Source organism: Mesorhizobium sp. B2-6-1 (assembly GCF_006440475.1).
Taxonomy (GTDB): domain Bacteria; phylum Pseudomonadota; class Alphaproteobacteria; order Rhizobiales; family Rhizobiaceae; genus Mesorhizobium.
Window position 1 is genome coordinate 166,616 of the sequence record NZ_VFUH01000012.1, and the last position, 46,741, is coordinate 213,356.

General features: G+C 63.5%; 52 protein-coding genes, 1 tRNA gene and 4 pseudogenes (1 of these 57 only partly in view). 32 read left to right on the forward strand and 25 right to left on the reverse strand.

Features of this window, described 5'->3' with window-relative positions:
• Positions 1-42: the 5' end (the start) of a helix-turn-helix transcriptional regulator gene (locus FJ443_RS23370; protein WP_140495932.1), read on the reverse strand. 315 nt of this gene lie to the left of the window's left edge; 42 of the gene's 357 nt are visible here — the first part of the coding sequence; it begins with the start codon at positions 40-42; its stop codon lies beyond the left edge, outside the window.
• Positions 43-236: 194 nt separating this feature from the next.
• On the opposite strand from FJ443_RS23370, the gene FJ443_RS23375 reads away from it, so the two are divergent.
• Positions 237-1,415, forward strand: coding sequence for an MFS transporter (locus FJ443_RS23375; RefSeq protein ID WP_140495931.1), 1,179 nt, complete (start codon positions 237-239; stop codon positions 1,413-1,415).
• A 41-nt stretch (positions 1,416-1,456) separates the two neighbouring features.
• Here the strand turns inward: FJ443_RS23375 and FJ443_RS23380 are convergent, their stop codons facing one another.
• Complete coding sequence (locus tag FJ443_RS23380; RefSeq protein ID WP_140495930.1) at positions 1,457-1,921, reverse strand: MarR family winged helix-turn-helix transcriptional regulator; 465 nt, start codon at positions 1,919-1,921, stop codon at positions 1,457-1,459.
• Positions 1,922-2,113: 192 nt separating this feature from the next.
• On the opposite strand from FJ443_RS23380, the gene FJ443_RS23385 reads away from it, so the two are divergent.
• Positions 2,114-2,908 (forward strand): SDR family oxidoreductase, encoded by a 795-nt coding sequence (locus FJ443_RS23385; RefSeq protein WP_140495929.1) that lies wholly within the window; start codon positions 2,114-2,116, stop codon positions 2,906-2,908.
• A 62-nt stretch (positions 2,909-2,970) separates the two neighbouring features.
• On the opposite strand, the gene FJ443_RS23390 is transcribed toward FJ443_RS23385, so the two are convergent.
• Positions 2,971-3,570, reverse strand: coding sequence for a LysE family translocator (locus FJ443_RS23390; protein ID WP_140495928.1), 600 nt, complete (start codon positions 3,568-3,570; stop codon positions 2,971-2,973).
• Between the two features lie 87 nt (positions 3,571-3,657).
• Here FJ443_RS23390 and FJ443_RS23395 point away from each other — a divergent pair, with 87 nt between their 5' ends.
• Complete coding sequence (locus tag FJ443_RS23395) at positions 3,658-4,536, forward strand: LysR substrate-binding domain-containing protein (protein WP_281405509.1); 879 nt, start codon at positions 3,658-3,660, stop codon at positions 4,534-4,536.
• 60 nt (positions 4,537-4,596) lie between these two features.
• Here the strand turns inward: FJ443_RS23395 and FJ443_RS23400 are convergent, their stop codons facing one another.
• The 3 genes from FJ443_RS23400 to FJ443_RS23410 form a co-directional block, all read right to left on the reverse strand.
• On the reverse strand, positions 4,597-5,247 hold the full coding sequence (locus FJ443_RS23400) for a dihydrofolate reductase family protein (protein WP_140495927.1): 651 nt from the start codon (positions 5,245-5,247) through the stop codon (positions 4,597-4,599).
• A 102-nt stretch (positions 5,248-5,349) separates the two neighbouring features.
• Positions 5,350-6,192, reverse strand: coding sequence for a protein-L-isoaspartate O-methyltransferase (locus FJ443_RS23405; RefSeq protein ID WP_181169820.1), 843 nt, complete (start codon positions 6,190-6,192; stop codon positions 5,350-5,352).
• Between the two features lie 46 nt (positions 6,193-6,238).
• Positions 6,239-7,603 carry an Nramp family divalent metal transporter gene (locus FJ443_RS23410; protein ID WP_140555994.1) on the reverse strand — a complete coding sequence of 455 codons (1,365 nt, stop codon included), beginning with the start codon at positions 7,601-7,603 and terminating at the stop codon, positions 6,239-6,241.
• Positions 7,604-7,835: 232 nt separating this feature from the next.
• Between FJ443_RS23410 and mntR the strand changes: the two genes are divergently transcribed.
• The 3 genes from mntR to FJ443_RS23425 all read left to right on the forward strand — a co-directional run bounded on the left by mntR (position 7,836) and on the right by FJ443_RS23425 (position 10,845).
• Positions 7,836-8,285 carry a manganese-binding transcriptional regulator MntR gene (gene mntR, locus FJ443_RS23415; RefSeq protein ID WP_181165236.1) on the forward strand — a complete coding sequence of 150 codons (450 nt, stop codon included), beginning with the start codon at positions 7,836-7,838 and terminating at the stop codon, positions 8,283-8,285.
• A 204-nt stretch (positions 8,286-8,489) separates the two neighbouring features.
• Entirely contained in the window at positions 8,490-9,422 is a 933-nt protein-coding gene (locus tag FJ443_RS23420; RefSeq protein WP_140555992.1) for a neutral zinc metallopeptidase, read from the forward strand.
• Between the two features lie 121 nt (positions 9,423-9,543).
• Positions 9,544-10,845: a TCR/Tet family MFS transporter gene (locus FJ443_RS23425; RefSeq protein WP_224680421.1), complete on the forward strand. Its 1,302-nt coding sequence runs from the start codon at positions 9,544-9,546 to the stop codon at positions 10,843-10,845.
• A 13-nt stretch (positions 10,846-10,858) separates the two neighbouring features.
• Here FJ443_RS23425 and carA read toward each other — a convergent pair whose 3' ends face one another.
• Positions 10,859-12,070, reverse strand: a complete 1,212-nt coding sequence (carA, locus tag FJ443_RS23430) for a glutamine-hydrolyzing carbamoyl-phosphate synthase small subunit (protein WP_140555988.1) — start codon at positions 12,068-12,070, stop codon at positions 10,859-10,861.
• Between the two features lie 278 nt (positions 12,071-12,348).
• On the opposite strand from carA, the gene FJ443_RS23435 reads away from it, so the two are divergent.
• Positions 12,349-12,798, forward strand: coding sequence for a GatB/YqeY domain-containing protein (locus FJ443_RS23435; protein ID WP_140524847.1), 450 nt, complete (start codon positions 12,349-12,351; stop codon positions 12,796-12,798).
• A gap of 36 nt (positions 12,799-12,834) precedes the next feature.
• On the opposite strand, the gene FJ443_RS23440 is transcribed toward FJ443_RS23435, so the two are convergent.
• Positions 12,835-13,761 (reverse strand): LysR family transcriptional regulator, encoded by a 927-nt coding sequence (locus FJ443_RS23440; RefSeq protein WP_140555986.1) that lies wholly within the window; start codon positions 13,759-13,761, stop codon positions 12,835-12,837.
• Between the two features lie 102 nt (positions 13,762-13,863).
• On the opposite strand from FJ443_RS23440, the gene pcaD reads away from it, so the two are divergent.
• Positions 13,864-14,655, forward strand: a complete 792-nt coding sequence (gene pcaD / locus FJ443_RS23445; protein WP_140666141.1) for a 3-oxoadipate enol-lactonase — start codon at positions 13,864-13,866, stop codon at positions 14,653-14,655.
• Between the two features lie 46 nt (positions 14,656-14,701).
• On the opposite strand, the gene FJ443_RS23450 is transcribed toward pcaD, so the two are convergent.
• Entirely contained in the window at positions 14,702-15,691 is a 990-nt protein-coding gene (locus tag FJ443_RS23450) for a hypothetical protein (RefSeq protein WP_140666161.1), read from the reverse strand.
• Positions 15,692-15,980: 289 nt separating this feature from the next.
• Here FJ443_RS23450 and FJ443_RS23455 point away from each other — a divergent pair, with 289 nt between their 5' ends.
• Both FJ443_RS23455 and FJ443_RS23460 read left to right on the forward strand, forming a co-directional pair.
• Positions 15,981-16,685, forward strand: coding sequence for a DNA helicase (locus FJ443_RS23455; protein ID WP_140624060.1), 705 nt, complete (start codon positions 15,981-15,983; stop codon positions 16,683-16,685).
• 52 nt (positions 16,686-16,737) lie between these two features.
• The gene (locus FJ443_RS23460; protein WP_140582017.1) at positions 16,738-17,295 is read left to right on the forward strand and encodes a GNAT family N-acetyltransferase; all 558 of its coding nucleotides are present in this window, start codon (positions 16,738-16,740) and stop codon (positions 17,293-17,295) included.
• Between the two features lie 114 nt (positions 17,296-17,409).
• Here the strand turns inward: FJ443_RS23460 and FJ443_RS23465 are convergent, their stop codons facing one another.
• The 4 genes from FJ443_RS23465 to FJ443_RS31265 form a co-directional block, all read right to left on the reverse strand.
• The gene (locus FJ443_RS23465; RefSeq protein WP_140666143.1) at positions 17,410-18,594 is read right to left on the reverse strand and encodes an MFS transporter; all 1,185 of its coding nucleotides are present in this window, start codon (positions 18,592-18,594) and stop codon (positions 17,410-17,412) included.
• Between the two features lie 122 nt (positions 18,595-18,716).
• Positions 18,717-18,926, reverse strand: coding sequence for a DUF2061 domain-containing protein (locus tag FJ443_RS23470; RefSeq protein ID WP_140495915.1), 210 nt, complete (start codon positions 18,924-18,926; stop codon positions 18,717-18,719).
• A gap of 218 nt (positions 18,927-19,144) precedes the next feature.
• Positions 19,145-20,806, reverse strand: coding sequence for a Na/Pi cotransporter family protein (locus FJ443_RS23475; protein WP_140666145.1), 1,662 nt, complete (start codon positions 20,804-20,806; stop codon positions 19,145-19,147).
• Positions 20,803-20,949, reverse strand: a complete 147-nt coding sequence (locus FJ443_RS31265) for a hypothetical protein (protein WP_181175131.1) — start codon at positions 20,947-20,949, stop codon at positions 20,803-20,805. Before FJ443_RS31265 ends, FJ443_RS23475 begins: the two co-directional genes overlap by 4 nt.
• 247 nt (positions 20,950-21,196) lie before the next feature.
• On the opposite strand from FJ443_RS31265, the gene FJ443_RS23480 reads away from it, so the two are divergent.
• The 8 genes from FJ443_RS23480 (at position 21,197) to FJ443_RS23515 (ending at position 28,730) form a co-directional block, all read left to right on the forward strand.
• Positions 21,197-21,592 carry an RcnB family protein gene (locus FJ443_RS23480; protein WP_140666147.1) on the forward strand — a complete coding sequence of 132 codons (396 nt, stop codon included), beginning with the start codon at positions 21,197-21,199 and terminating at the stop codon, positions 21,590-21,592.
• Positions 21,593-21,733: 141 nt separating this feature from the next.
• A complete protein-coding gene (dnaG, locus tag FJ443_RS23485) occupies positions 21,734-23,668 on the forward strand; it encodes a DNA primase (RefSeq protein ID WP_140582011.1) in 1,935 nt (644 codons plus the stop codon).
• 520 nt (positions 23,669-24,188) lie between these two features.
• Positions 24,189-26,213 (forward strand): RNA polymerase sigma factor RpoD, encoded by a 2,025-nt coding sequence (gene rpoD, locus FJ443_RS23490; RefSeq protein ID WP_140495911.1) that lies wholly within the window; start codon positions 24,189-24,191, stop codon positions 26,211-26,213.
• A gap of 209 nt (positions 26,214-26,422) precedes the next feature.
• Positions 26,423-26,716 (forward strand): GYD domain-containing protein, encoded by a 294-nt coding sequence (locus FJ443_RS23495; RefSeq protein WP_140495910.1) that lies wholly within the window; start codon positions 26,423-26,425, stop codon positions 26,714-26,716.
• Between the two features lie 106 nt (positions 26,717-26,822).
• Entirely contained in the window at positions 26,823-27,092 is a 270-nt protein-coding gene (locus FJ443_RS23500) for a DUF333 domain-containing protein (RefSeq protein ID WP_140666149.1), read from the forward strand.
• Positions 27,093-27,112: 20 nt separating this feature from the next.
• Positions 27,113-27,481 carry a DCC1-like thiol-disulfide oxidoreductase family protein gene (locus FJ443_RS23505; protein WP_140524950.1) on the forward strand — a complete coding sequence of 123 codons (369 nt, stop codon included), beginning with the start codon at positions 27,113-27,115 and terminating at the stop codon, positions 27,479-27,481.
• Positions 27,482-27,649: 168 nt separating this feature from the next.
• Positions 27,650-28,324, forward strand: coding sequence for a PadR family transcriptional regulator (locus FJ443_RS23510; RefSeq protein ID WP_140495908.1), 675 nt, complete (start codon positions 27,650-27,652; stop codon positions 28,322-28,324).
• Between the two features lie 112 nt (positions 28,325-28,436).
• A complete protein-coding gene (locus tag FJ443_RS23515) occupies positions 28,437-28,730 on the forward strand; it encodes an HlyU family transcriptional regulator (protein WP_140495907.1) in 294 nt (97 codons plus the stop codon).
• A 77-nt stretch (positions 28,731-28,807) separates the two neighbouring features.
• Here the strand turns inward: FJ443_RS23515 and FJ443_RS23520 are convergent, their stop codons facing one another.
• Both FJ443_RS23520 and FJ443_RS23525 read right to left on the reverse strand, forming a co-directional pair.
• Positions 28,808-30,010 (reverse strand): MFS transporter, encoded by a 1,203-nt coding sequence (locus FJ443_RS23520; RefSeq protein ID WP_140560661.1) that lies wholly within the window; start codon positions 30,008-30,010, stop codon positions 28,808-28,810.
• 146 nt (positions 30,011-30,156) lie between these two features.
• Positions 30,157-30,615 carry an Lrp/AsnC family transcriptional regulator gene (locus tag FJ443_RS23525; protein WP_140524836.1) on the reverse strand — a complete coding sequence of 153 codons (459 nt, stop codon included), beginning with the start codon at positions 30,613-30,615 and terminating at the stop codon, positions 30,157-30,159.
• Between the two features lie 171 nt (positions 30,616-30,786).
• Here FJ443_RS23525 and FJ443_RS23530 point away from each other — a divergent pair, with 171 nt between their 5' ends.
• Positions 30,787-31,524, forward strand: coding sequence for an AzlC family ABC transporter permease (locus FJ443_RS23530; RefSeq protein WP_140555975.1), 738 nt, complete (start codon positions 30,787-30,789; stop codon positions 31,522-31,524).
• Positions 31,521-31,820, forward strand: a complete 300-nt coding sequence (locus tag FJ443_RS23535) for an AzlD family protein (protein WP_140495903.1) — start codon at positions 31,521-31,523, stop codon at positions 31,818-31,820. Before FJ443_RS23530 ends, FJ443_RS23535 begins: the two co-directional genes overlap by 4 nt.
• Before the next feature lie 55 nt (positions 31,821-31,875).
• Here the strand turns inward: FJ443_RS23535 and FJ443_RS23540 are convergent, their stop codons facing one another.
• The gene (locus FJ443_RS23540; protein ID WP_140560663.1) at positions 31,876-32,511 is read right to left on the reverse strand and encodes an FMN-dependent NADH-azoreductase; all 636 of its coding nucleotides are present in this window, start codon (positions 32,509-32,511) and stop codon (positions 31,876-31,878) included.
• Positions 32,512-32,619: 108 nt separating this feature from the next.
• Between FJ443_RS23540 and FJ443_RS23545 the strand changes: the two genes are divergently transcribed.
• The gene (locus tag FJ443_RS23545) at positions 32,620-33,573 is read left to right on the forward strand and encodes a LysR family transcriptional regulator (protein ID WP_140560664.1); all 954 of its coding nucleotides are present in this window, start codon (positions 32,620-32,622) and stop codon (positions 33,571-33,573) included.
• Positions 33,574-33,616: 43 nt separating this feature from the next.
• On the opposite strand, the gene FJ443_RS23550 is transcribed toward FJ443_RS23545, so the two are convergent.
• Positions 33,617-34,210: a TetR/AcrR family transcriptional regulator gene (locus FJ443_RS23550; RefSeq protein ID WP_140560665.1), complete on the reverse strand. Its 594-nt coding sequence runs from the start codon at positions 34,208-34,210 to the stop codon at positions 33,617-33,619.
• A 66-nt stretch (positions 34,211-34,276) separates the two neighbouring features.
• Here FJ443_RS23550 and FJ443_RS23555 point away from each other — a divergent pair, with 66 nt between their 5' ends.
• The gene (locus FJ443_RS23555; protein WP_140555970.1) at positions 34,277-34,702 is read left to right on the forward strand and encodes a VOC family protein; all 426 of its coding nucleotides are present in this window, start codon (positions 34,277-34,279) and stop codon (positions 34,700-34,702) included.
• Positions 34,703-34,712: 10 nt separating this feature from the next.
• On the opposite strand, the gene FJ443_RS23560 is transcribed toward FJ443_RS23555, so the two are convergent.
• Positions 34,713-35,663 (reverse strand): trypsin-like peptidase domain-containing protein, encoded by a 951-nt coding sequence (locus FJ443_RS23560; protein WP_140581996.1) that lies wholly within the window; start codon positions 35,661-35,663, stop codon positions 34,713-34,715.
• A 168-nt stretch (positions 35,664-35,831) separates the two neighbouring features.
• Here FJ443_RS23560 and FJ443_RS23565 point away from each other — a divergent pair, with 168 nt between their 5' ends.
• From FJ443_RS23565 to FJ443_RS23575, 3 genes are all read left to right on the forward strand, one after another.
• Positions 35,832-36,704 (forward strand): S1C family serine protease, encoded by an 873-nt coding sequence (locus tag FJ443_RS23565; RefSeq protein ID WP_140524834.1) that lies wholly within the window; start codon positions 35,832-35,834, stop codon positions 36,702-36,704.
• An 8-nt stretch (positions 36,705-36,712) separates the two neighbouring features.
• Positions 36,713-37,393, forward strand: a complete 681-nt coding sequence (locus tag FJ443_RS23570) for a helix-turn-helix transcriptional regulator (RefSeq protein ID WP_140666151.1) — start codon at positions 36,713-36,715, stop codon at positions 37,391-37,393.
• Positions 37,394-37,579: 186 nt separating this feature from the next.
• The gene (locus tag FJ443_RS23575; RefSeq protein WP_140555964.1) at positions 37,580-38,446 is read left to right on the forward strand and encodes an NAD(P)-dependent oxidoreductase; all 867 of its coding nucleotides are present in this window, start codon (positions 37,580-37,582) and stop codon (positions 38,444-38,446) included.
• A gap of 363 nt (positions 38,447-38,809) precedes the next feature.
• On the opposite strand, the gene FJ443_RS23580 is transcribed toward FJ443_RS23575, so the two are convergent.
• Entirely contained in the window at positions 38,810-40,768 is a 1,959-nt protein-coding gene (locus FJ443_RS23580; RefSeq protein ID WP_140666153.1) for an OmpA family protein, read from the reverse strand.
• Positions 40,769-40,965: 197 nt separating this feature from the next.
• On the opposite strand from FJ443_RS23580, the gene FJ443_RS23585 reads away from it, so the two are divergent.
• Together FJ443_RS23585 and FJ443_RS23590 are read left to right on the forward strand one after the other, a co-directional pair.
• Complete coding sequence (locus FJ443_RS23585; protein WP_140560716.1) at positions 40,966-41,412, forward strand: YcgN family cysteine cluster protein; 447 nt, start codon at positions 40,966-40,968, stop codon at positions 41,410-41,412.
• Positions 41,413-41,669: 257 nt separating this feature from the next.
• Positions 41,670-42,026 carry a hypothetical protein gene (locus FJ443_RS23590; protein WP_140516721.1) on the forward strand — a complete coding sequence of 119 codons (357 nt, stop codon included), beginning with the start codon at positions 41,670-41,672 and terminating at the stop codon, positions 42,024-42,026.
• A 269-nt stretch (positions 42,027-42,295) separates the two neighbouring features.
• Here FJ443_RS23590 and FJ443_RS23595 read toward each other — a convergent pair whose 3' ends face one another.
• Positions 42,296-43,006 (reverse strand): SIMPL domain-containing protein, encoded by a 711-nt coding sequence (locus FJ443_RS23595; protein ID WP_140524832.1) that lies wholly within the window; start codon positions 43,004-43,006, stop codon positions 42,296-42,298.
• Between the two features lie 145 nt (positions 43,007-43,151).
• On the opposite strand from FJ443_RS23595, the gene FJ443_RS23600 reads away from it, so the two are divergent.
• Positions 43,152-43,227 (forward strand) — tRNA-Ile (locus FJ443_RS23600).
• 81 nt (positions 43,228-43,308) lie between these two features.
• On the opposite strand, the pseudogene FJ443_RS31715 reads toward FJ443_RS23600, so the two are convergent.
• The 4 genes and pseudogenes from FJ443_RS31715 to FJ443_RS23615 form a co-directional block, all read right to left on the reverse strand.
• Positions 43,309-43,515, reverse strand: a pseudogene (locus FJ443_RS31715) (tyrosine-type recombinase/integrase); the annotation flags it as partial.
• A gap of 3 nt (positions 43,516-43,518) precedes the next feature.
• Positions 43,519-43,620 (reverse strand): annotated as a pseudogene (locus FJ443_RS32070) (hypothetical protein); the annotation flags it as partial.
• An 84-nt stretch (positions 43,621-43,704) separates the two neighbouring features.
• Positions 43,705-43,866, reverse strand: coding sequence for a multiubiquitin domain-containing protein (locus FJ443_RS31725; RefSeq protein WP_246679088.1), 162 nt, complete (start codon positions 43,864-43,866; stop codon positions 43,705-43,707).
• A gap of 26 nt (positions 43,867-43,892) precedes the next feature.
• Positions 43,893-44,114, reverse strand: a complete 222-nt coding sequence (locus FJ443_RS23615) for a DUF2188 domain-containing protein (protein ID WP_140495891.1) — start codon at positions 44,112-44,114, stop codon at positions 43,893-43,895.
• A gap of 25 nt (positions 44,115-44,139) precedes the next feature.
• Here FJ443_RS23615 and FJ443_RS31730 point away from each other — a divergent pair.
• A pseudogene (locus FJ443_RS31730) lies at positions 44,140-44,244 on the forward strand (DUF488 family protein); the annotation flags it as partial.
• 332 nt (positions 44,245-44,576) lie between these two features.
• Here the strand turns inward: FJ443_RS31730 and FJ443_RS23625 are convergent.
• Complete coding sequence (locus tag FJ443_RS23625; RefSeq protein ID WP_224655859.1) at positions 44,577-45,146, reverse strand: EF-hand domain-containing protein; 570 nt, start codon at positions 45,144-45,146, stop codon at positions 44,577-44,579.
• Between the two features lie 177 nt (positions 45,147-45,323).
• Here FJ443_RS23625 and FJ443_RS31735 point away from each other — a divergent pair.
• The 3 genes and pseudogenes from FJ443_RS31735 to FJ443_RS23645 form a co-directional block, all read left to right on the forward strand.
• A pseudogene (locus FJ443_RS31735) lies at positions 45,324-45,510 on the forward strand (serine/threonine protein kinase); the annotation flags it as partial.
• Between the two features lie 179 nt (positions 45,511-45,689).
• Positions 45,690-46,016: a low affinity iron permease family protein gene (locus FJ443_RS23640; RefSeq protein ID WP_140632143.1), complete on the forward strand. Its 327-nt coding sequence runs from the start codon at positions 45,690-45,692 to the stop codon at positions 46,014-46,016.
• Between the two features lie 93 nt (positions 46,017-46,109).
• Positions 46,110-46,741 (forward strand): phospholipase D-like domain-containing protein (locus tag FJ443_RS23645; RefSeq protein WP_246681242.1); only part of this gene is annotated, 632 nt, incomplete at its 3' end.

Here is a 46,741-nt window from a genome sequence, read left to right on the forward strand (position 1 = left end):
CGGCAGGCTGATCTGGTCCGTATTAGGATGTGGCAGGCTCATGGCTGCAACCTAAGCACAGTTCCGGCCGATTTCAACGCACCCGCTCCGCGTCTGCCGTGCACACCGCTCTCCCTTTCACGACCGTGCTGACACAGGGCTGTCAGGATGGTTGTGCTATTTTTCCCTGGCTTCATTGACATCCTGCCGGGTTATGTCCAATTGTTCAATAACTTTTGAACTAAGGACACATCGCCATGGACAAGCGGATCTTCTGGCTTGCGCTCGGATCGTTTGCGATCTCGACCGAAGGCTTCGTCATCTCCAGCCTTCTGCCCGACATCGCCTGGGATGCCGGCATCTCCGTTCCGCTCGCCGGCACGCTGATCACCGCCTTCGCGCTCGCTTATGCGGTCGGCACGCCGATCCTGGCGACGCTGACCGGCGAATGGGACCGGCGCCGCGTCATCCTGTGGACGCTGGTGTTCTTCGTCATCGGCAATGTTGCCGCGGCCTTGAGCTCCTCCTTCGAAGTGCTGCTCGCCGCGCGCATCATCATGGCGCTGTCGTCTGGCCTGTTCGCGGCGACCGCGCAAGGCACGGCGGTGGCGCTGGTCGATGACCATCACCGGGCCCGCGCCATTGCCGTCGTCGTCGGCGGCACCACGGTGGCGGTGGCGGTGGGCGCCCCGCTCGGTGCGCTGGTCGCGGCGATAGCCGGCTGGCGCGGCACGTTCTATGCCATCGCAGGCCTCGGCGCGCTCGCCGGCGTCATCCTCTGGTATCGGCTGCCGCGCGGCATCATCGGCACCAAGCTGCCGCTGAAGCGCCGGCTGGCGGCGGCAATGCGTCCCGGCGTGATGCCGATCCTGGTGACGACCACGCTTGCCCTCATTGGCGCCTTCACCGTGTTCAGCTTCATCGCGCCGCTGGCCATCGAAGCCAGCGGGCTCTCCCCGATAGCGCTGCCCGGCATGCTGCTCGCTTTCGGCGTTGGCGCCGTCATCGGCAACATCGCCGGCGGCCAGGCCGCGGACCGCTTCGGCGCTACGCGCACCGTCGGCTGGTCGCTGGCGCTGAGCGCTGCCATGCTCGTCACCTTCTCGCTGATCCCGGCCTTCCTGCCACATCATCTCGCCGGGCCGGCGCTGATGGGCATGATGGTGCCATGGGGCATCGTCGGCTGGGCCTTCCCGCCGGCGCAGGCGAGCCGCATCATCAAGCTCGCCCCCGACGCTGCCCCGATCGTGCTGTCGCTCAACGCCTCGGCGCTCTATCTCGGCGTGGCGCTCGGCGCGGTGGTTGGCGGCGCCGTGCTGCGCTATGGCGGTCCGGCCGATCTGGGCCTCATCGCGGCCGTCTTCCCCGTCGTCGGGCTCGGCATCGTGCTGGCCGGCCGGATGCTGGCGCGGCCGGTCGCCATGCCGGCGGAGTAGAGGGCGCCGAGCTTTTCGTCACTGGTTCTTACGCGGCCGCTTCAACTGGAGGGAGCGGCCGCCGGCGTTTCGAGGTCCAGAGAGGCCACATCATCCAGCGTCGCACGCAGCTTCGCGGCTTGCTCCGCGCCGATCATCTCCTCGAAGCGCTGCTGGGCGACACTCCACAGCCTGATCGCCTCTTCGAGCTTGGCCTGGCCGTGCGGCGTCAGCCGGACGCGCTTGACGCGGCGATCGTCCTTATCGGGGAAGGTTTCGACATAGCCGTCGCGGACCAGCGGCTTCAGCGTATGGCCGAGCGCCGAGAGATCCATGATCAGCGCCTCGGCAACGGTCCCCATCGCCGGTTCGCTGCTGGCACTGATCTGAAAGAGCAGGCCAAATTGCGTGCCTTTCAGCCCGGAAGGCGCAAGCGCGTCGTCGTAGAAGCGGCCGAGCCTGCGCGCGGTGCGCCGCAAGGTGGCATTGTTGCACCGGCTGAATCCCGGTTGCTGAAGATCGGTCATGTCAACTCCTCGCTGGCAAAGCCTGTGCCAGCCTGCCGCAGAAATAGTTTTCGCGGCCGCCGTTGACAAGATAGTGGCATATACCTACTTCGCCGAAAGTGGCATATGCCACCAATTGACGATCGAGAAGCTCGGCAGCCGGCGCATCCGTCGAAGCCGAACCAGAGCGAAGAGCGCGAAAGGAACAGGACAATGAGCAAGAATGAGAAGAAGGGCACCGCCGTCATCACCGGCGCTTCCTCCGGCATCGGCGCTGTCTATGCCGACCGGCTGGCGGGGCAGGGATATGATCTGGTGCTGGTGGCGCGCCGCGCCGACCGGCTCGAGGAATTGGCTGAAAGGCTGCGCTATGCCTATAGCCGCAAGGTCAGCGTGATCAGTGCCGATCTGGCCGACGACGATGATGTGCGGCGGGTGGAGCGGGCGGTATCGACGGATGACAGCGTCACGCTGTTGGTCAACAATGCCGGGCTTGGCGGTGCGCAGGTGGTTGCGACGGCGGACGCCGATGCGGCTGAACGCATGATCAAGGTCAATGTGATCGCCCTGACGCGGTTGACGCGTGCTGTGCTGCCGGGATTTCTCGCGCGCAACCGCGGCGCTATCGTCAACATCGCCTCGGTGCTGGCCTTCGACACCTCATTCGGCGGCATCTACAGCGGCACCAAGGCCTATGTCGTCAACTTCACCGAAGCCCTGCAGCGCGAGGTCGCCGGCACCGACGTCCAGGCGCAGGTGGTGCTGCCGGGGGCGACCCGGACCGATTTCTGGGAAGCCGCGGGAAGCGATATCGACCAGCTTCCGAAGGAAATCATCATGACCGCCGACGATATGGTCGATGCTGCCCTTGTCGGCCTGGCCAGGGGCGAAGCCGTCACCGTGCCCGCGCTTGCCGATACGGCCAAGCTGGACGCCTTCCTTGGCGCCCGGCAGACCTTCTACGGCAGCCTGCACGCCGACAAGCCAGCCGCACGCTACGCGGCTTGACAGGATTCGGGTTCCTCGCCTCGCCTTGCGGGGGCGAGGAACCCAGGTTCTGCAGGCCCATCTTACGCCTGCCGCCACATCGGAATGATCGATGCCGCCAGCACCAGGCCGAGCAGGATATTGAGCGCGCGCCATTGCTGCTCGGTCTTCAGCAGCCGGGCGAGCAGCATGCCGGCCACACACCATAGCGACAGCGAGAAGGCGGCGGTGAGGCCGAAGGTGGAGCCGAGCAGCAGGGCCAGCCGCGCCGGCCCGTCGGCGAGTGCGGCGAAGGATGCCGCGGCTCCAAGCCCCATCGCCCAGCCCTTGGGGTTCAGCCACTGAATGCCGGCACCGCCGAGAAAACTGTTCGGTTTGATCATCGTCACATCGAGCTTGGGCGCCCCCGCACGGCCAATCTTGAGCGCCAGCCAGACGAGGTAGAGTGAGCCGGCGATCTTCATGGCAAGCTGCAAGGACGGCATGGCGAGAAGCAGGCCGGCCAGTCCGGCGGCCGCCGCCCCGGTGACTGTGGCCAGGCCGGCCGCGCTGCCAACCACCAGCGGGATGGAGCGGCGAAAGCCGAACTGCGCGCCCGACGCCGTTGACAAGGTGGTGGCGATGCCGGGCGTGCTGGTCGCCACCAGGGCGAACAGGATCAGCGGGATGACGGGTTGGAGCATGCGGCGTCCTCTGTCGGAGGCCTCATGTTAGATGCAGCCGCATATCAGTAAATGCAATGTTTACGATGACAAGCATTAGCATCTATAATGCAGGACATGATCCGCAACCTCGATACGACGCTCATGCGCACCTTCGTCACCGTCGCCGACAAGGCCAGCATGACGGCGGCGGCCAATGCGCTGCACCTGACGCAAGGCGCCGTCAGCCAGCAAGTCCGGCGGCTGGAGGAGGCGCTCGGCCGCAGCCTGTTCGAGCGCGACCGGCGCGGCTTGCGGCTGACCTCTGCCGGCGAGCGGCTGTTCGGCAAGGCAAAGCGGCTGCTCAGCCTCAACGACGAGATCTGGGCCGAAATGGCTGCCAATGCCGTGGCCGGCCAGGTGCGGTTCGGCGTGCCTTACGACCTCGTCGGCACGACGCTGGCGCCGGTGCTGAAGGCCTATGCGCAAACCTATCCGCAGGTCGAGATATCGCTGGTCTGCGCCTCCTCGCCGGAACTGGCCGCGGCGCTCGCGGCCGGCACCATCGACCTGGCGGTCATCGAGGAACGGGTGGGGGCGTCGGATGGCGAGTGCCTCGCCATCGATCGGCTGGTGTGGGTCGGCGCCAAGGGCGGTCTCGCGCGCGCCAAGCGTCCCCTACCGGTCTCGATGGTCGCCGACAGCTGCGCCTTCCGGCCGGTGGTGCTTTCGGCGCTCCACGAGCATGGGCTGGAATGGCGCACCGTGTTCGAGAACGGCAATATTGACGCGACGACCGCAACGGTGCGTTCCGATCTGGCCGTCACAACCTGGCTGGCCTCCACGGTGCCGGCCGATCTCGACATATTGCCGTCCGAATCCGGCCTGCCGCCGCTGCCGAATTTCTCGATCAACCTGCATCTGCCGAGGCACGGCGTCGGCCCGGCGGCGCAAGCGTTCGCACGGCACATACGCGACGGGCTGGCGCGCCGGCCGCAGGCGGCTTGAGGGACTTCTCAGAACCTGGTTTCTCTCCTCCACGAACGTGGAGGAGAGGAAAAGAAGCGTTTACTTCCAGGTCCTGCGCCGCTCGAGCTCGGCGTCGGATGGCTCCCCCGTGACAAAGGAACCGGTCTTGATTTCGCCGGCGCGCTCGTAGATCGCCATGATGACGCCGGTGCTGGAAGTCTGCGAGCGGGTCAGCTTGAAGGCAGCCGGCATCGCGTCATCGCCGAACAGCCGCTTGCCCTTGCCCAGCAACAGCGGGAAGATCATCAGCCGAATCTCGTCGATCAGCCCGTTGGCGAGCAAGGTCTGGATCAGATTGGCCGATCCCTGGATGAGCAGGTCAGGTCCATCTTCCTGTTTGAGGCGGCGCAACGCCGGGACGATATCAGGCCCAAGCGATTGCGTGTTCTGCCAGGTGAGCGAGTCCGGACGATGCGTCGCCACATATTTGTTCGCAGGGTTGAAGGCATCCGCGATCGGATCTTTCTGATACGGCCAGTACGCGGCGAATATGTCGTAGGTTCTGCGGCCGAGCAAGAGGGCGAAGGGCTTGGAGAATAGTTCATCCATCGCCGCGCCCGCCACTTCGTCAAAATAGTGGAACGTCCAGCCGCCGAACTTGAAGCCGCCGACGGGATCCTCCTCCGGGCCGCCCGGCGCTTGCATGACGCCGTCGAGGCTGACGAATGTCGCCGCTATGATCTTTCTCATGGGATGCTCCTCCTGTTTCGATCCATGCCGTCAGGGCCGGACTTCAGTCCAAGGACGGATGACTGGCTGGCCGTCCGACAGGCCCTGCCGAATTTCGGTTCGTCAGCCCCGAGGCCGCGCATCGAGGCTGCGTGACGAAAACCAGACATGCTCAAAGATCGCGGTGGCGGTGCGGTCCGGCAACTTGTCCGCCGTCAGCCAGATCGAGCGGCTGCGCGCGGCCTGGTCGCGCGTCGGGATTTTTGCCGCGGGGCTTGCAATCGACGCGCCGGAGCAAGGGATGAACCAGGAGCGCATGAAAGGGTCGCAGGCAAAACCTTTTTCGGTGCGGGTCACCAGAACGGCCAGGGGAACGCGCTCGGCCGGGCGCCACGGGAAGATCATGCGGCCGTCCGGCTTCAGCGCCTTGAGCCAGCCGGGTGGAGGTGCCGCGACGCCGGCATTGACATAGATGGCATCCGATGGCGGCAAGTCCGATGTGACGGCATCGCCAGGAATGACAGTGACATTCTCGTAGGCCGCAAGGTTTGCCTTTGCCCGCGAGGCAAGATCGGCGTCCAGTTCGAAGGCGGCAACGGTGCCACCAGGTGAAACCAACCTGGCCAGCAAAGCGGTGTAGTAGCCGGTGCCGGCGCCGATGTGAGTGACAGCCTCGCCGGGCCTGGGCGCGAGTTTCCCGATCCACATGGCGTGCAGGAACGGCTCGCCATTGTTGATGCCCTTGTCGGCATCGAGCACCACCAGCACGTTCTGGTAGATGAAGCGCGGGTCGGCGCTCGGCGTCTCGATAACGCCTTTGCCGGCGACGATCGTCCATGGGCCGGGACCGAGAAACGCCTCGCGCGGCACGGCCGCGAACACCTCTTCAAGACGCGGATCGGCGGAATGCGCCTGGGCAGCCATCAGCTTGGCATAGAAGCTTCGGGATTGGGCTATCGTCGTCATGACAGACCGAAAAATAGCGCGGGTCGCGTCTTTGTCGCGGCCGATCTCAGCCGATCCCGAATAGCGTGTCGTAGAGCAGCTTGAAGTTGAGCACCAGGATGATGGCGGCGACCACCCAGGCGAGCGCCGCAACGCCGCGCGGAATGGCGAGATTGCCCATCTTCTTCCCGTCGGAGACGAACTGGACCAGCGGGATCACCGCGAAGGGCAGCTGCATCGACAGGATCACCTGGCTGAACACCAGCAACTGGCCAGTGCCCTTTTCGCCGTAGAGCGCGGTGACGACCACGACGGGGATGATGGCGAGGCCGCGCGTCAGCAGGCGCCGCGCCCATTGCGGGATGCGCAGGCGCAGGAAGCCTTCCATGATGATCTGGCCGGCAAGCGTGGCGGTCACCGTCGAGTTCAGGCCGGAGGCAAGCAGCGCCACGGCAAACAGGATCGAGGCGATGCTCAGGCCGAGCAGCGGCGACAGCAGTTCGAAAGCCTGGCCGATCTCGGCGACGTCGTGGTGGCCGGTGTTGTGGAAGGCGACCGCCGACACGATCAGGATCGAGGCGTTGACGAACAGGGCCAGCATCAGGGCGATGGTCGAGTCCGTCGTTGCCCATTTGATGGCGTCGCGCTTGCCCTTGTCGGTGCGTTCATAGGCGCGGGTCTGCACGATCGAGGAGTGCAGATAGAGATTGTGCGGCATGACGGTTGCGCCGATGATGCCGATGGCGATGTAGAGCATCGCCGGATTGGTGACGATTTCGGATGACGGCACGAACATCGAATGCAGGATCGTGCCGGCCGGCGGCGCGGCGACGAAGATCTGGATGGCAAAGCAGCTGAAGATGATGATCAGAAGCGCGATGACGAAGGCTTCGAGATAGCGGAAGCCCTTGTTCATCAACAAAAGCACCAGGAAGGCGTCGAGCGCGGTGAGCATGGCGCCGCCGATCAGCGGAATGCCGAACAGGAGCTGCAGCGCGATCGCGGTGCCGATCACTTCGGCGAGGTCGCAGGCGATGATGGCGAGCTCGCAGGCGATCCACAGCACGAAGTTCACCGGACGCGGGTAGTAGGCGCGGCAGGCCTGGGCGAGGTCGCGGTCAGTGGCGATGCCGAGACGCGCGGCCAGCGCCTGCAGCAGGATCGCCATCAGGTTGGACAGCATGATGATGAACAGCAGCGTGTAGCCGAACTGGGCGCCGCCGGCGAGGTCTGTCGCCCAGTTGCCCGGGTCCATATAGCCGACCGAGACCATGTAGCCCGGCCCCATGAAGGCAAACAGGCGACGGAACCAGACGCCCGAATTCGGCACGGCGATCGAGGAATTGACCTCGCGCAGACTCGGCTGCTCGTCGCCTGGCCTGTCGAACCGCCACGCGGGTCTGGCTATGGCGGTGGCGTCGGTCTCGGACATGGCGAATTCCGCTTGATGCAATGGATGATGTCTCCTATCTATGTCGCGGCTCAACATTATGCAATATGCTATATTTCATTGATCATGCTTTTGTGATGTGATCGATCGTGCTCCGACGCGGCGGCGATGCGGTTGCGCCTGGGCCCGAATGCAAATAAACGCCAGGATTGTGGGGGCCCGTGCTATGAATGCGGGCCGATTCAATCTTCGGGCAGCCAAGGAGGAGCGCATATTGGCGCTGAAGAACAGACCGGTCCCGCGTGAGCCGCTGCCCGATGCCGATGTCCATTCGGAAGGGTTCCGGCAGACGCGCGAAGCGCGCCGCAGCGCGCTGGTCGAGGACTATGTCGAGTTGATCGCCGACCTGATCGAGGACGGCAACGAGGCTCGCCAGGTCGACATCGCGGCCAGGCTGGGGGTCGCCCAACCGACAGTGGCCAAGATGCTGACCAGGCTGTGTGCCGACGGGCTGGTCTCCAGAAAGCCTTATCGCGGCGTGTTCTTGACCGAAGCAGGTCGCAAGGTCGCGGAAGAGAGCCGCATTCGCCACCAGACGGTGGAGGCTTTTTTGCGTTCGCTCGGCGTCAGCGCCGAGACGGCGCGCATCGATGCCGAGGGCATAGAGCACCATGTCAGTGCCGAGACACTGGAAGCGTTCCGCAAGGCGATGACGGCGGGCTAGGGACTTTGCCAAGCCGTTGGCTCGTTTCGCCGGCGATGCCATAGACATTCCACAGTCGCGGCCAGAGCAGCGGAGCCAACATGCCAGCACGGCCACGGCTGCGAAAAATGCTGTGACTTGGCGCAACCATTGAGATAATTGTTTATGAGGTGGAGCCGGCCTCGCGCCGGATCGACCAGTAAATTCGCAGCGCGGGGAGTTGCCATGCTCTGGAGAGGCCGTCGTCAGAGTGACAATGTCGAGGACCAGCGCAGCAGCGGCGGCGGCGGATTTGGTGGCGGCGGACCCGGCCAGTTCCGCATTCCGATCGGCGGCAGCAGCGGCGGCGGCATGTCGATCTCGACCATCATCATCCTCGTCGTGCTCTATTTCGGCCTGAAAGCCTTCGGCATCGATCCGATCCAGGTGCTGAGCGGCGGCGGTGGAGGCCTGCTGCCTGGCGGCGGCGAGATAACGGACAACAGCGGCAGCCAGGGCGGGGGCACCGGTGCGCCGGCTTCCGACGAGATGAAGCAGTTCGTGGCAACCGTGCTGGCCGAGACCGAGGACACATGGACAGGCATTTTCAAGGCCAACGGACTGACCTATGAGGACCCCAAGCTGGTGCTGTTCAGCGGGCAGATCCGCTCGGCCTGCGGCTTCGCCTCGTCGGCGGCCGGACCGTTCTATTGCCCCGGCGACCACAAGGTCTATCTCGACATGACATTCTTCCAGCAGCTGGACCAGCAGTTCGGCGCCTCGGGCGAGTTCGCGCGGGCCTATGTGATCGCGCATGAGGTCGGCCATCACGTGCAGAATCTGACCGGCATCATGTCCAAATTCAACCAGATGCGGCAAAGCATGGGCGAGGCCGAAGCCAATCAAATGTCGGTGCGCGTCGAGCTTCAGGCCGACTGCTTCGCCGGCGTCTGGGCGCATTACACGGCGCAGAAGGGCATATTGGAGCAAGGCGATATGGAAAGCGCGCTCAATGCCGCCAGGCAGATCGGCGACGATACGCTGCAGAAGAAGATGCAGGGCTACGTAGTGCCGGAAAGCTTCAACCACGGCACGTCGGCGCAGCGGCAGACCTGGCTGGCGCGCGGCTACAAGAGCGGCAAGCTTTCCGACTGCGATACGTTCAACAACCCGATCTGAGCATCCGGTTCTTTCACGGGTGACCTGACGGCAAGGATGTCGTCAGGGGGTGTCAGGATGCGAACGTCCTGCTTGTTCCCTCATTGTTCCTGACGGCCTGCTCGCCTATAAGTGCCTCCGCCTGCGCGCCAGGCGCCGGGAAGGAGCAGACGAAACCATGATCGATCCCAAAACCGCCAAGCGGGGGCTTGCGCTCGTCTTCACGACGCTGCTCCTCGACATCATCGGATTCGGCATCATCATGCCGGTGCTGCCGGCCTACCTGCAAGAATTGACCGGCGTCGGCGTCTCGGAGGCGGCGATCGAGGGCGGATGGCTGTTCTTCGTCTATGCGGCCATGCAGTTCTTCTTCGCGCCCGTCATGGGCGGGTTGAGCGACCGGTTCGGCCGGCGGCCGATCCTTCTCGCCTCCGTGCTGACGTTTTCCATCGACAATCTGATCTGCGCCATAGCCTGGTCCTACCCGATGCTGTTCATCGGGCGCGTGCTGGCCGGCATTTCGGGCGCCAGCTATTCGACCACATCAGCCTTCATCGCCGACATCTCGAACGATGAGAACCGGGCCAAGAATTTCGGCCTGCTCGGCATCGCCTTCGGCGTCGGCTTCGTCATCGGGCCCGTCCTTGGCGGACTGCTCGGCACCTTCGGGCCGCGCGTGCCGTTCTATTTCGCCGCCGGACTTGCCTTGGTGAACTTCCTGATCGCGCTGTTCCTGCTGCCCGAAACGCTCGATGAAAAGCACCGCCGCCGCTTCGAGTGGAAGCGCGCCAACCCAGTCGGCACGCTTCTGCAGATGCGCCAATATCAAGGCATTGGCTGGATCGGGCTCGTCTTCTTCCTGATGACGCTCGGCCACATGATGTATCCGGCGGTCTGGTCGTTCGTCTCCAACTATCGCTATGGCTGGAACGAGCAGCAGATCGGTTTTTCGCTCGGCGCTTTCGGCCTGTGCGGAGCCATCGTCATGGCAACGGTGCTGCCACGCATCATTCCCAGGCTTGGCGAGTGGAGGACGGCGGTGATCGGTCTGGCGTTCACGGCGCTCAGTGCTTTCGGCTACGCCTTCGCGACGCAGGGTTGGATGATTTATGCGGTGATCGTCGTCGGCTGCCTGGAAGCGCTGGCCGACCCGCCGCTCAGGAGCCTCGCCGCCGCCAAGGTGCCGCCTTCGGCGCAGGGTGAATTACAAGGCGCGATGACGTCGATCTTCTCGATCACATCGATCGTCACGCCGCTGCTCTATACCGCGATCTTTTCCTGGTTCACCGGGCCAAGCGCGCCAGTGACCTTCGGCGGTGCGCCTTACCTGGTTGGCGCGGTTTTCCTAGTGCTGGCGCTCGTTGTCTTCGTTACGAAAGTGGCGAGGCCTGCGGCACTCGGAACCGTCACCAAAGGCGTCGCGGAAGATGGGGCACGAATATGAGGATCTGTCGGAACTAAGCCCGTTCGGCCAGCAGTTCCTCGCCGCGCTTTTCGCGGATCAGGTTGACGAAGCGGCGGAACAGATAATGCGAATCCTGCGGGCCGGGCGAGGCCTCGGGGTGGTGCTGGACCGAGAATACCGGCCGGCCTGTCAGCGCGATGCCGCAATTCGAGCCGTCGAACAGCGAGACATGGGTTTCCTCGACGCCTGACGGCAGCGAGTCGGCGTCGACGGCAAAGCCGTGGTTCATCGAGACGATCTCGACCTTGCCTGTAGTGTGGTCCTTGACCGGATGGTTGGCGCCGTGATGGCCCTGATGCATCTTGGCGGTCTTGCCGCCCAGCGCCAGCGCCAGCATCTGGTGGCCGAGGCAGATACCGAACACCGGAATCTCGGTCCTGAGCAGGTCCTGGATGACCGGCACGGCGTAGGCGCCGGTGGCTTCAGGGTCGCCGGGGCCGTTGGACAGGAAGATGCCGTCCGGCTGCATGGCGAGGATTTCCTCGGCGCCGGTCTTGGCCGGAACCACGGTCACCTTGGCACCAAGCCCCGCAAGCAGGCGCAGGATGTTGCGCTTGACGCCATAGTCGATGGCGACGACATGCATGGAGGGCTCGTCCTGTTCGCCAAAGCCCTCGTCCCACACCCAAGGCGTCTCGCGCCACACCGAGGACTGGCCTGACGTGACCTCCTTGGCGAGGTCGAGGCCGATCAGGCCGGACCACGCGGCGGCGCGGCGTTTCAGGTCGTCAAGATCGAAGACGCCGTCGGGCGCATGCGCGATAACGGCGTTGGGCATGCCCTTTTCGCGGATCAACGCGGTCAACGCGCGGGTGTCGATGCCCGAGAGGGCGACGATGCCGCGCTTCTTCAGCCATTGATCGAGATGGCCGGCAGCGCGGTAGTTGGAGGGATTGGTGACATCGGCCTTGAACACGGCGCCGACGGCACCGGCGCGAGCAGCCGGATTGAGGTCCTCGATGTCTTCGCCGTTGGTGCCGATATTACCGACATGCGGGAAGGTGAAGGTGACGATCTGGCCGGCATAGGACGGATCGGTCAGGATCTCCTGATAGCCGGTAAGCGCGGTGTTGAAGCAGACCTCGGCGACCGCCGAACCCGTTGCGCCGAGACCGCGACCCTCAATGACGGTGCCGTCGGCCAGCACCAGCAATGCCGTCGGTTTCTCGGTGGCCCAAGCGGGGGTGGACGCGGTGTCGGCCATGGCGGCACTCCTATCAGGCCGCGCGCTTCAAACAGGCCCGGCGGGCTATTTGCGCGGCAAACGGCGCGGAGCGGCGAATTCGCTGCCTCCACGCACTCAAGCTTCAGTTCATGCAAGGCCCAGTACATAGGGGAAGGGAGCAGGTCGGTCAATGATGATGGGAAATGCCGCTACGATTTATTTCATTGAGCAATATCATAGGCTTGCCTCGACATATCAGGGTTTGCGTTGGTCCGCACCGGGCGCTATTGTCCGCGCCGACCGAAGGAGAGAGCACGATGCGCGCAAAAATCGCCGAATCCCTGAAGAGCGCGATGAAGGCGCAGGACAAGCACCGGCTGCCGACATTGCGGCTGATCCAAGCCGCCATCCACGATCGCGATATCGCCAATCGCGGTGCCGGCAAGGAACCGGCCAGCGACGAGGCGATCCTGCAGATCCTGGCCAAGATGGTGAAGCAGCGCGAAGAATCGGCCAAGGCCTTCGAAGACGGCAAGCGTCCGGAACTGGCCGCGCAGGAGCGCAGCGAGATGGAGATCATCCGCGATTTCCTGCCGACGCAGCTCGACGATGCCGCCATCACCGCCGCGGCGCGCGAGGCGATCGCGGCGACCGGTGCCGCCAGCCAGAAGGACATGGGCAAGGTGATCGCGGCACTGAAGCAGAAATATGCCGGCCAGATGGATTTCGGCAAGGCAAGCGGCATCATCAAGGGGCTTTTGCAATAGTCGGCGCGTCGAGCGCGAGCGCCAGCGCTCGCCTGCCTATAAAACAACCTTCTGGGGCTCCAACGCGTGGCGCAATGCTGGCGCCTCCTGCTGGATATGATCCCACAAACGGTTGGCGACCGGCCCGTGGGGACGGTCGCGGCGACGCGCAACCACCAGTTCGTCGGTGCGGCCCGGCATATGAGGGCCGGCGATGGACCGCAGGCGTCCATCACGCAGCTCCTCCTCGATCAGGAAGCGTGGCAGGTGGCCCCAGCCGAGGCCCTGCAGGATGATCTCCTTCTTCATGCCCTGGTCGGCGACCAGGCATTGCGGCGCGCCTTCGACCATGAAGTAGTCTTGTTGCGGTGAATGGCGGGCAGTGTCGCGCATCACGCATTGGGTGAGCGCCTGCATCTGGTCGGGTGTGATCGGCGGCTCGATGCGCTCCGGCAGAAAGCCCGGTGCCACCACGGGAATGAACGGCACCTTGCACAAATCGATCCATTCCACCCGCGCATCGCCCTTGTCGATCCAGTGCAGGACCAGATCGGCCTCGTCGTCGAAAAGGCGTTCCCAAGGGCCGCCGACGGCCTCGAAGTGCAGGTGCAGACGCGTGCCGGGACATTGCGCGAAGAACCGCCCGAGCAGGCCCAGCACCTGCGGTCGTGGGCATAGGTCGCCGATCACCACATGAATTTCGCTTTCTTCGCCCATCGAGAGCTGGGCGGCATGCACGCGCAGGCCTTCCAGTTCGCGCAGCAGCGATTGCGCCCGGCGGTGGAACGACAGCCCGGCCTCGGTCGGGCGCACGCGATAGCCGCTGCGGTCCAGGAGAACGAGGTCGAGCTGCCGTTCCAGCTTGGCGACAGCGGCGAATACAGCCGGGTGTGAACGATGCAACAGGGCCGCCGCCGGCTGAAAGCCGCCGGTGCGGATCACGGCGTCGAAGCACTGCAGGTCGTGCAAGGTGAAGTCAGCCATGTCAGCTTTGATTACAGAGATTGTCCTGACTTTGTAATATCAACAAAACAACGACATGGCTACGCTCTGTCTCATTCAACCCTTCCAGAAGGATCTTTCATCATGAATGAGGCGAATTTCGTAACTGTTGGCGATGGCACGCGCATCGCCTACCGCTTCGACGGCGATGCGGCAAACCCGGTGCTGATGCTGTCGAACTCCATCGGCACCACACTGCATATGTGGGATGGACAGGTCGGCGAGTTGTCCAGGCATTTCCATCTTCTGCGCTATGATTTTCGCGGCCATGGCGGATCGAGCGTGCCGGCCGGCGCCTATTCGCTCGATCGGCTCGGCGGCGACGTGATCGAACTGCTCGACGCGCTCGGCCTTGGCCGCGTGCATTTCCTCGGCCTGTCGCTGGGCGGCTTCGTCGGGCAATGGCTCGGCATCCACGCGCCGGAGCGGATCGACCGGCTGATCCTGAGCAACACCTCGTCGCATCTCGGACCGGCAAGCTATTTCGACGAGCGCATTGCCGCCGTCCGGCAGGCGCCCGACATGGCCGAAACCGCCGAAACGTTCCTCAACAATTGGTTCCCGGCAAAAATGGTGGCGGCCAACGAGCCCGTCATCGAGGAATTTCGCGCCATGCTGCTCGCCATCGACCGGCAAGGCCTGGCGGGCCTCTTTGCGGCGGTGCGCGACGCCGACCTTCGCCGCACCGTGGCGCTGATCTCGCGGCCGACGCTGGTGATCGCCGGCGAGCACGACACGGTGACGGCGGCCAGCCACAGCGAACTGATCGCCGCGGCGGTGCCCGGCGCGAAACTGGTCGTCCTGCCGGCGGTTCACCTGTCGAATGTCGAATATCCATCCGGTTTCATGCAGGCGGTGTTCGATTTTCTGCGCTGAGGGATGCGATCCCGTAGACCCCGCATCCCCGGAGCCGGGACGGACCTCACGGCTCCTTGCAGATCGGCACCGGCTGCGGCGGCGGTGCCGGGTGGTCCTTCCTGTATTGGGCAATGATCGGCTCGAGCGTCTTTCGCGGCCAGAATTTCGGCGTGCCGATTTCCTTCAGGCAGGATGCGTTCCAATAGGGGCCAGCGTCCGACAGCGAACGGCCCGCCGCCACGATTTGCGCAACGGCGGCGATGTCGCGCGATTCAGGGTAGATGTAGAGCGTCGTCGGATTGTCCTTTACCATCGGGATGATCTGCTGCGCATCCGCCGCCGACCAACTGGTGCAGCCATTGCTGCGGCCGCCGGCATAATCCACCAGCTTGCCGAACGGCACGTAGCCGTCATGGTCGGCATGCGAACTGGCCCGGTCTTTGCGAAGACACATTCCCTTCAACACTTCCGCCGGATGCCCGCCGATCACGCGCTGCCTGGCGTTCGCGGCCTCGCCCTCGCCATCGAACTGCACGAAGGTACGCATGAAAGCCACGTCCTGCTTCGCGGCAGTGCGATAATAGCCTTTGAACGAGGTTTTCGCCTCGCCGGTCATATAGGCGCCGCCGGAGGTCAGTGACGAATCCAGCGCATTGCCGAAGTTCTTCGCGCAGCGCTTGCCATTGGCGAAATCGGCGACGCCCTTCAGATTCCGGCCGCTGCCGTGGCCCGCCGAAACCGCGCGAAACGCCTGGCTGGCCTCGCAGATGATGTAATAACGGTGACCCAGTTTGTTGTTGCCCAGATCGCTAGGGCGCGTCGCATCCATGGCGAAGTAGCAGGGATTGTTAACGGCTCCTGCGCCGACTTTCTTCAGGTAAAGCGATCGGGCCCGCTCCAGGACCACAGCTGAGATCTGGCCATCACCTTCGCCGACATGGGCCTGCAGCCAGGCCGGAATGGCCGAGGGCGCGGCAGAGGACCGTGCCGTCAAAGCGACGACAACGAGGAAGAGGCTGGCGACGACACCCAGCGGGATAGATCTCAACCGCACCAGACCCGTTCTCCTGTCGAAGCGTTTGTGTTTTGGCGGTGAATCACCCCCGGCACGATCATAAATCGGCTTATGCCGGCCGGCGAAACACATCTTGTTCAGCATTCCCGGCACGTATGCGCGTTTTCGACCCGTCAGCATTGGGGTATTGTCTGATTCCGGCGCGCCCACGCCTCCTCCCTCCGTCGGGAAAGCATCATTCATGCGGGGCAATCCGATCATCGAACCGACTGTTCGAGCACCAAGCATAAGGAGGGTTGCGAAGACTGCTCGCACCAGGAGGTTTGCGATGATTGCGCCCATTTACCATCTGAAGCGTCAAGCCAGGCTGTTGTCCCGCAAGGAGAAGATTCCGCTCCATCAGGCGCTTGACCGTGTTGCAGCCCGCGAAGGTTTTGCGAGTTGGAGTCTGCTTGCGGCCAAGGCAGCCGAGACGACGGCCGCCGGCAGGCTGTTCTCGCGGCTGATGCCCGGCGACCTGGTTCTGGTCGGTGCGCGACCAGGCCACGGCAAGACGCTGATGAGCCTCGAACTCGCGGTCGAAGCCATGAAGCGTGGCCATCGCAGCGTGTTCTTCTCGTTGGAATACACGCATCGCGATGTGCTGGACCGGTTTCGCGCCATCGGGGCGGACCCCGCCCAGTTCGACCGATTGTTCGCGTCCGACACTTCCGAAGCCATCAGCGCCGACTACATCGTCGAGGTGTTGGGATCGGTGGCGCGTGGGACGCTCGCGGTCATCGACTATCTGCAACTGCTCGACCAGAAGCGGGACAATCCGGAGCTGATGGACCAGGTCCGGACATTGAAGGCTTTTGCGCGTGACAGGGGCGTGATCCTGGTCTTCATCTCGCAGATCGACCGCTCCTACGATCCGTCAACGAAGCCGTTTCCCGATATCAGCGACGTTCGGCTACCGAACCCGCTGGATCTGTCGCTGTTCAGCAAAGCGTGTTTCCTCAACAAGGGCGCGATCCGCTTCCAGCCCGCTTGAGCGTTCCAGTGGCCATCGCTATGCCTGCTTGGCCTGCGAGGGAGCATGGATCATGATCGAAATCGTCAAGCCCGGGCTCAAGCATCTGGCGTCCTACAAGGCTGCGCTCGAGCGCGGCTGGTCGCCCGACAATGTACGGCTCATGGAGGCAGCTCGCGAGCAGCTTGCCGCAATCGAGGAGGATCCGGCGGCGTTCCTGGCCAGCCTCGATGATCCCGAGGCCAAGGGGCCGCCGATCACCTTGCCTGACGGCAGACAGGTCCCGCGCCTGCCGGGCTTCAGGCGCTGGATGTGGGACGGCGAGACGTCAGGCTCGATCGGCCTGCGCTGGCAGAAGGGCACGTCGGCGCTGCCGCCGCACGTGCTTGGCCATATCGGCTACGCCGTGGTGCCGTGGAAACAGCGACGCGGCTACGCGACGGAAGCGCTGCGGCTTATGCTGGATGAGGCGAGGGCGGTCGGCCTGGCTCATGTCGACATCACCGCAAAACCTGGCAATCCGGCCTCGCACAAAGTGATCCTGGCCAACGGCGGCAGACTGGTCGAACGTTTCCTCGAAGATGCCGCCTATGGCGGAGCGGAGAGCCTGCGGTTCCGCATCGATCTGTAATGCGTTGGAGCTGCGCAGCCGCCGGGCGAGACATGACTGTTCATCGCGTCGTGCTTGCGCCGGTGGACGCCCGGATCAGGCATGATCGGTGGTGGATGTCCTGACGCGGATAATCTACTCAGCCGCTGCCGTCAGCGGTGGCGTGGCGTTGCTGCGCCACTCCCAGATGTGCGAGGCGAGCGCCACCGCGACGGCGACGAGCATCGCCACAGCGCCAAGCAGCGGCAGGCTGCGATAACCGTAACCGCCATTGAGCATGGCAGCACCGAGCGATGCCGCGAGCGCTATACCGACATTGAAGCCGGATGGGATCAGCGAGGAGGCCAGGTTCGAGGCATCCGCAGTCCAGGACAGGATGCGGGTCTGAATCGGCGTACCGATGGCGAAGTTGAGGCCGCCCCAGATGACGATCGCCACGATCATCGGCACGGGATAGGGGCTGACGGCATAGATCACCGCAAGCGTCACCGCCTGCAGGGCCAGCATGGTGATCAGCGAGGGCATCAGCTTCCAGTCGGCTAGCCTGCCGCCGAGGAAGACGCCAAGCGTGGCGCCGACGCCGTTGAGCAAGAGCACCCAGGGCACCAGGTTCTCGTCGAGGCCGGTGATCTCGATCAATGTCGGGGTGATGTAGGTGAACAGGCCGAACTGGCCGATCATCAGCATCAGCATCAGGATCAGCGAGGTCCAGACCTGCTGGCGGGCAAGCACGCGGACCTCGCGGGCGAGGCCGGCGGGTTTGGCCTGATAACCTGTGGTGCGCGGCAAAAGGGCTGCCATGGCAAGCGTGGCCGCCACGCCCAATGCGCACATAACCCAGAAGGTCGCGCGCCAGCCCCAGATGTTGCCGATGGCAGTGCCCGCCGGCACGCCGATCACGTTGGAGACGGTGAGGCCCGACAGGATGACGGCCACCGCCATGCCGCGCTGGTCCTCGCGCACCAGCCCGACCGCCACCACCATGGCGACGCCGAAATAAGCGCCATGCGCGACTGCGACGGCAATGCGCAGAAGCAGCATCGAGGTGAAGTCGGGCGCCAGCGCGCAGGCCGCCTGACCGATGGTGAAGGCGACCGCGAGGCCGAGCAGCAAGGTTTTGCGCGGCAAGGACTTGGTGGCAAGTGCCAGAAGCGGACCGCCGATGGCAATGCCGCAGGCATAGCCGGAGACGAGATAGCCCGATGTCGGAACCGAAACGCCAAGCCCTTGCGCCACCTGCGGCAGCACGCCGGCGATGACGAATTCGGTGGTGCCGAAAGCGAAGGCAGCGATGAACAGGGCGATGAGCGGAAGCGACATGGCGGGAATTAAATCCTCGAATGCAGGCCTCAAACCACGGATGCGCGCTGCCGGCAATCCAGAAATTTTTGTCGCCGCTTTAGCTTTTCTTGATCTCCGGGTTCAAAATCTTGACCCCGGGTTCAGAACGGGGTCTTGCGTCCATAAGGAACCTTCAGCCATGCCCGCTCATGAAAATAATAGAGCAGCGACTTGGTGAAGACTTCTGTCACGCCGATGGCGGCCGCCAGCTTGACGCTTCCGGTCACCACCAGCGAGATGATCATCGTATCGATGGTGCCGGTCACGCGCCACGAAAGCGCCTTGGCGAAACTGCGCGAATGGGTGTCCATCGATCTCCTCCGAAAGCTTTGGCTGATATGCCTAGCCCGAGCGATGGAAACGCGGCAATGGCAATTTTGCCGCCGAAGGACCGACGCCATGCAATTCTGCCGCAATACAATTTTTTCGGCGGAGTGCGGCGCTCTTCCTTCTGCCCTTGTTTGTTGGGAGGTGGCGTCGCAAAGCGAGGTGGGATGAGGTGTCTCAAAGAAGGGAGAGATGTCGTTGATCAGCTCGCCTTCAACCTGGATCCGCCGAGGAGGCCGCGTTCTTCCAGCACGGGATAGGCCATCGATGCCAGCAGCGAGTTGATCTGTTTGAGATCGCGGATGGTGTCGAGGTGGATGGAACTGGTCTCGACGCTTTTGGCAGTGCCTTCGCGTAGCCGCAGGAAATGGCTGGCGCTGGTCTCTTTTTCGGCCTCGCGCAGCCGTTCCTTCTCCAGCACCAATTGACGCGCAGTCTCGGCATCGCGCGACACCAGCACGTTGAAGGCAAGCCGCGCATTGGCGAGCACCGAGGCGTGGAAGGCGCACAGCTCGCTCCAACCCTCGTCGGTGAATTCCAGCCCACGGTCGAACTTCTTCTTCACGTGCACCAGCATGTTGCGCACGATGATGTCGCCGACCTGCTCCAGCTTGACGCAGGCGCCGATCAGTTCCTGGCAGCGCAACGCCTCGTCCTCGGTGAGCGGGTTCTTGGTGACCTTGGCGAGATAGAGCTTGATCGCCGCGTGCTTGCGGTCGACGCGGTCGTCAAGGGCGGCCAGCGCCTTGATCTTGTCGGCATCGGCGCTCTCGTAGAGCTCGATGATGCGCTTGAGCATGATCTCGACCGTCTCGCAGACCCGCACCACCTCGCGGGTGGCATTGGCCAGCGCCTGGCTCGGCACGTCGAGTGCGCTTTCGTTGAGCGCCGAGAGTTCGACCACGTCAAGCGTGGCGGCTGGCGCCTTGGTGCCGAGCGCCACGATCTTCTCCGAGGCGCGGTAGACGAGACCCGCCAGCGGTAGGCCGGCGAGCAGGATCAGCACATTGAACAGGATGTGGGCATTGACGATCTGGTCCGCTGCCGTCGCGCCAAGGAACGCGAAATGCGGCCTGAAGATCATGACCAGGATCAGCATGACCAGCGAGCCAAGCCCGCGCATCAAGAGGTTGCCGATCGGCACGACGCGCACTTCGGGGCCGGAGGAGCGGGTCAGCATGGGCGCGATGATCGACGAACCGAGATTGACGCCCAGGATGAGGACGACGCCGAGTTCGGGCGTGATCAGGCCGCGGCCCGCCAGCGTCGCCATCAACAGGACCGCGGCGATGCTCGACTGGAACAGCCAGGTGATCAGCGCCGCCAGTAGATAGGCGGTGATGGAATCGCCGGAGAAGTAATTGATGATGACCGGCATTAACTGGCTGTTGCGCAGCGGCTCGGATGCCTGACCGATCATTTCCAGCGACAGGATCAAAAGGCCGATGCCGACCAGGATGCGACCGGTCTGGCGCCAGTCGCGCCGCTCGGTGGCCATGAACATGACCGTGCCGGTGATCAGGCAGAGCGGCACCAGCAGCGTGAGATCGAAGGTGAGCAGCTTGACCACCAGAGCCGAACCGATCTCGGCGCCGCGTACGGCCAGTTGCCCGGCCGCGCCCGAGACGATGCCGGAGCCGGCGAAGGAGCCGACCAGCAGCGTGACGGCGGTGGAGCTCTGCAGCGCTATAGCGAGGCCGGTGCCGGCCAGCACCGCCATGACAGGATTGCGCATGGTGGCGCGCAGCTTGTGGCGCAGCACGTCGCCATAGGCGCGCTCGACGCCGGTCTTCACCATGCGCGTGGCAAACAACATCAGCGCCACGGCCCCGGCCAGATGCAGAAGAACCACGGAGCCGCTCATTGCGGCGCACCGATACGGACAAAGCCGGAGACACGGGCAGCGCGGCGGCCGGGGGAAGGACGAGGGGTGCGAATCATGATCATGACGTTGGCCGATAATAGCTCGAATATTTTAGCCGGATAATAAAAATTTGTCGATTTCAAGGGCTCTCCGCGCGCGACGGGCCGTGTCGGAGAATGGACGGATGCCGAAATGGTTGCATGAGCCCCGCCGCCCTGACGCAGCGGATCGGCCGATGTTGCCCCCCGCCCTTCGCCCGGAATTTGCGAGGATGTTCAACCAATCGGCCTAAAGCTTCGGATTTATTACGGAATTGTAATGCTCATGTTCAGTTTCGGTTCATTCTTCGACGGCTATTTCTGCGGCATTGACAACCAAGGAGATTCCTTCATGAAGCGCATTGTTCTTTCCGGTCTTGCTTTCTCGATGTTGGCCGCCACGTCCCTGACGGGCCAGGCCGCACCGCTCAATGCGCCGGTCGCGCCGCGGTCGAACTATACCAATGTCGATTGGCAGAAGCCCACCAACCGGGATGTCAGGAAGCGCGTCATCCAGAAGCGCGTTATCCAGAAGCGTATCATTCAAAAGAAGGTCGTCGTGAAGCGGAACAACTGGCGCAATGGCCAGAAATATTCCGGCTGGCGGCAGCATCAGCCGGTCCGCGACTATGGTCGCTACGGCCTGCATCGCCCGGGCCGTGGCCAGGAATGGATCCGCGTCGGCAATGACTATGTGCTGGTCGGCGCCCTCTCCGGCATCATCTTTGGCGCCATCGCCGCGCAGTAAAGTCCCGATAGTGCCAGACTGGAGGAAGGGCGGCCCGCAACGGCCGCCTTTCCTTTTGCCCTGTGGAAACCGGGCATCGTCAGCATTAGGGGTCGCCGGACTTCGCGGGCATGATTATATGGGGGATAAACGAGTTCCCCGATGCGCTTTCCGCCCGCCTTCCTCGACGAGATACGCGACCGCGTGCCGATTTCGCAGGTCATCGGCCAGCGCGTCGCCTGGGATCGCAAGAAGACCAATGCGTCACGCGGCGATTATTGGGCCTGCTGCCCGTTTCATGGCGAGAAGAGCCCATCCTTCCATTGCGAGGACAAGAAGGGCCGCTACCATTGTTTCGGCTGCTCGGTCTCGGGCGATCACTTCAAGTTCCTGACCGAACTTGACGGACTGAGCTTTCCCGAGGCGGTCGAGAAGATTGCAGACATGGCCGGCGTGCCGATGCCGGTTCGCGACGTGCAGGAGGAGCGGCGCGAGAAGGAACGCGCCAGCCTTACCGACGTCATGGAAATGGCGACTGCCTTTTTCCAGGAGCGGCTACAGGGCGCGGAGGGCGCCAAAGCCCGTGCGTATCTGCGCGACCGCGGACTGACGCCTGCGACGCAGCATGCGTTCCGGCTGGGCTATGCGCCCGACAGCCGCAATGCGCTGAAGGAGCATCTGGCCGCAAAGGGCGTGCCGAAGGCCGATATCGAGGCCTGTGGGCTGGTGCGCCATGGCGACGACATTCCGGTTTCCTATGACTGGTTCCGCGACCGCATCATGTTCCCGATTCCGGATTCGCGCGGCAAGATCATCGCTTTCGGCGGGCGAGCGCTGGCGCCGGATGCGCTCGCCAAATACATGAACTCGCCCGATACCGAGCTCTTCCACAAGGGCAACGTGCTCTACAATTTCGCCCGCGCGCGAAAAGCGCTGGCCAAGGGCGGCACGGTCATCGCCGTCGAAGGCTATATGGATGTCATCGCATTGGCGCAGGCCGGCTTCGAGAATGTCGTGGCGCCACTCGGCACGGCGCTTACCGAAAACCAACTCGAACTGTTGTGGCGTATGGCCGCCGAGCCGGTGCTGTGCTTCGACGGCGACAAGGCCGGGCTGAAGGCGGCATGGCGGGCCGCCGACATGGTGCTGCCCGTAGTCCAGGCCGGGCGCACCGCGCGTTTCGCGCTGCTGCCCGAGGGCAAGGATCCCGACGACCTGGTCAAGGCGGAGGGGCCGGATGCCTTCCGCGCCGTGCTGGCGGAAGCGCGTCCTCTTGCCGATCTGTTATGGATGCGCGAGACGGCGGGCGGCGTCTTCGACACGCCGGAGCGGCGGGCCGAACTGGAGAAGCGGCTGCGCGAACTGACCAGCCGCATCCGTGATGAAAGCCTGCGATATCACTACCAGCAGGAGATGCGCGAGCGCGTGCTTAGCTTCTTCGGTTCTCAGCGCGGAACGCGGCAAGGTCGTCCGGACTGGAAACCGGGGCAGGGCAAGGCGCCCGCTCCCGGCGGACAATTCGCCAAAGCCGGCGGTGGTCGCATCGCCATCACGGAAAGCCTCGGCCAGTCGGCACTGGTCAAGCGCGGCAGCGAAGGCATGTCGGTGCGCGAGGCGACGATCATCGTCGCACTGGTCAACCACCCGGCGCTGATCGACGAGAATTTCGCCCATGTCGAGTTCCTCGATCTCGCCAATTCCGAGCTGAAGCGGCTGCACGGCGCCATCCTCGACGCGATGGCACATGACATGGCCAATGACCGCCACGCCGTGGTGGCGACGATCGAACGCGCCGGCTGCGCCGAGATCTGGGAGCGTGCCGTCGGCCTGATCAGGCGGGCGCGGCAGTGGCCGGCGCTGGAGACGGCAGCGCTCGAGGATGCCCGCGACGCTCTGAACCAGGCGCTGCACTTGCAGCGTAGCGCGCGCACCTTACATAAGGAGCTGAAACAGGCGGAAGCGGCGATGGATGCGGATCCTTCGGACGAGAATTTCCGCCATCTGATCGAAATTCAAGCGCAATTTCGGGATGTACAAGCGACGGAAGCGCTGATCGAAGGTTTCGGTGTTTCGTCGGGCAGGGCTGGTCGGGCCTGAAGCATGGTTCCGAAAAGCGGGACCCGGTTTTCGGGAACGATCATACTCCAGCAGAAGAAAGGCGGAGCTCATTTCGGCCCGAGGGTTGGGACGGGCTCATGCCAGCAAGTGCAGGAATGACGGCGTTGTCATGGATCTTCTAGAGCCGGACCGCGCTAAGTCGGGTAATTGATTCGCTTTTTTCATGCGAATCATGCGAGAGGCGCTTGACCTTCCGGCAGAATGGCGGAATCAGGACGATTCGAAACGTTAACCCGCACCCGCGTCGACGGGAAAAGCAGCGATGTGAGGTCTTGGTCACTGGACAGGCAGCCAGCCTGCCACAGATATCAGGGTTAATCTGGACTTAATGCATGTCGCCCAAAAATGGAACCGGTTCTGGGCGACGACAGGGCACCAACAAAGAGATGATGCAGTTATTGGCCCGGTGAAGCGCGTTGCAAAAGCGAGCCCAGCCGATTTGACCGGTCCGACAGCTTGCGCGGCCTCGATGTCGGGCCGCTAGGAGAAGATAAAGACTATGGCGACAAAGGAAAAGGAAGAGGTCGAGACCGAACGCGAAGGCGCCACCGATGGCCCTCTGCTCGACCTTTCCGATGATGCTGTCAAGAAGATGATCAAGGCCGCCAAGAAGCGCGGCTATGTCACCATGGACGAGCTGAATTCGGTGCTGCCCTCCGAGGAAGTGACCTCCGAGCAGATCGAGGACACGATGGCGATGCTGTCCGACATGGGCATCAACGTCGTCGAGGACGACGAGCAGGGCGAAGAGGCCGAGGCCGGCGACACCGCGGCGGATGCCGAGGAAGACGCCAACGAGCTGGCCGAGCAGACCGGCACCGCCGTCGCCGCCACAACCACGAAGAAAGAGCCGACCGACCGCACCGACGATCCGGTGCGCATGTACCTGCGCGAAATGGGTTCGGTCGAGTTGTTGTCGCGCGAGGGCGAAATCGCCATCGCCAAGCGCATCGAGGCCGGCCGCGAGACGATGATCGCGGGCCTGTGCGAAAGCCCGCTGACCTTCCAGGCCATCATCATCTGGCGCGACGAGCTCAACGAATCCAAGATCCTGCTGCGTGAGATCATCGACCTCGAAGCCACCTATGCCGGCCCCGAGGCCAAGCAGGCGCCGGTGGTGGAGCGCGTCGAGGAAGCGCCCAAGGTCGAGGAAAAGCCGCGCCGCGGACGCGACGATGAAGACGACATCACCAATGTCGGCGCCGACACGCGCGGCATCGGAGATGACGACGAGGAGGACGAGGACGAGGCCAGCCTGTCGCTGGCGGCAATGGAAGCCGAGCTGCGCCCGCAGGTCATGGAAACGCTCGACGTCATCGCCGACACCTACAAGAAGCTGCGCAAGCTGCAGGATCAGCAGGTCGAGAACCGGCTGGCCGCGGCCGGCACGCTGTCGCCCAGCCAGGACCGCCGCTTGAAGGAGCTGAAGGATCAGCTCATCAAGGCGGTGAAGTCGCTGTCGCTCAACACGGCGCGCATCGAGGCGCTGGTCGAGCAGCTCTACGACATCAACAAGCGCCTGGTGCAGAACGAGGGCAAGCTTCTGCGTCTCGCCGAAAGCTATGGCGTGCGCCGCGAGGAGTTCCTGAAGGAATATCAGGGCTCCGAGCTCGACCCGAACTGGACGCGCTCAATTGCCAATCTGACCTCGCGCGGCTGGAAGGAGTTCACCAAGAACGAGAAGGACGCGATCAGGGACCTGCGCGCCGAGATCCAGAATCTGGCCACGGAAACGGCCATCTCGATCCTGGAATTCCGCAAGATCGTCAACCAGGTGCAGAAGGGCGAGCGCGAAGCGGCTATCGCCAAGAAGGAAATGGTCGAGGCCAATCTGCGCCTCGTCATCTCCATCGCCAAGAAATACACCAATCGCGGCCTGCAGTTCCTCGACCTGATCCAGGAAGGCAATATCGGCCTTATGAAGGCCGTCGACAAATTCGAGTATCGCCGCGGCTACAAGTTCTCGACCTACGCGACATGGTGGATCAGGCAGGCGATCACGCGTTCGATCGCCGACCAGGCGCGCACCATCCGCATTCCGGTGCACATGATCGAGACGATCAACAAGATCGTGCGCACCTCGCGCCAGATGCTGCACGAGATCGGCCGCGAGCCGACGCCGGAGGAACTGGCCGAGAAGCTCGCAATGCCGCTCGAAAAAGTGCGCAAGGTGCTGAAGATCGCCAAGGAGCCGATCTCGCTCGAAACGCCGGTCGGCGACGAGGAGGATTCGCATCTGGGCGACTTCATCGAGGACAAGATGGCGATCCTGCCGATCGACGCGGCGATCCAGGCCAATCTGCGCGAGACCACCACGCGCGTGCTCGCCTCGCTGACGCCGCGCGAGGAGCGTGTGCTGCGCATGCGCTTCGGCATCGGCATGAACACCGACCATACGCTCGAGGAAGTCGGCCAGCAGTTCTCGGTCACCCGCGAGCGTATCCGCCAGATCGAAGCCAAGGCGTTGCGCAAGCTCAAGCACCCGAGCCGCTCGCGCAAGCTTAGAAGCTTCCTGGATAGCTGAGGCCTACCGATTGTGAAGAGATCAAGGGCGCCCATCGTGGCGCCCTTTTTCTTTGGCGCTCGCCATTGCGGCACGCGCCCTTAGGGAGGATAATTTCGTGTCGGATGCATTTTTCTGGGCGACAGCCCGGGAAGCCCGCCCCGGTCGAGGCCGTGTCGACATCGCCATGGCCTGAGCACCGTGCTCCGTGGCCCCGGAGGAGGCGTGCCATGACGACTTACATCATGCTGATGAACTGGACCGAGCAGGGCGCGAAGAACGTGCGCGAATCCCCCAAGCGCCTCGATGCCGCCAAGACGCAGCTGGGCGAGATGGGGGGATCGTTCAAGTCGTTCTACCTGACCATGGGCGAATTCGACATGGTGGCGGTGGTCGAAGCGCCCGACGATGCGGTGCTGGCGCGTTTCGCGCTGATGCTGGCCGCGGGCGGCAACGTCAAGTCACGGACCCTGAAGGCTTTCCCGGAGCTTGCTTACCGCGAGATCATCTCGTCGCTTGGATGATGCAAATCGGGACGTTCCGGAGCCGATGAGCAGGTGCCGGCTCGACGGCGCCTTGCGGCAAGACGGTGCGCTCCATCGTGATAGAGTGCAGCCAGCGGAGATCGCGATGAAGAAAGTTTCGATATTGGCTATCAGCCTTGCCGCGTGGTCGTCGATGCCGATCGATGCCCACACTGCCCCGCAAAAACCGGTCGGCATGTCCAATCCCGCATCGGTCCATTGCGGAGAGATCGGCGGGCGCCTGATGATCAAGAAGGACAAGGCTGGCAATGAATATGGATTTTGCCGCTTGCCAAATCGGCGGCTGTGCGAAGAGTGGGCGCTGTTTCGCGACAACAAATGCGTCGGGTCGAAGACGGCGATGGGCCTGAAGTGATCGATAGCAGAACCAGGCCATTGCTGACCGTCTGGTACAACACGCGCTGCCCGGTCTGCGATGCCGGCATTGCCAGGCAGAAGCGGCGGTTGATCGAGGCGGTCAAGGCCGGGCGGATCGAATTTCGCGACATCAATCATGAACCGGCAGCCTTGGCCGGATTTGGCGCTTCGCTGGAAGACATCCGCCGCCGGCTGCACGCGACCGATGCTCAGGGCAGGCTGCTGGTCGGCGCCGATGTCGCCATCGCCGTGTGGGCGCTGACGCCGGGCGAGGGCTGGCTGGCAAAGCTGCTCGGCAACGCCCTTACGCTACCGCTCGCTCGCTTCGGCTACGACCGCTTCGCCGACCTGCTCTATGCCTGGAACCGGCGCAACGGCCGCTGGTAGCGCCGGCTACTCCAATCATGATGAACGCATGTTCGAGCGCGACCGACGGATCGGCGTCCGACAGATGCTGTTCGCTTCCGGCCCGATACATCGTAAGATATATCTTGACTCCACGCTGGCGTGTGCCTAGCTAAGATATGTCGTACGATATAACTCAAGGAGCAATCAATGCACGGACACAATCATTTTGGCGATCGCGCCGAGCGCGTCTTCATGCACATGGCCGGCAAATTTGGCGGCAGAGGCGGGGGCGGCGGCTTTGGCCCGTTCGGCCATGGCAGGGGCGGCGGACGCGGCGGCCCGGGCGACATGTTCCGCGCCGGGCGCATGCTGGCCGACGGAGACCTCAAGCTGATCACGCTGTCGCTGCTGGCCGAGGCGCCACGCCATGGTTATGACATCATCAAGGCCTTGGAGGAGCGCACCAGCGGCATCTACAGCCCGAGCCCGGGCGTGGTCTACCCGACGCTGACCTTCCTGGAAGAGGCAGGCTATGCCGTGTCCTCGAGCGAAGGCAACAAGAAGGTGTTTTCCATCACCGAGGCCGGGCAGGCGCATCTTGCCGACAACCGTGAGATGATCGAGGGCGTGCTAGACCATCTCGAGCGCTTCGGCCGCAAGATGGCCAAGGCGCGCGACTGGTTCGGCTGGAATGACGATAGCGAGGACCGGCGCGGCGGCCGAGGCGGCCGTTCGGAAAAGCGCGACGAATTCCGTGCGCTGCGCCACCGGCTGCGCGCCGCGCTGAGCGACATCGTCGATGCGCCGGCGGACAAGCAGGCCGCGGCGATGAGCATCCTCGAAGACGCCGCCGCCGCGCTCGAAGCGCTGTCGCGCAAATAGCCGGCTTCGGTCCAACCGGCACGGCCCTTGCCCGTTCAGGCAAGGAGCGATAGTGAAATTCATCCCGCGCCAGATTATGTGGTGCGGGATGAATGCTGTTGGAGGAAGTCCGATGTCTTTTCTGAAGCGTCTTTTCGGCGGTGGCGGTGATGAAGCGGCCGAGCCAAAGAGCGCCGCACCGGCCAAGCAGGTCGAGCACAAGGGTTTCACGATCAGCGCCACGCCCTACAAGGCCGATGGCCAGTACCAGACCTGCGGCGTCGTCTCCAAGGATGTCGACGGCGTCCTGAAGGAACACAGATTCATCCGCGCCGACCGCTTCGCCGGGTTGGACGATGCCGTCGACATCTCGATCAAGAAGGGCATCCAGCTCGTCGACGAGCAGGGCGAGCGGATGTTCGGGTAGGCGCCGACGAACAGCTCAAGAATTCGACAGACCCGAGGGCCGGCCCAGATCCTGGGCCGGCCCTTTCGTTTGCTCCGCTATGCCGGCTGCAACGCTCTGCGCGGCAGTGGCGGGAAGGCGATGGCGATGCCTGCCGCACCCAGCCCGATGAGGGCCGAACCGATGAACAGCCAATGGTAGTTGGCGTAGGCGTCGAACACCATGCCGCCGGCCAGCGGGCCGAGCGCCATGCCGAGGCTGGACAGCATGGTCGCGGCGCCGAACACGGTGCCCAGGATGCGCTGGCCGAAATATTCGCGCGCCAGCACCGCGTAGAGGGGCATGACGCCGCCATAGGTGGCGCCGAAGATGACGGCCAGCATGTAGAACTGGTCGAGCTGGCTGACCGAGAGATAGGCGGCGATCACCACGGCCTGGATCAACAAGCCGGCGATCAGCACCGGCTTGACGCCAAGCCTGTCGGCGAGCACGCCATAGAGCAGACGCCCGCCAAGCCCGGCAAGGCCCTCGACGCTGTAGATCGAGACGGCGGCCATGGGCGCCACGCCGCACAGCATGGCATAGCTGACCATGTGGAAAATCGGCCCCGAATGCGCCGCGCAGCAGGCGAAGAAGGTCAGCCCCAGCACGATGAATTGCGGCGAGCGCAGCGCTTGGCCGACGCTCAGGCCGGCGCCCTCGGCAACCGGCGAGGAGCCGGTGTCGGTCACGACAGGCTTCGGTGGCTGGCGCACCAGAAGCACCGCCGGCAGGAGCAGCACCCAAGCCATGATGCCGATGTCGAACATGGCGGTGCGCCATTCATAGGCCGAGATCAGCCAGCGGGCGAAGGGCGAGATCGTCATCGGCGCGACGCCCATGCCGGCCGAGACCAGCGACACGGCAAGGCCGCGATTGGTGTCGAACCAGCCTGTTGTAAGCGCGATCATCGGTGCGAAGAAGGCGCTGGCCGCGAGCCCGACGAGCACGCCAAAGGTGATCTGGAAGGTGATAAGCGAGCCCGCGCGGCTGGCCAGCACCAAGGCCAGGCCGAGAAGCAACGCGCCGATCGTGACGACGATGCGGGCGCCGAAGCGGTCCGACAGCGCGCCCCAGGCGAAGCCGCCAAGGCCCATGACCAGGAAATTGAGCGTCATCGCGCTCGATATGCCGGCGCGTGACCAACCGGTATCGAGCGCCATCGGCTCGAGGAAGATCGCCAGCGAAAACATGGTGCCGATGGCGACACAGGACATCAGCGCGCCGGCCGCGACAATGACCCAACGATAGGAAAGGTTCATGGTTTTCTCCCATGCCGTAAGGCATTTGTTGTGCGGCACGGCCTGACTTGGCCTGCCGCTTGCGTCCGAAGGACGCCGGCGCCGGCACCAATCCTACAATCCGGTTGCATTTTTTATCCAGTCCGGGATGGGCCATTCCCCGGCGCCTAGATCGGCAGTTCCGATGTGTATTTGATGGTCTGGCTGGGAACGTCGGTCTTGACGTTCTGCACGCCCCTGATGCGGCTGAGATGTTCCGACTGGAAGCGGCGGTAGTCGTCGATGCCGGCCGCCACCACGCGCACCATGGCGTCGCAGTCGCCGAGCATCAGATAACATTCCATCACCTGCGGCAGCTTGGCCACTTCGGTGGCGAAATGCTCGATCGTGTCTTCGTCCTGCGCTTTCAGCCAGATGCGGGTGAAGAAGGTCAGGCCCTTGCCGATGCGGGCCGGATTGAGCACTGCGACGTAGCGGTCGATGACGCCGGCCTCCTCCAGGAGCTTGACGCGACGCAGGCACGGCGACGGCGACAGGCCGACTTCAGCGGCCAGTTCATTGTTGGCCATGCGCCCGTCGCGCTGCAGTGCCCGCAGGATGCGCCTGTCGATCTCGTCAAGTTTCATGGCTCTAAATTCCGTTTATCTGTTAATTCATGGCATAAGATGCCAAAATCTGGTAAAAGACAACAATCTTCGCAACCAAATTGCGAGGCCTGGCGGCTATGGTTGCCCTGACATCAGCGGCATCCAACGGAACCGGCAGAGGCGGCCGCGCGGCGCGGCCGGAGGAAGATCATGAGCATTGCAGAGACCAGATCGGCGGCGGGCGGCGGACTGAACTCCGAGTTCCGGCGCGGCGTGGCCTCCTGCGCGCCCGTGCTGTTCGGCACCATCCCTTATGCGCTGGTGCTTGGTGCACAGGCCACACAAAGGGGGCTCAGCACCGCAGAACTGTCGCTGCTGACGGGACTGAACTTCGCCGGCGGCTCGGAATTCGCGGCGATCCAGCTGTGGACGTCGCCGCCGCATGTCCTGCTCATCGTCGCCATTACCTTCCTGGTCAACAGCCGCCATCTCCTGATGGGGGCGGCACTGGCGCCGTTCCTGCGCGACCTGCCGCGGCGCAAGGCGTTTTCCGCGCTGTTCTTCATGTGCGACGAAAGCTGGGCGCTCGGCCTGGCCGACGCCAAACGGCGCGCCGCCGACGGCGTCGCGCCAGCCTTCAGCCCGCGCTACTATATGGGCGCGGCAGTGGCGATGTACCTGACCTGGGTGGCCTTCACCACAATTGGCGCCTTGCTCGGGCCGGTGCTGGGCGAAGCCGAGACCTACGGCTTCGACATGGCGTTCGCGGCCGTCTTCCTGGTACTGCTGCGCGGCATGTGGAAGGATGTTGCCGCTGCGCGGCCGTGGCTGGTCAGTCTGATCATCGCGGCGCTGACCTACCTTTTCGTTCCCGGCGCCTGGTATGTAGCGGCGGGCGCGCTGGCGGGGCTGGTCTCGGCCTGGCTGTTGTGGAGGGATGAGGCATGATCGACGCGCAGACGCTTCTCACCATCGTGCTGATGGCCGGTGTCACGTACCTCAGCCGCGTCGGCGGCTATGTCGTGCTGCGCAATCGGGTGCTCAGCGCGCGGGCAACGGCCGTGATGGAGGCGGCGCCCGGCTGCGTGCTGATCTCGGTGATCGCGCCTGCCTTCGTCTCGAAAAACCCGGCCGATCTTCTGGCTCTGGCCGTCACGCTGATTGCCGCCACGCGATTTTCGATGCTGCCGACCGTGCTGATCGGGGTCGCTTCGGCGGGACTGCTGCGGCACATCATTGGATAGGCCAAAAAAGGCAGGCGCGGGCGCCTGCCTTCGATCTGGTTGGCAATCAGAGCTTTTACGCGGCTGCCGCGACATCCCGGCTGGCAGCCACCACGGCGTCGACCTTGGCGGTTGCCTTGGCGAGCGCTTCGCTTACTGCATCAGGACCCTTGGCGACGCCTTCGATGCGGATGACGTCGACGTCGGTCATGCCGATGAAGCCGAGCACCGAGCGCAGATAGGGAACGGCGTGATCGAACTGCACGGCCGCGCCTTCCGAGTAGATGCCGCCGGATGCCAGCACGATATAGACCTTCTTGCCGGTGACGAGGCCTTTGGGGCCGTTTTCGCCGTAAGCAAAGGTTTTTCCGGAACGGGCGACATGGTCGACCCAGGACTTCAGCGTCGAGGAGATGTTGAAGTTGATGAAGCCTGTCGCCAGGATCACCGTGTCGGCGGCAAACAGTTCGTCGAGCACGGCATCCGAGACTCCGACCACTTCGGCCTGACGCGGCGTGCGGGCTTCGGCGGGCGTATATATGCCGGTCGCATAGTCGGTATCGATATGCGGCAGCGGATTGGCGACGAGGTCGCGCACGACAAGCGTGTTCGACGGGTCGGCGGCGAGCAGCTTCTGAGCGAATTCGGTGGCGATATGGGTCGAGTGCGAGGCAGCGCCGCGCGGGCTCGACGTGACGAGAAGAATGGACATGTTGGGTCTCTCCAGTGGAATTGGATTGTCCCGCTACATATGGGCTTTCAACCCATCAGATAAACCGGTATATTTTCTATATGATCCATCCATTAATTAGATAGAATGATGCAGCCTAATCCGACACTCGACCAGCTTCAGATCCTCGTGGCCGTTGCCGACACCGGCAGTTTTTCCGCCGCCGGCCGCAAGCTCAACCGGGCGCAATCCGTCATCAGCTACGGCATCGCCAATCTCGAGGCGCAACTCGGGCTGAAGCTGTTCGAGCGCGAGGGCACGCGAGAGCCGCAGCTGACCGAGATCGGTCGGGCGATGCTGGAAGACGCGCGGCGGATGATCAGCGTGCTGCACCGCATACGCTCGCGCGTCGATGGTCACCATCGGGGGCTGGAGGCGGAAGTCGCGCTGTCGGTGGATGCGGCGCTGCCTTCGCCAGTGCTGGTGCGGGTGCTCAAGGCGTTCGAGGCGCAATTTCCGACCGTGATGCTGCGCCTGCACATCGGCACACTCGGCGTGATCCCCGACCATGTTGTCGGTGGCCAGGCCGATCTCGGCATTGGCGGCCTGCTGGGCGATGTCGACGTCCACCTGGTGGGCATAGGCTTCATGTCGATAGTGCTGGCGGCCGCGCCCACCCACCCGCTGGCGCTGCTGCCCAAACCGGTCGCGATCGAGGACGCGCGCGAACACACACAACTCGTCGTCACCGACCAGTCCGAGCGTACCAAGGGGCGCGATTTTGGCGTCTTCGCCTACCGAACCTGGCGACTGACGGACCTGCGCACCAAACATATGTTGATGCGTGAGGGGCTGGGCTGGGGCGGGCTGCCGCGTTGGCTGATCGCTGACGATCTGGCTACCGGCCGTCTCGTGGAACTCGACCTCGAGCCTTTCAGGGAGGTGCGTTCGCCGCTTTATGCCATGCACCGCGCCGACCGCAGCCCGAAGCCGGCGGCGGCCTGGCTGATCGACCAGTTCAAGCGCCAACTTGGCTGCTTCAACGAATTCGAACCGGGCGAGGTGCCCGACGAAGAGCCGGAAATTTCAAGCGCGCAGATTTGATTCCAACCTTTGCCCTGGATCTCACCACCGGTGAGCCTTCGGATCAGGCGCGGAACAACCCATCGATCAGTGCCGTGAGAACGTTGCGGTAGTCTTCGGCCGAACCGCCCGCCTCGATGGCAAGTGCCGCGCGGTCGAAAGCGGCGGCGAGCAGGGCGGTCGTCGCTTCGGCCGGAAGCTTCTTCATCGTCCTCGCCCGCATCGCCGCGACCAGCCCTTCGCGCAGCGAGCGATTGCCATGGCGGTTGTCGATGGCGTCCATTTCGGCGCGGCCGAGCACGGCCGGGCCGTCGAGCAGCAGGAGCCGCGTGCGGCCGGGCGCGCGCATGGCGGCAAGATAGGCGTCGGAGCCGGCAATGAGCGCGTCGCGGGCATTGATCGAAGGCGGCGCGGCGCCTTCGATCTCCCGCGCCACGGCCTCTGCCTCCTGCTCGACGACGGCGCCGAACAGCGCCTGCTTGTCGGAGAAGTGGTGGTAGAGCGCGCCGCGCGTCACGCCGGCCGCGGCGACGATCTCTGGTGTGCCGGTCTCGGCGTAGGATTTTTCGATGAACAGTTTTCGCGCTGCGGCGATCAGATCGGCGCGTGTCGCCTCGGTGCGGTCACGGTTGGAACGGCGCGCTGATCTCTGTTGCATACATGCAGCCTGTATGTTAATTCAATTTACATGCAGACTGTATGTTGCTTGACGGGAGAAGGAAAGATGAAGACGACGAGCTACTATCCGGTGCTGATGACCGGGGACGTTGCCGGCACAGCGGCGTTCTATGTCGAACATTTCGCCTTCCGGCCGCTGTTTACGAGCGACTGGTACGTGCATCTGCAATCGGTGGAGAGCAAGCGCGTCAATCTCGGTATCGTGCAAGGCGACCATGAGACGATCCCGGAAGAGGGACGGGGTCGGAGCTCGGGCCTGCTGATCAACTTCGAAGTCCGTGATCCCGATGCGGTCTATGAGCGGATCACAGCCGCCGGCCTGTCCATCCTTCGGTCCCTGCGCGACGAGCCTTTTGGCCAGCGCCATTTCATCACCAGGGATCCCAACGGCGTCCTGATCGATGTCATCAAGCCGATCCCGCCAAGCGAGGAATTCCTGGCACAGTATGCGCAGGGTGCAGTGAGCGCCTGAGTGGAAACCCTCAACCAGCCCTTGCCACTGGCGTCACTGTCACCTGGCTGACACCGGTGCGGCGCACCACCGTGCACCGCGTCTCGCGGCCGATCCGCTCGGCGTCGAGCAAACGCACCAGGTCGTCGACGCCGGTGACCGGTCGGCCGTCTATCGCGGCGACGATATCGCCTTCCCTGAGGCCGGCCTTGGCCGCAGGGCCCTCCTTCTCGACGCCGCGCAGCCGAACCGCGGTCTTGCTCGACACTTGCGACAGAAGGGCCGCGCGACGGGGCAGGTTCACGGTGTCGGCCGACACCCCGATGAAGGCGCGGCGTACGCGGCCGAAACGGATGATCTCCGAAATGACGAAATTGGCGGTGTTGGAGGCGACGGCAAAGGCAATGCCTTGCGCACCATGGATCATGGCGGTGTTGACGCCGATCACCTCGCCCGCCGAGGATACCAACGGTCCGCCGGAATTGCCGGGGTTGAGCGCGGCGTCGGTCTGGATGACGTCGTCGATCAGCCGCCCGGTGGAAGCGCGCATCGAGCGGCCGAGCGCCGAGACGACGCCCGAGGTGACGGTCCATTCGAAGCCGAGCGGGTTGCCGATGGCTATGGCGATCTGGCCGCGCCGCAGGCGCTTGGAATCGCCCAGCGGCGCGACATCGGCAAAGCTGCCGTCGGCGCGCACCAGCGCGATGTCGGTGTCGGCGTCGCGGCCGAGCACGCGGCCTTCGCTGGAGGCGCCGTCGGGCATCGATACGCGCACCGTTCTGGCATCGCCGACGACGTGGAAGTTGGTGACGACGAGCCCATCATGCGCAATGACGAAGCCCGACCCATGCCCGCCCTGGCCACCGATGCGCTCGATGCGGCAGACAGCCGGGCCGATGCGGTCGACAGCATCGGCCACCGTCGTCGAGTAGGCGTCGAGCAGCGCGTCGTCGGATTGGAATTTGGCGGCAGCAACGGCCATTGGCAGGCTCCATGTTTTCAGGCGCAACGATGACTATATGTGCGGAGCGGCTTCATCCGCCGCGACCTGACCAGATGGCCAGTCGCCCGGCCGACTAGCCGTCAGGCGAGTATCTCCAAGCGCGCTGCCGCGCGATATCTGGGGCATGGATGAACCCAGGAGACTGCTATGAGCGAATTCAATCTAAGTGCCTTTTCGGAAGCCATTGCCGATCTGGCAGCCAAGGCGGCACCGGCGACCGCGAGCTTCACCACCCACAATCATCGCACAGCGAGCGCTTTCCATTGGCGCGACGGCTACTTCGTTGCCGCCGAGGAAGCCGTCGAGGCCGGCGAGGAGATCGAGCTGACGCTGGCTTCGGGCGAGACGGTGAAGGCCGATCTTGTCGGCCGCGATCCCTCGACCGGCGTCGCCCTGCTCAAGCCGGCCGGTGCTACCAATGCCGAGCCGTTGGCCAAAGCGGATGCGGTGCGGCCCGGCAACATTGCCGTCGCCATCGGCAACAGCCGGGGTTCGGCGTTGGCAGTTTCAGGCTCGGTCGGCGAAGTCGGCCCGGCCTGGCGCTCAATGCGCGGCGGCACCATCGACCGGCGCATCAACCTGGCGGTGGGCGCCGGCGGCCGTTTCGAGGGCGGCCCGGTGCTCGATGCCAAGGGCGCGCTGATCGGCATGCTGTTGTTCGGGCCGCGCGGCCGCGCGCTGGTCATGCCTTACGAGACGATCGAGCGGGCGGTCGCGACGCTGCGCGAAAAAGGCCATGTCGCCCGCGGCTATCTCGGCGCCGGCTTGCATCCGATCCGCGACGGCGAGGCCCGCGGCGCCATCGTCATGAGCCTTGATGACAACGGTCCGGCCAAGGCCGCCGGCCTTTCCCTCGGCGACATCATCGTCGCCTGGAACGGCGAGGCGGTGAGCGGCCCGCGCGAGCTGATCCGCAGGCTCGGGCCCGACAGCGCCGGAGCTTCGGTTACGCTCGGTGTCGTGCGCGGCGGAGAACAGCGAGACGTGGCGCTGACGATCGGCGAAAAGCCGCTTAACTGAGAGGATTGATGGAGGCGATCGCGACAGGCGAGATGACGCAAAGCGGCACCGGCGAGCGGCAGCTGGTCGTGCTGGTGGCGCTCGGTGATGCCGCGCGCGCCGAGCGGCTGTCCGTGTCGCTTGCCGCGACCGACGATCTGCTGCCGGTGACGCCGGGCAGCAGCGAAGCGGTTGATGTCGCCATCGTCGACGAGACCGCCGGCCCCACGGGTGCGGGAACAGGGAAGGGCGACGCCGTTCCCGCCGCGACCGCGCGGGTGCTGTTGTCTTCGCAGGCCGGCCTGGCACGGCCGCAGGGGCAGGTGTTCGCCGTGCTGCCGACGGCGGCGGATGCAATGCTGATTGCGGCCGCCGCCAGGCTGGCGGCGGCCGGCTACCGCGTCTTTGGCGACAGCGGATCCGTTCCTGGCCGCCGCGATGATTTCCAAGGCGGTGATATTGGCGGCGACGGCCTTTTCGACGAGGAGCATCCCGACGAGCATGCCGCCCGCCCGACGCTGTCGCCGCGAGAAGCGGAAGTGCTGGCGCTGCTGGCCGAAGGCGCGCCCAACAAGGTGATCGCGCGGCGGCTCGACATTTCCGTTCATACGGCGAAGTTCCATGTCGCCGCGATTCTGATCAAATTGGGCGCTGCCAACCGCACGGATGCCATCGCCATTGCGATGCGGCAGGGGCTGGTGCTGGTCTAGGGTGACGTCTCAGCCAGGATTTGACGATTATCGTCAAAGTCAGCGCTGCCCCTATAGCTCCAGATCATTTACAGCGGCAAGGAACGGACCCTCCGCAGCGTCACCGTCAGCCGCTGCCGCAAGCTCTTGTATCCGGGGACCGCCACAGGCAAGGATCGCGCTACGAGACAAGCAAGCGGAGGAAAAATGTCGCTCAAGGGAAAGACGCTGTTCATCTCCGGCGGGTCGCGCGGCATCGGGCTGGCGATCGCTTTGCGCGCCGCGCGCGACGGCGCCAATGTGACGATCGCGGCCAAGACCGCTGAGCCACATCCGAAGCTGCCGGGCACGATCTACACCGCCGCTGAAGAGATCGAGCAAGCCGGCGGCAAGGCGCTGCCGGTCCTGTGCGACATTCGCGAGGAGGCGCAAGTGGCCGAAGCGGTGTCGAAGACGGTCGAAAAATTCGGCGGCATCGATATCTGTGTCAACAATGCCAGCGCTATCCAGCTCACCGGGACCCTGGAAACCGACATGAAGCGTTACGACCTGATGCACCAGATCAACACGCGCGGCACGTTTCTCGTTTCCAAAATGTGCATTCCGCACCTGAAGTTGGCCGGGAATCCTCATATCTTGAATCTGGCGCCGCCGCTCGACACGAAGGCCAAGTGGTTCAAGAACCATGTCGCCTACACCATGGCCAAGTTCGGCATGTCCATGTGCACGCTGGGCATGAGCGCGGAGTTCGCCAAGGACGGCATCGCGGTCAATTCGCTGTGGCCGATCTCGACCATCGATACCGCGGCGGTGCGCAATCTTCTGGGCGGCGCGACGGTGGCGGCGATGAGCCGTTCGCCCGAAATCATGGCCGATGCCGCGCATGCCATCTTCATGCGGCCATCACGCGAAGCGACCGGCAATTTCTACATCGACGAGGAAGTGCTGCGCGCCGAGGGGATCAGCGATTTTTCGGTGTATGCGCCGGGTGCGGCCGGGCCGCTGGCCGGCGACTTTTTTGTCCCGGACGAGGTGTTTGCCAATTCCGACACGAAGATCAGGACGGCTTTCTAAAGATGTATCGAGGCGCAAATTCCGGATGGAACTCGGTTTCAGACATTCCTGGAGTTGCTCTGAGCAAAAAGCCCCGCCGGAGAGGGCCGGCGGGGCTCAGTGCGTCCCGCTGGAGTCGGGACGGGGCAGGGAACGCCCGATCCTGAATCTGGGGTAGGCCATCTCGCGATTCAATGAGCGGGACCCGACGCCAGGACAATTCTTGTTGAACTTGGGCCGTTGCCGCGATCTCGCCCATCCCGGCGAAACCGGGATGGGCTTTTTACCGATCCGATTCCAGAAGCCTGCTCAAGCGCCTGGAAATGCAGACATTTGTGGACCATGATCTTTTCCGAAAGCCGGTTTCCGGCTCCCGGATCGTGGTCAGTTGTTGCTCGCCACCGGCGCCACCAGCGAGGTGATGCGGCGGATGGCGACACGCCGGTTCTCGCGATTGGGGCCTGAGGTGTCGACCTTCAGATATTCCTCGCCATAGCCCTGCGTGGTCAGGTTTTCAGGCGGTATGCCGAAGGCGTTGGTCAGCGCTTCGGCCACCGCTTCGGCGCGGCGGTCCGACAGAGCGAGGTTCGCCTCCGGTGTGCCGACAGCGTCCGTGTGGCCTTCGATAAGGAAGGTCTCGGCCGGGTTCTTCTTCAACAGCTTCTCCATGGCCGTGGCGACACCCTCGAGCTTCTGCACCTCGGCATCGGAGATCGAGGAAGAGCCGAATTCGAAGTTCAGCGTGTCAAGATCGATGCGTCGGGCAATGTCGCGCACCCGTGCGGAACGCTTGACCTCGTTGATCGAATAGAGGCGCTGCACCTTCTCCACCGGCGGTTGCTCGAGGAAGGTGTAGTAGTCGTCCGGGCTTTCGACCTCTTCGGAGTCAAGGATGTAGTCCCGGCGCGGAATGGTCAGCCGCATCGGTGGTAGGTCGTCGCCCGGATCGCGCCAATCGTTATCGTCGTCGTAGCTTCGTTCGTCGACATAGCTCAACACATACTCATGACCGTCGGGCATGATGCGCGACCGCTGGATGATGTCGCCGTAGCGGTTGCGGATGGTGACGATCTGCACGCCGTTGTCGCGCTCGACTGTCTCGCGCGTGCGGCCTTGCGACAGATCCTCATAGTAGACATCCTTGGCGCCGCGGGTCAGGCGCGGCCGGTCACTGCTCTGAACGTATGTCTGATCGTTGAGCTGAATGATGACGCGATCGCCGATCTCCTTGAGCACGTCGACACCCTTGGGGCGGCGGCGGTCGCGGATGTTCTCGTCCGGTGCGCGCTCGAGGCGTTTGCCCTTCTCCTCGGTAACCGGGACGATTTTTTCCGGTTTGATCTCCTGCTGAGCAGCTCTATCGTCGGTCGGGGGCGGACCCTGGTCGACGGGAGCGACCGCGGGTTGGCGGCCCTGAGCACCGCCCTGCCGGGCGTTTTGCCCACCATTCTGCTGCTCGCCATTTTGCTGCTCGCCATTCTGGTTGGCGGGGTTCCTGCTGGCCTGGCCGTTCTCGCCGCGGCCGCGGCGTCTGGCATCCTTCTGGCTGTCGAGAATGGGGGCAGCGTTCTTGTCGGCGGACGTCTCGGCCTGCTCGGGGTTTTGCCCCTGGACAGGCGCGGCCTTGCCGGCACTGGGCTGTTCACCCGTGGCCGGCTGCTCGCCCGTTGCAGGCTGCCTGCCGGTTTGCTGTTGTTCGCCATTGGCCGGCTGCTGTTCGCCATTGGCCGGCTGCTCGCTAGCCGGTTGTCTGGCGTTCTTTTTCCTCTTGTCCTGGGGTTGTTCGCCCTGGGCTGCCGGCCGCTCGCCTGAGGGTGCCGGTTCTGCCTTGGGTGCTTCTGCGGCAGGTGCTTCCTTCGGTGTCGGCACGGCGCTGGGCTCGGCCTGCTGCTCCTGTTTGCGCTTCTTGCGCTGGTTGTCGTTGGCAGGTTCCGTTTGGCCCGCCGGTGCCTGTTCGGTCTGCTGTTGTTGGTCGCGCTTCTTCCTGCGCGGCTGCTGTTCCTCGACGGCGGGCGCGGCTTCACCGGCGGGCGCCTGCTCGACCTGCTGCTGGTCGCGCTTCTTCCTGCGTGGCTGTTGTTCCTCGGCAGCTGGTGCGGCCTGCTGTGCGGGTGCCTGTTCGGTCTGCTGTTGTTGCTGATCGCGCTTCTTCTTGCGTAGCAGTTCCTGGTCGCTCTGCTGTGCATCGTCAGTCTGGGTGTCCTGGGCCAGGACCAGCGGCATTGCGCTGTCTCGCATGGGGCCGAACGCGGCACTTCCCTGAAGCGGGGATGCGCCCAACGGCGCGGATGCCATCAGCAGGCCGAGTGCGGTGCCTGCCAGAATCCGTGGTTGGCGTTTCATCGAAATTCTCCTTGTGGGGTCCCATCCTTGCCGAAACCGATTTTAACGAAATTGGTTCCGGCGGCTCATGGTTAGGGACCGTACGGGGCGATTGGCCGGCCTTTTGAAGGCAACTTCATGTCTTTCGACGGGGGTGCCGCCCCATTCCAGCCTTTGCCCTGCTTGACCTTCGCGGCGGCTGGGGCCACATGCCGGAGATGGAAACGCCGTTCTGGAAAACAAAGACGCTGGAAGCAATGAGCCCGGCCGAGTGGGAATCGCTCTGCGACGGCTGCGGCAAATGCTGCCTGTCGAAGCTCGAGGACGAGGATACTGGCGACATCTACTGGACCAGCGTCGGCTGCCGCCTGTTCGACGCGCAGACATGCCGCTGTTCAGACTATCACAACCGGCTGGCGCGCGTTCTCGATTGCGTCGGGCTGACGCCGCAAAATGTACGCACCATCAGTTGGCTGCCCAGCACCTGCGCCTACCGGCTGGTCGCGGAGGGGCACGATCTCTACTGGTGGCACCGTCTGGTGTCGGGCAGTGCCGAGACGGTGCATGAGGCCGGCATGTCGATGCGCGGCCGGGTCAAGGCCAACGAGACGGATCTGGCCGAGCCGGAGGATTATTTCGACTATATGCTTGACGACGAGCCATAAGCTCGCATCGGGACGAGGAACCATAGCTCGCATCGGGATGACGAGCCCTGAGGCCGGTGTCCGCAAGGGCGCGCAGGAACCAGGAACCATGCGAGACGTTTGGGGCACATTGTTGGAAAACCCGTAGAAGCTTCCTTTTTCCGCCACATGAACCGCCGATGAACGGCAGGTTCGTAAATAGTTCAGACAGGCGGGTGCATTCTCCCATCATCGATTTGAAGAGGACGGGCGAGAGCCCGCAACAAGGAGAGAAGACCATGTTCAACTCGGTGAAAACGGCAGCCCTTTCGGCCCTCGTCGGCCTCGGCACGCTGGCGGCCGTTCCCGCCCATGCCGACAGCCTTTACCTGGGCTTCGGCAACAACAACGATCCGCGCTTCGGCGTCTATGCCGGCGATGACGGCTATCGCCACCGCCGCGATGAACGCCGCGACGACTGGCGCCGCGGCTGTTCGCCCGACTGGGCCCTGAACAAGGCCGAACGCATGGGGCTGCACCGTGCCCGCGTCGTCGACGTCAGCCGCCGCACGGTCAAGGTGATGGGCCGCCAGTATGGCGACCGCGTCGTCATCGTGTTCGCCAATGAGCGTGGTTGCCCGATCATCAACCGCTGAGCCTCTTAAGGCGCGACCTTCTGCGAGGGTTGGTAGCGGCATGATCCTCTGCGGGGTCAGTCGGCAGACACCCACCCTCTGCGAAGATCGATCCTGTCAGGATCAGTCTGGAGACACGACCTTCTGCGAAGGTCGGTCTGGAGTAGTGGAGCCGCTTTCCTTCGGGAAGAATGCGGCTCAAAAAACCCGCGGGAGCGATCCCGCGGGTTTTTTCATGCACCACGGCGGACGGTTCAGGGTCGGGCTCGGCCATGGACCATCGAAGACGCTTATTTCAGTTCGAAGGTAACGGTGACCTGGACATTGTAGGCGTTCTCGCCGGCCTGCACCGGAGCAGCACCGACGGCCGCGTCGAAGGCCTTGGCGTTGATCGGCATCGGTGGCGGCGCGATGTTCTGGTCAGTGATTTCGATCACCCGGCCTATACTGACGCCGGCTGCTTCCGCCAGCGTCTTGGCCTTGGCCATGGCATCGGCCACCGCCTTTTTGCGCGCTTCGGTGACGGTGGCAGCCGGATTGTCGTTGGTGAAGACGATGCCGCCGCCCTGGTTGACGCCCAGCGACACCGCCTTGTCGAGGATCTCACCGGTCTTGTCGACGTCGCGCACGCGCACCGACAGTGTGTTGGTTACCTGGTAAGCAATCAATTCGGCCTCCTGGCCGCCGTCGGGCTTGTTTGTGTAGTTATAGCGCGGATTGATCTGGATGCCCGCGGTCTGGAGGTCGCGGTCCTTGATGCCGGCCGACTTCATCGCGGCGATCACGGCCGCCATGGCGTCGTTGTTGGCATCCAGTGCGGCGCGCGCCGTCTTGGCTTCGCGCATGACGCTGAGCGTCAGGACCGCCAGGTCGGGCGCTACAGTCGCCGCCCCTTCGCCCGAAACCACGATACGGGGCGGTGTCGGCGACTCAGCGGCCGCGGCCAGCGCCGGAAAGGCGATGGCGGCGGCGAGTGCGAGGGGCAAAAGAGGTCTGGTCATGAAATCTCCTCGGGTAAGCATATCCGCGCCCAGCGGGCGCACGCGGCTCCTTATGGCGCGATTATGGGCTGATTTGGACGATTGTGACCAGCGGTCCCGGAAAGCCTTGTGCCGCGATGCGAAAAACATTAATCCAGCCCGCGTGGGGCCTGTAGCTCAATGGTTAGAGCCGGCGGCTCATAACCGCTTGGTTGGGGGTTCGAGTCCCTCCGGGCCCACCATTATCGTTATTTATAGTGCGTTAAATGGTGGTTCGCCACGAGGTTGGCCAACAGGTTCGCCAAGCATGGTTTGCGCGTTACCAGCCTTACGACTCGGTCCATGCCCTGCACAGCCAAACGCACCTGCGACGCTTCCCGGGAATAGAGTTCGGCATGGTCGATATCGTCATGGCCGAGAACGTCCATCATCTGCCTGGTGGATGCTCCCGCCTCGGCGAGATAAACCCCGAGTGACTTCCTCAAACCGTGCAGTGTAAGGCCCTTCGGCAATCCGGCGAGAGCGAGGTACGGAACGTCCCGGACCACGAGGTGCAATGTGTCGACCCTCAGGGCGTAGCCCTTTTCAAGCAGTCGGCGGATGTCGTCGTTATGACTGGCCAGTTCGATTAACACTGAAGACCATTCCTTCCTTGACCTTCACGCTGCCACCCGGAGCCAGGATGCCTTCCGGCTTGTGACCGTCGCCGCGGGTGTAAGTTACCGAGTAGGTGATCTCGGGTGCTGCGGATAATCGGGATAAGCTAGTGTCACCACCTCGGCGTAGGTGATGGTGTCCTTCTTCGGGACCTCGTAGGGGCTGCCGTCAACAATGATGGTGACGGTCTTGTCCTTGCCCTTTTCGTTCTCCTGGGTCTGCATTTTAGGATATCCTTGTGTTGAAGCCGCTAACCGCGCGGCGGGAAGGGATCGTTGCCGTAAGAGTTCGAGTCGCGGATCTGCCCGTTGGGGCGATGGATCACCACCTCGCTGTGCTGGTTGATGGCGATGTCTCTTGCCGAGGCGACCGCACCGGCTTGGGTCGGATGAAGCGAAGTGGCGCGGTTATTGCCGGCGCCGAGCACCGCCCACTGACCGTCGCGAGGTACGACATGCTGATTTTTGCCCATGAAAGTCTCCGTTAAGGTTCGTTTGTCCGTCGGCAGGCAGCAGCGGTGCGCCATCATGTGCTCGGAAACGCTTTGGTGGCGCTGCCACAGGAGAATCGTCGCGAATTATCTGATCAGTCGTGGCGAGTCCGCGCCGCCGCGGCATCGGAGACGCGCAAGGTCGGGTGTGTGAGGCGGATGTTCGGCTTGCGCCGGGTTTTGTGCAGTCCTGCATTTGAATAGACGTGCTTTGCCTGCACCAGCCGCCCATCAGGGTGCGGAACTGAGCCAATTCATGAAACCTTGCTGGAAGCGCCGAGGCACTTCGGCCTCTGGCACGTTCCACGAATTGAAGAGACGCTTGCCTGCTTCGGGTCACTGCACGAGCATGCTCGCATCGGTGTGGAGGTCCGATCGACCAGCCTGGCATACTACCAACCGATGCTAGGGATAGCGTCCAAAAAAGCGCCTAAGTTCGAAGTGCTACTGCATCTCTCCACTTCCGCGACTATGTGAGAAGGATTCAATCTCCTCCAAATCAATCCTGCCATCGCCGTTCTCGTCGACGACGTCAAATATCCTCCCGATCACATCCTGGATCTCGCTCTGCGAAAGTGCTCCATCGCCGTCGGCGTCCATTATCGCAAACATTATTTTCATCCTGGCCGCGTGCATCATGCGAGGCCCCATGCGATCAGGCTTTCGAGCTATCCTGTCCCCATCGTGCGGCCCTTGCCCTATGTCCCGGTGCCAATCTTGCCGATGCGGAGGCCTTTCTTCGGGGCCGCGATCTCCCTGCAGCTTGTCCTGTAACATCTCGTCCATCATCTGCCGCATCATCTCACGCGTCTGGTCTTCTGTCTGTTTGTTAGGGCCTGGCAGTGGTGTGGATCCAGACTGCTGCGGCGGCGGCTTAAGCTCCGGTGTCCCACTCGTCTGGGCCAGCGCCGGCAAGCTTAACATGACCAAAGCAGCGGCAGCTGCCGTCGTCCCACATTGTACTTTCATCGGATTTTCCTTCCTTGAATGGCCATGCCAAACTTCGGCATTCACGGCCAAACTTGCTCCTCAGACTTTGGTTCCGGATGCAAGCTGCACAATAGAAGCTCAAATCGTGAGGTTCGGCAGCTGAAGTACGATGCAGCGATGTCGAGCGACAACATCTTCGGTCATTTGATGGGCCGCCTCGCTCACGGCTGCGGGGTACTCACCGTTTGGCGGGCGCCGACGACGCAAACCGCCGCCGAACTGGAAGCGATTGCATCTTCACACGGCTGGACGCCCGAACCCGTGTTGAGGAACTGTCGGCTTCGGAGACTGTCAGTGGCGCGGCCATCAGACGATTTCCAGACTGCCGACCTTCGCTTGGGTGAGACGCGTAAAGGCTATCGAACGCGCAATCGAGGAACACAAACCACGGTGATCGTTGCTGCCGAAATGGTGAGATAGAGAATGCTCGCAGGCTGCTCCTAAAAAAGATGATCGAACGCCGCTTGGAATGGAACATGCGCTCCCACCACTGCTTGGCGCTCCGCCGGCATGCATTGTAGAGCTTGGCACAACGGGAACCTGCGTTGCAGTCGAAAGTTCTTGATGATGGCAACTCGCCCGATCACGAGCGTGCTCACCTCAATTGGCACGTTGACCTCTCGGCCGGCAGCATTCCTGGTGCTGCTGGCTTACGCGGCCCTTTGGCTATTTCTCGACAGGGCGAGTTTGAACTGGCACGGCGCGGCGACCCTGTTCACCTGGGCCATGACACTGTTCATTCAACGCGCAGAACATCGCGACACGCAGGCGATCCATGCCAAGCTGGATGAGATGTTGCGAACGAATAGCTCGGCATCGAACATCACCAGAATCGATGATGAGGAACCAGAGGAAATCGAAAAGCATCGCACTCGTAAACAGCAGGGCGATTGAGATGTGCCATGCGGACTCGCGGCGCTACGGGCGGGTGCGGACCCAGTGAGGTTTGGCGTAAACCGGGGAAGGCTGCTTAAGAGCCTCAAATACGTGGCCCTTGCCGTCATCGCCAGCCTGATCACTTTGCTGAGCATAAACTTGGCACCAGAGCCACGCATTTTGCGAACGCTTGTCCCGCACCGATTCGACGCGTCGGATCCCGAATTTGCAAGGAGCATGAGCAGTTATTCACAAGGACAGCTGTTCGATTCAAACTCGGTACAAACCCTTGTCAACGGAGATGAGATCTTCCCTTCAATGCTGCAGGCAATCCATGCGGCTCGGTCTACAATTGATTTCGAGACCTATATCTATTGGTCGGGGGTCGTCGGTTATGAGTTCGCGACCGCGTTGGCAACCAAAGCCCGGGAGGGTGTCGAGGTCCGTGTGCTCGTTGACTGGCTCGGCAGCCTGCCGTTCGATGAAGACCTGATCGAGATCATGACAAGCGCCGGCGTGCGGTTCCAGCGCTATAGACCTATTCATTGGTATACGTTGGATCGTGTAAACAACCGGACCCATCGCAAGCTGCTCATCGTCGACGGGCTGGTCGCGTTCACCGGCGGTGTCGGTATTGCCGACAACTGGCTCGGAAACGCCCGCAACCCAGATGAGTGGCGCGACACGCACTATCAAGTCAAAGGACCCGCAGTGTCTGCCTTCCAGGCGGCATTCGCGGAAAA

Coding starts and splice junctions, on each gene's coding strand:
- FJ443_RS23535 (WP_140495903.1), top strand. CDS start 31,521: ATGATCGACGCGCAGACGCTTCTCACCATCGTGCTGATGGCCGGTGTC.
- FJ443_RS23550 (WP_140560665.1), bottom strand. CDS start 34,210: ATGCAACAGAGATCAGCGCGCCGTTCCAACCGTGACCGCACCGAGGCG.
- FJ443_RS23590 (WP_140516721.1), top strand. CDS start 41,670: ATGTTCAACTCGGTGAAAACGGCAGCCCTTTCGGCCCTCGTCGGCCTC.
- FJ443_RS23575 (WP_140555964.1), top strand. CDS start 37,580: ATGTCGCTCAAGGGAAAGACGCTGTTCATCTCCGGCGGGTCGCGCGGC.
- FJ443_RS23525 (WP_140524836.1), bottom strand. CDS start 30,615: ATGAAACTTGACGAGATCGACAGGCGCATCCTGCGGGCACTGCAGCGC.
- FJ443_RS23460 (WP_140582017.1), top strand. CDS start 16,738: ATGATCGAAATCGTCAAGCCCGGGCTCAAGCATCTGGCGTCCTACAAG.
- FJ443_RS23565 (WP_140524834.1), top strand. CDS start 35,832: ATGAGCGAATTCAATCTAAGTGCCTTTTCGGAAGCCATTGCCGATCTG.
- FJ443_RS23440 (WP_140555986.1), bottom strand. CDS start 13,761: ATGGCTGACTTCACCTTGCACGACCTGCAGTGCTTCGACGCCGTGATC.
- FJ443_RS23515 (WP_140495907.1), top strand. CDS start 28,437: ATGTCTTTTCTGAAGCGTCTTTTCGGCGGTGGCGGTGATGAAGCGGCC.
- FJ443_RS23470 (WP_140495915.1), bottom strand. CDS start 18,926: ATGGACACCCATTCGCGCAGTTTCGCCAAGGCGCTTTCGTGGCGCGTG.
- FJ443_RS23530 (WP_140555975.1), top strand. CDS start 30,787: ATGAGCATTGCAGAGACCAGATCGGCGGCGGGCGGCGGACTGAACTCC.
- FJ443_RS23560 (WP_140581996.1), bottom strand. CDS start 35,663: ATGGCCGTTGCTGCCGCCAAATTCCAATCCGACGACGCGCTGCTCGAC.
- FJ443_RS23595 (WP_140524832.1), bottom strand. CDS start 43,006: ATGACCAGACCTCTTTTGCCCCTCGCACTCGCCGCCGCCATCGCCTTT.
- carA (WP_140555988.1), bottom strand. CDS start 12,070: ATGGCCGACACCGCGTCCACCCCCGCTTGGGCCACCGAGAAACCGACG.
- FJ443_RS23395 (WP_281405509.1), top strand. CDS start 3,658: ATGCAGGACATGATCCGCAACCTCGATACGACGCTCATGCGCACCTTC.
- FJ443_RS23580 (WP_140666153.1), bottom strand. CDS start 40,768: ATGAAACGCCAACCACGGATTCTGGCAGGCACCGCACTCGGCCTGCTG.
- FJ443_RS23385 (WP_140495929.1), top strand. CDS start 2,114: ATGAGCAAGAATGAGAAGAAGGGCACCGCCGTCATCACCGGCGCTTCC.
- FJ443_RS23465 (WP_140666143.1), bottom strand. CDS start 18,594: ATGTCGCTTCCGCTCATCGCCCTGTTCATCGCTGCCTTCGCTTTCGGC.
- FJ443_RS23455 (WP_140624060.1), top strand. CDS start 15,981: ATGATTGCGCCCATTTACCATCTGAAGCGTCAAGCCAGGCTGTTGTCC.
- FJ443_RS23570 (WP_140666151.1), top strand. CDS start 36,713: ATGGAGGCGATCGCGACAGGCGAGATGACGCAAAGCGGCACCGGCGAG.
- FJ443_RS23640 (WP_140632143.1), top strand. CDS start 45,690: ATGGCAACTCGCCCGATCACGAGCGTGCTCACCTCAATTGGCACGTTG.
- FJ443_RS23615 (WP_140495891.1), bottom strand. CDS start 44,114: ATGGGCAAAAATCAGCATGTCGTACCTCGCGACGGTCAGTGGGCGGTG.
- pcaD (WP_140666141.1), top strand. CDS start 13,864: ATGAATGAGGCGAATTTCGTAACTGTTGGCGATGGCACGCGCATCGCC.
- FJ443_RS23500 (WP_140666149.1), top strand. CDS start 26,823: ATGAAGAAAGTTTCGATATTGGCTATCAGCCTTGCCGCGTGGTCGTCG.
- FJ443_RS23390 (WP_140495928.1), bottom strand. CDS start 3,570: ATGCTCCAACCCGTCATCCCGCTGATCCTGTTCGCCCTGGTGGCGACC.
- FJ443_RS23420 (WP_140555992.1), top strand. CDS start 8,490: ATGCTCTGGAGAGGCCGTCGTCAGAGTGACAATGTCGAGGACCAGCGC.
- FJ443_RS23510 (WP_140495908.1), top strand. CDS start 27,650: ATGCACGGACACAATCATTTTGGCGATCGCGCCGAGCGCGTCTTCATG.
- dnaG (WP_140582011.1), top strand. CDS start 21,734: ATGCGCTTTCCGCCCGCCTTCCTCGACGAGATACGCGACCGCGTGCCG.
- FJ443_RS23435 (WP_140524847.1), top strand. CDS start 12,349: ATGCGCGCAAAAATCGCCGAATCCCTGAAGAGCGCGATGAAGGCGCAG.
- FJ443_RS23380 (WP_140495930.1), bottom strand. CDS start 1,921: ATGACCGATCTTCAGCAACCGGGATTCAGCCGGTGCAACAATGCCACC.
- FJ443_RS23495 (WP_140495910.1), top strand. CDS start 26,423: ATGACGACTTACATCATGCTGATGAACTGGACCGAGCAGGGCGCGAAG.
- FJ443_RS23375 (WP_140495931.1), top strand. CDS start 237: ATGGACAAGCGGATCTTCTGGCTTGCGCTCGGATCGTTTGCGATCTCG.
- FJ443_RS23520 (WP_140560661.1), bottom strand. CDS start 30,010: ATGAACCTTTCCTATCGTTGGGTCATTGTCGCGGCCGGCGCGCTGATG.
- FJ443_RS23555 (WP_140555970.1), top strand. CDS start 34,277: ATGAAGACGACGAGCTACTATCCGGTGCTGATGACCGGGGACGTTGCC.
- FJ443_RS23585 (WP_140560716.1), top strand. CDS start 40,966: ATGGAAACGCCGTTCTGGAAAACAAAGACGCTGGAAGCAATGAGCCCG.
- FJ443_RS23480 (WP_140666147.1), top strand. CDS start 21,197: ATGAAGCGCATTGTTCTTTCCGGTCTTGCTTTCTCGATGTTGGCCGCC.
- FJ443_RS23405 (WP_181169820.1), bottom strand. CDS start 6,192: ATGACGACGATAGCCCAATCCCGAAGCTTCTATGCCAAGCTGATGGCT.
- FJ443_RS23540 (WP_140560663.1), bottom strand. CDS start 32,511: ATGTCCATTCTTCTCGTCACGTCGAGCCCGCGCGGCGCTGCCTCGCAC.
- FJ443_RS23400 (WP_140495927.1), bottom strand. CDS start 5,247: ATGAGAAAGATCATAGCGGCGACATTCGTCAGCCTCGACGGCGTCATG.
- FJ443_RS23475 (WP_140666145.1), bottom strand. CDS start 20,806: ATGAGCGGCTCCGTGGTTCTTCTGCATCTGGCCGGGGCCGTGGCGCTG.
- FJ443_RS23545 (WP_140560664.1), top strand. CDS start 32,620: ATGCAGCCTAATCCGACACTCGACCAGCTTCAGATCCTCGTGGCCGTT.
- rpoD (WP_140495911.1), top strand. CDS start 24,189: ATGGCGACAAAGGAAAAGGAAGAGGTCGAGACCGAACGCGAAGGCGCC.
- FJ443_RS23410 (WP_140555994.1), bottom strand. CDS start 7,603: ATGTCCGAGACCGACGCCACCGCCATAGCCAGACCCGCGTGGCGGTTC.
- FJ443_RS31725 (WP_246679088.1), bottom strand. CDS start 43,866: ATGCAGACCCAGGAGAACGAAAAGGGCAAGGACAAGACCGTCACCATC.